This window comes from Lyngbya confervoides BDU141951, assembly GCF_000817775.3.
Lineage (GTDB): Bacteria > Cyanobacteriota > Cyanobacteriia > Thermosynechococcales > Thermosynechococcaceae > Lyngbya > Lyngbya confervoides.
In genome coordinates, this window is the sequence record NZ_JTHE03000013.1 from 1 (window position 1) to 57,671 (window position 57,671).

48 protein-coding genes (1 of these 48 running past the window's edge) are annotated in these 57,671 nt (G+C 55.4%); 24 read left to right on the forward strand and 24 right to left on the reverse strand.

Features of this window, described 5'->3' with window-relative positions; all coding sequences use genetic code 11:
- Window positions 1-845: 845 nt before the first annotated feature.
- Genes QQ91_RS01765 through QQ91_RS01775 form a run of 3 tightly spaced genes read left to right on the forward strand, consistent with a single transcriptional unit; the run spans window position 846 to window position 3,169 of the window.
- On the forward strand, window positions 846-2,075 hold the full coding sequence (locus tag QQ91_RS01765) for a class I SAM-dependent methyltransferase (protein ID WP_201277276.1): 1,230 nt from the start codon (window positions 846-848) through the stop codon (window positions 2,073-2,075).
- Between the two features lie 51 nt (window positions 2,076-2,126).
- Window positions 2,127-2,615 carry an NAD(P)/FAD-dependent oxidoreductase gene (locus QQ91_RS01770; protein ID WP_166279220.1) on the forward strand — a complete coding sequence of 163 codons (489 nt, stop codon included), beginning with the start codon at window positions 2,127-2,129 and terminating at the stop codon, window positions 2,613-2,615.
- On the forward strand, window positions 2,558-3,169 hold the full coding sequence (locus QQ91_RS01775; protein WP_166279223.1) for a geranylgeranyl reductase family protein: 612 nt from the start codon (window positions 2,558-2,560) through the stop codon (window positions 3,167-3,169). The genes QQ91_RS01770 and QQ91_RS01775 overlap by 58 nt, the downstream gene beginning before the upstream one ends.
- A 151-nt stretch (window positions 3,170-3,320) precedes the next feature.
- Here the strand turns inward: QQ91_RS01775 and QQ91_RS01780 are convergent, their stop codons facing one another.
- The 9 genes from QQ91_RS01780 to QQ91_RS01820 all read right to left on the reverse strand — a co-directional run bounded on the left by QQ91_RS01780 (window position 3,321) and on the right by QQ91_RS01820 (window position 12,778).
- Window positions 3,321-4,055 (reverse strand): CPBP family intramembrane glutamic endopeptidase, encoded by a 735-nt coding sequence (locus QQ91_RS01780; RefSeq protein WP_166279226.1) that lies wholly within the window; start codon window positions 4,053-4,055, stop codon window positions 3,321-3,323.
- 126 nt (window positions 4,056-4,181) lie between these two features.
- Entirely contained in the window at window positions 4,182-4,754 is a 573-nt protein-coding gene (locus QQ91_RS01785) for a dihydrofolate reductase family protein (protein ID WP_166279229.1), read from the reverse strand.
- A 129-nt stretch (window positions 4,755-4,883) separates the two neighbouring features.
- On the reverse strand, window positions 4,884-5,846 hold the full coding sequence (locus QQ91_RS01790; protein WP_166279232.1) for a bestrophin family protein: 963 nt from the start codon (window positions 5,844-5,846) through the stop codon (window positions 4,884-4,886).
- Window positions 5,847-6,044: 198 nt separating this feature from the next.
- On the reverse strand, window positions 6,045-7,010 hold the full coding sequence (locus QQ91_RS01795; RefSeq protein WP_236096034.1) for a succinylglutamate desuccinylase/aspartoacylase family protein: 966 nt from the start codon (window positions 7,008-7,010) through the stop codon (window positions 6,045-6,047).
- Window positions 7,011-7,044: 34 nt separating this feature from the next.
- The gene (gene rimK / locus QQ91_RS01800; protein WP_166279235.1) at window positions 7,045-7,950 is read right to left on the reverse strand and encodes a 30S ribosomal protein S6--L-glutamate ligase; all 906 of its coding nucleotides are present in this window, start codon (window positions 7,948-7,950) and stop codon (window positions 7,045-7,047) included.
- A 60-nt stretch (window positions 7,951-8,010) separates the two neighbouring features.
- Window positions 8,011-8,463 (reverse strand): ATP-dependent zinc protease family protein, encoded by a 453-nt coding sequence (locus tag QQ91_RS01805; protein WP_166279238.1) that lies wholly within the window; start codon window positions 8,461-8,463, stop codon window positions 8,011-8,013.
- Window positions 8,464-8,815: 352 nt separating this feature from the next.
- A complete protein-coding gene (locus QQ91_RS01810) occupies window positions 8,816-11,140 on the reverse strand; it encodes a PRC-barrel domain-containing protein (RefSeq protein WP_166279241.1) in 2,325 nt (774 codons plus the stop codon).
- 44 nt (window positions 11,141-11,184) lie between these two features.
- Entirely contained in the window at window positions 11,185-11,406 is a 222-nt protein-coding gene (locus QQ91_RS01815; protein WP_166279244.1) for a hypothetical protein, read from the reverse strand.
- A gap of 214 nt (window positions 11,407-11,620) precedes the next feature.
- Window positions 11,621-12,778 carry an ATP-binding response regulator gene (locus QQ91_RS01820; protein WP_166279247.1) on the reverse strand — a complete coding sequence of 386 codons (1,158 nt, stop codon included), beginning with the start codon at window positions 12,776-12,778 and terminating at the stop codon, window positions 11,621-11,623.
- A 106-nt stretch (window positions 12,779-12,884) separates the two neighbouring features.
- Between QQ91_RS01820 and QQ91_RS01825 the strand changes: the two genes are divergently transcribed.
- Complete coding sequence (locus QQ91_RS01825) at window positions 12,885-13,589, forward strand: response regulator (RefSeq protein WP_166279250.1); 705 nt, start codon at window positions 12,885-12,887, stop codon at window positions 13,587-13,589.
- Here QQ91_RS01825 and QQ91_RS01830 read toward each other — a convergent pair.
- The 4 genes from QQ91_RS01830 to QQ91_RS01845 form a co-directional block, all read right to left on the reverse strand.
- On the reverse strand, window positions 13,558-14,241 hold the full coding sequence (locus QQ91_RS01830; protein ID WP_166279253.1) for an alpha/beta hydrolase: 684 nt from the start codon (window positions 14,239-14,241) through the stop codon (window positions 13,558-13,560). The two genes, QQ91_RS01825 and QQ91_RS01830, sit on opposite strands and share 32 nt — an antisense overlap.
- Before the next feature lie 51 nt (window positions 14,242-14,292).
- The gene (locus tag QQ91_RS01835) at window positions 14,293-15,117 is read right to left on the reverse strand and encodes an alpha/beta hydrolase (protein ID WP_166279256.1); all 825 of its coding nucleotides are present in this window, start codon (window positions 15,115-15,117) and stop codon (window positions 14,293-14,295) included.
- A gap of 213 nt (window positions 15,118-15,330) precedes the next feature.
- Window positions 15,331-18,042 (reverse strand): bifunctional diguanylate cyclase/phosphodiesterase, encoded by a 2,712-nt coding sequence (locus QQ91_RS01840; protein ID WP_166279259.1) that lies wholly within the window; start codon window positions 18,040-18,042, stop codon window positions 15,331-15,333.
- A 177-nt stretch (window positions 18,043-18,219) separates the two neighbouring features.
- Window positions 18,220-18,480 (reverse strand): hypothetical protein, encoded by a 261-nt coding sequence (locus QQ91_RS01845; protein ID WP_166279262.1) that lies wholly within the window; start codon window positions 18,478-18,480, stop codon window positions 18,220-18,222.
- A 342-nt stretch (window positions 18,481-18,822) separates the two neighbouring features.
- Here QQ91_RS01845 and QQ91_RS01850 point away from each other — a divergent pair, with 342 nt between their 5' ends.
- From QQ91_RS01850 to QQ91_RS01865, 4 genes are all read left to right on the forward strand, one after another.
- Window positions 18,823-19,335, forward strand: a complete 513-nt coding sequence (locus QQ91_RS01850; protein WP_166279265.1) for a tetratricopeptide repeat protein — start codon at window positions 18,823-18,825, stop codon at window positions 19,333-19,335.
- A gap of 238 nt (window positions 19,336-19,573) precedes the next feature.
- Complete coding sequence (locus tag QQ91_RS01855) at window positions 19,574-21,265, forward strand: sensor histidine kinase (RefSeq protein WP_250833231.1); 1,692 nt, start codon at window positions 19,574-19,576, stop codon at window positions 21,263-21,265.
- A 97-nt stretch (window positions 21,266-21,362) separates the two neighbouring features.
- A complete protein-coding gene (locus QQ91_RS01860; protein ID WP_166279271.1) occupies window positions 21,363-21,794 on the forward strand; it encodes a response regulator in 432 nt (143 codons plus the stop codon).
- Window positions 21,795-21,892: 98 nt separating this feature from the next.
- Window positions 21,893-23,152, forward strand: coding sequence for an ATP-binding response regulator (locus tag QQ91_RS01865; RefSeq protein WP_166279274.1), 1,260 nt, complete (start codon window positions 21,893-21,895; stop codon window positions 23,150-23,152).
- A 248-nt stretch (window positions 23,153-23,400) separates the two neighbouring features.
- Here QQ91_RS01865 and QQ91_RS01870 read toward each other — a convergent pair whose 3' ends face one another.
- Both QQ91_RS01870 and QQ91_RS01875 read right to left on the reverse strand, forming a co-directional pair.
- Window positions 23,401-23,583: a CsbD family protein gene (locus tag QQ91_RS01870; RefSeq protein WP_166279277.1), complete on the reverse strand. Its 183-nt coding sequence runs from the start codon at window positions 23,581-23,583 to the stop codon at window positions 23,401-23,403.
- A gap of 179 nt (window positions 23,584-23,762) precedes the next feature.
- On the reverse strand, window positions 23,763-24,860 hold the full coding sequence (locus tag QQ91_RS01875) for a DUF389 domain-containing protein (RefSeq protein ID WP_250833232.1): 1,098 nt from the start codon (window positions 24,858-24,860) through the stop codon (window positions 23,763-23,765).
- A 240-nt stretch (window positions 24,861-25,100) separates the two neighbouring features.
- On the opposite strand from QQ91_RS01875, the gene psb35 reads away from it, so the two are divergent.
- From psb35 to QQ91_RS01910, 7 genes are all read left to right on the forward strand, one after another.
- On the forward strand, window positions 25,101-25,283 hold the full coding sequence (gene psb35, locus QQ91_RS01880; RefSeq protein ID WP_166279283.1) for a photosystem II assembly protein Psb35: 183 nt from the start codon (window positions 25,101-25,103) through the stop codon (window positions 25,281-25,283).
- A 148-nt stretch (window positions 25,284-25,431) separates the two neighbouring features.
- Window positions 25,432-26,913 (forward strand): alpha-amylase, encoded by a 1,482-nt coding sequence (locus QQ91_RS01885; RefSeq protein ID WP_166279286.1) that lies wholly within the window; start codon window positions 25,432-25,434, stop codon window positions 26,911-26,913.
- Window positions 26,914-27,057: 144 nt separating this feature from the next.
- Window positions 27,058-28,248 carry a hybrid sensor histidine kinase/response regulator gene (locus QQ91_RS01890; protein WP_166279289.1) on the forward strand — a complete coding sequence of 397 codons (1,191 nt, stop codon included), beginning with the start codon at window positions 27,058-27,060 and terminating at the stop codon, window positions 28,246-28,248.
- A gap of 196 nt (window positions 28,249-28,444) precedes the next feature.
- A complete protein-coding gene (locus QQ91_RS01895) occupies window positions 28,445-29,701 on the forward strand; it encodes an eCIS core domain-containing protein (RefSeq protein WP_166279292.1) in 1,257 nt (418 codons plus the stop codon).
- A gap of 294 nt (window positions 29,702-29,995) precedes the next feature.
- Window positions 29,996-31,135 (forward strand): DUF3747 domain-containing protein, encoded by a 1,140-nt coding sequence (locus QQ91_RS01900; protein ID WP_166279295.1) that lies wholly within the window; start codon window positions 29,996-29,998, stop codon window positions 31,133-31,135.
- Between the two features lie 9 nt (window positions 31,136-31,144).
- Window positions 31,145-33,898 carry a cation-transporting P-type ATPase gene (locus QQ91_RS01905; RefSeq protein WP_166279298.1) on the forward strand — a complete coding sequence of 918 codons (2,754 nt, stop codon included), beginning with the start codon at window positions 31,145-31,147 and terminating at the stop codon, window positions 33,896-33,898.
- Between the two features lie 244 nt (window positions 33,899-34,142).
- On the forward strand, window positions 34,143-35,147 hold the full coding sequence (locus QQ91_RS01910; RefSeq protein WP_166279301.1) for a CsgG/HfaB family protein: 1,005 nt from the start codon (window positions 34,143-34,145) through the stop codon (window positions 35,145-35,147).
- Here QQ91_RS01910 and QQ91_RS01915 read toward each other — a convergent pair.
- Entirely contained in the window at window positions 35,144-35,677 is a 534-nt protein-coding gene (locus QQ91_RS01915) for a hypothetical protein (protein ID WP_166279304.1), read from the reverse strand. The two genes, QQ91_RS01910 and QQ91_RS01915, sit on opposite strands and share 4 nt — an antisense overlap.
- A gap of 111 nt (window positions 35,678-35,788) precedes the next feature.
- Here QQ91_RS01915 and QQ91_RS01920 point away from each other — a divergent pair, with 111 nt between their 5' ends.
- From QQ91_RS01920 to QQ91_RS01930, 3 genes are all read left to right on the forward strand, one after another.
- Window positions 35,789-36,595 (forward strand): hypothetical protein, encoded by an 807-nt coding sequence (locus QQ91_RS01920; RefSeq protein ID WP_166279307.1) that lies wholly within the window; start codon window positions 35,789-35,791, stop codon window positions 36,593-36,595.
- Window positions 36,596-36,608: 13 nt separating this feature from the next.
- Complete coding sequence (locus tag QQ91_RS01925; protein WP_166279310.1) at window positions 36,609-37,601, forward strand: pentapeptide repeat-containing protein; 993 nt, start codon at window positions 36,609-36,611, stop codon at window positions 37,599-37,601.
- Between the two features lie 89 nt (window positions 37,602-37,690).
- Window positions 37,691-39,025, forward strand: coding sequence for an ABC transporter ATP-binding protein (locus tag QQ91_RS01930; protein ID WP_166279313.1), 1,335 nt, complete (start codon window positions 37,691-37,693; stop codon window positions 39,023-39,025).
- Window positions 39,026-39,154: 129 nt separating this feature from the next.
- Here QQ91_RS01930 and QQ91_RS01935 read toward each other — a convergent pair whose 3' ends face one another.
- The 3 genes from QQ91_RS01935 to QQ91_RS01945 form a co-directional block, all read right to left on the reverse strand.
- A complete protein-coding gene (locus tag QQ91_RS01935; RefSeq protein ID WP_166279316.1) occupies window positions 39,155-42,790 on the reverse strand; it encodes a response regulator in 3,636 nt (1,211 codons plus the stop codon).
- A gap of 28 nt (window positions 42,791-42,818) precedes the next feature.
- A complete protein-coding gene (locus QQ91_RS01940) occupies window positions 42,819-44,162 on the reverse strand; it encodes a glycosyltransferase family 4 protein (protein ID WP_166279319.1) in 1,344 nt (447 codons plus the stop codon).
- A 91-nt stretch (window positions 44,163-44,253) separates the two neighbouring features.
- Window positions 44,254-44,748, reverse strand: a complete 495-nt coding sequence (locus tag QQ91_RS01945) for an ATP-binding protein (RefSeq protein WP_166279322.1) — start codon at window positions 44,746-44,748, stop codon at window positions 44,254-44,256.
- 178 nt (window positions 44,749-44,926) lie between these two features.
- Between QQ91_RS01945 and QQ91_RS01950 the strand changes: the two genes are divergently transcribed.
- From QQ91_RS01950 to QQ91_RS01965, 4 genes are all read left to right on the forward strand, one after another.
- The gene (locus QQ91_RS01950) at window positions 44,927-45,991 is read left to right on the forward strand and encodes a glycosyltransferase family 4 protein (protein ID WP_166279325.1); all 1,065 of its coding nucleotides are present in this window, start codon (window positions 44,927-44,929) and stop codon (window positions 45,989-45,991) included.
- A gap of 230 nt (window positions 45,992-46,221) precedes the next feature.
- On the forward strand, window positions 46,222-47,349 hold the full coding sequence (locus tag QQ91_RS01955; protein ID WP_236096036.1) for a glycosyltransferase: 1,128 nt from the start codon (window positions 46,222-46,224) through the stop codon (window positions 47,347-47,349).
- A 47-nt stretch (window positions 47,350-47,396) separates the two neighbouring features.
- Window positions 47,397-48,608, forward strand: a complete 1,212-nt coding sequence (locus QQ91_RS01960) for a glycosyltransferase (protein ID WP_166279330.1) — start codon at window positions 47,397-47,399, stop codon at window positions 48,606-48,608.
- Between the two features lie 6 nt (window positions 48,609-48,614).
- Entirely contained in the window at window positions 48,615-49,412 is a 798-nt protein-coding gene (locus QQ91_RS01965; RefSeq protein WP_166279333.1) for a glycosyltransferase family 2 protein, read from the forward strand.
- Between the two features lie 133 nt (window positions 49,413-49,545).
- Here QQ91_RS01965 and QQ91_RS01970 read toward each other — a convergent pair whose 3' ends face one another.
- Both QQ91_RS01970 and QQ91_RS01975 read right to left on the reverse strand, forming a co-directional pair.
- The gene (locus QQ91_RS01970) at window positions 49,546-50,958 is read right to left on the reverse strand and encodes a UDP-glucose dehydrogenase family protein (protein ID WP_166279423.1); all 1,413 of its coding nucleotides are present in this window, start codon (window positions 50,956-50,958) and stop codon (window positions 49,546-49,548) included.
- A gap of 80 nt (window positions 50,959-51,038) precedes the next feature.
- A complete protein-coding gene (locus QQ91_RS01975) occupies window positions 51,039-52,010 on the reverse strand; it encodes a UDP-glucuronic acid decarboxylase family protein (protein ID WP_166279336.1) in 972 nt (323 codons plus the stop codon).
- A 245-nt stretch (window positions 52,011-52,255) separates the two neighbouring features.
- On the opposite strand from QQ91_RS01975, the gene QQ91_RS01980 reads away from it, so the two are divergent.
- Window positions 52,256-53,638 (forward strand): SLBB domain-containing protein, encoded by a 1,383-nt coding sequence (locus QQ91_RS01980; RefSeq protein ID WP_166279339.1) that lies wholly within the window; start codon window positions 52,256-52,258, stop codon window positions 53,636-53,638.
- Between the two features lie 3 nt (window positions 53,639-53,641).
- Window positions 53,642-55,885: a polysaccharide biosynthesis tyrosine autokinase gene (locus QQ91_RS01985; RefSeq protein ID WP_166279342.1), complete on the forward strand. Its 2,244-nt coding sequence runs from the start codon at window positions 53,642-53,644 to the stop codon at window positions 55,883-55,885.
- Here the strand turns inward: QQ91_RS01985 and QQ91_RS01990 are convergent.
- The 3 genes in view from QQ91_RS01990 to hpsJ-A are tightly spaced (at most 56 nt apart) and all read right to left on the reverse strand, a layout consistent with a single transcriptional unit that may run on beyond the window.
- Entirely contained in the window at window positions 55,862-56,578 is a 717-nt protein-coding gene (locus tag QQ91_RS01990; RefSeq protein WP_166279345.1) for a hypothetical protein, read from the reverse strand. The genes QQ91_RS01985 and QQ91_RS01990 overlap by 24 nt on opposite strands.
- Window positions 56,565-57,500, reverse strand: coding sequence for an exosortase/archaeosortase family protein (locus tag QQ91_RS01995; protein WP_166279348.1), 936 nt, complete (start codon window positions 57,498-57,500; stop codon window positions 56,565-56,567). Before QQ91_RS01995 ends, QQ91_RS01990 begins: the two co-directional genes overlap by 14 nt.
- A gap of 56 nt (window positions 57,501-57,556) precedes the next feature.
- Window positions 57,557-57,671, reverse strand: partial view of an HpsJ-like protein, cyanoexosortase A-associated gene (hpsJ-A, locus tag QQ91_RS02000; protein WP_166279351.1) — the final stretch only. 890 nt of this gene lie beyond the right edge of the window; only the last 115 of its 1,005 coding nucleotides appear in the window; its start codon lies beyond the right edge, outside the window; the stop codon is at window positions 57,557-57,559.

A 57,671-nucleotide genomic window follows, 5' to 3' on the forward strand; every position in this document is an offset into this window, starting at 1 on the left:
TATGAACAGTCTTCGTAGCTTATTATAGCTACCAGGGCTTCTTGAGAAATTGCCCCCAACTGTTATTGAGAAGTTGCGAGATCTCTTGGAAATCCGTGAATATTGAGTCCCTGGCGGAGCAGAAGCCTTTCAGCTTTAATCAAAGGAGAAAATTATCTAATTTCAGGTTTCTGAAATCCTGAGTTTTCTTCTGTTCGACTAGGTCTGAATCAGGCCCATTCACTGAAACTTTTCGAGATATCCGACCAGAACTTCGCGAATTTTCTGTGTCCTTAAGGCTATAGGTCGCTTAACCTTATGGGTGAACTTCCAGTGATTTGATGGAAAATTCACAACAACTTAATATGCTCTGATCAATTTATTCGGGAACTACCACTTATTTTTATTTAACACCAAAGCAAATATCTTCGATGGAAACATAAAAATATTTACATGGAGGTATAGGGGCAGTCCCGGTTTATCTCAAGAGCGTCAAGGGTGTGGAGAGTGAGAACCTTTTCCCAGGTTCAAACGGACCTTCAGCGATCGCCCGTCTGATTCCGAGCCTGCTACGATGATCGCCGAGTGGCTGCACGGCGGACCGGAAGGGCCGCAAGCTCAAGTCCGAACTCCAGTCAGTTTAGCAATGACCGGTCCACATCGTGAATCATGCCCCGTCTTCACAAGGTCTTCACATTTATTGATTAGATTCTAGGAGTAGAAAAAAATAAGAACGCTCGTCTCAGTGGCATCATGTCTCAGTGGCACCATGTCCCACTGCCCCATACACGGTTACGCTCGGCTGAAACCGTTACGTTTAGCTAGGAGGCAGCCTATGAGAGGAGAATTATCCGCCGAAATCAGGATTGTTCGCGCAAATCCATGGGTCTCAAAAATTCCCTTTGTGTGTCTGTAAGGGCATCTGTACCAGGCTTATTTTCGGGAGAATACTGATGAAACTAATCAACCAGATGGATCATTCTTGGCCAAGTCTTGTTTCACTGAAGAACGCCAGTCAAACCCGCGATCGCCCTTCAAAAGGGAAGTTCAGGGATTATTCTATCAAAGCTTTCAATGCCGTGCAGATGGCTGGCTTTGAAGCTTATATCCATGGCCTAGAGATTCCTGACTTGGCCCTCAAAACAGTTTTAGATAAAACGCTGGATATCGTTCAGAGTCGATATCCTCATCTCTTTGTCACCTATGACTGGCTTCTGCAGGAAAGCAAGCACCTAGCCGAAGGGTCTAAGGAGTTGATGGCGATTCAGTATGATTTGCCCACCCGCTTGTTTCAGCGGATGCTGACAGAGAGTCAGGAAATATATCCAAAGTACACCATGGCTCTTTGGGAGAACGGAGCCGATTCACTACAAGAAGCTCAGCGTCAAATGCTGGATGATGTCTTTGAGAAGATAGGGATTGAGGATGGAGACACAGTTTTAGATTTAGGCTGTGGCTGGGGGGCTTCCTCGAATTATCTTTTGCAGAAATTTCCGCATGCTCAAGTCACAGGTTTAAATCTGAGTCATGAACAATGTAATTACATGCGTGACAAGATGGCCGATCCTACCAGCACATTGAGTTCTGGGCGCTTCACCCTGTGTGAGCAAGACTTTAATCAAGCTAACTTTGATCAGCGTTTTGACAAAATTATCGCAATCGGCCTGTTTGAGCATGTGGGCAATCTGACAAAATCCTTTGAACAGTTAGCCTCCTTTTTAACAGACAACGGTAAAGTCTTTCTCCATTTCATCTCAAGTCGCTTGCCCCATAACACCTATAGTCCCTACTTAAATCGTTACATCTTTCCCAATATGCGTATTTGGAGCTATGAAGCTGTTCCTCAACATAATCAGCATCTCAAAACGCTTGATCAGTGGTATCTCAGGGGTCATAACTATGCTCAGACCCTTCAATGCTGGCTGCAGAATTTTGATCAGCATCAGGAGGAGATTCGCACCCTTGAACTTGGAATGAATTATGCCAGATTTCGGCGGATTTGGCGCCTCTACCTCATTCTTTGCATCGCCTATTTTAATATGGATCGCGGTAACCTGTTGGGCAATGCTCAGTATCTTTTGGGTCATGCCGATTGATTTCAACGGATTGCCAATTGATTCCCTGCATTTGTGTTTCAGGTGAATGGCATGGAATATCACGAAACAATCATTGTGGGAGGTGGCCCGTCAGGGAGTAGTTGTGCCTGGAAATTACAGCAGGCGGGCCGAGATGTTTTAATTTTAGATAAGGCTAAATTTCCTCGTCTGAAACTCTGTGCCGGATGGATTCCCTCTGATGTTTTCCGGGATTTAGAGCTAACCCCAGTGGACTATCCCCATTCCCTGCTCAAGCTATCAACGCGACTGTATGTTGCCCCCATCCCCTTTGCCCTCATGCCCTGGCCGACTCGCGAGATAGATTACTCCATTCGCCGGATCGAATTCGACCACTGGTTGCTGCAGCGATCTGGGGCTGACTTTAAAGTTCATCAGGTCAACCACATCGAGCGGCAAGCAGGCCACTATATTTTAGATGGTCAATTTGCCTGTCAATATCTCATTGGTGCAGGTGGGAACGCTTGTCCCGTAAGCAGGCAACTGTTTCCGACGCAACGTCTCCGGCACGTCAAATTCTGACTCTAGAACAGGAATTCTATTATCCCCAGAGAGACGACGTTGCTCGGTTCTTTTTCTTTGAAGGTGGGCTTTTAGGATATTCCTGGTATGTTCCCAAGGGAAAGGGCTATCTCAATATTGGTTTGGGAGGATTTGCCCAATACTTTAGAAACAGCCATCTCTCCATACATCAGCACTTTAAACAGTTCCTGCAGAACCTGGACAAACGTCATCTCCTAGAGGCTGAAATCGGCCAATCTTTACATCCCTCTGGCTACGCATATTATTTATCTTCTGGCAATGGGAATTTTAATCATGGTCAAGTTAAGGGCGATCGCTGCTGTTTGATTGGGGATTCAGCCGGGGTGGCAACCATTGATTTTGCTGAGGGGATTGTACCCTCGATTCGCAGTGGCCTCCTGGCCGCCAGCAGTATTCTAGGGCAGACAGATGACGCATTCAAGACTGTTCCCAGATCGAGTCTGCGTCCGGAATTGCAGTGGATGCGACCTGCTTTTTGGGGGATATTTAACCTGTCCAGGACAATTCGATCCCTGCGACCCAATCCTCCATAGATACGCAAGGAAAGAGGTTTCCTGATGCCAAAATGCGGGATAGTCTCCTTGTTTTTTGACAAGCAGCGCCGACACAGCACTTTTTTGGCCAGGGCAAAGCTGCGCCACCAGCCCCACGTGAAGCAAAGGTATTCCATAAGACGTTGTGCCCCTAACCCCGAATACCGAATGCAAACAGGTGCGCAAGGATATGTGCAACAATTGCAGCTTCTAACCCATAGCGCCAAAAAAGGTAGCCAGCAACGATGCCAAACATCGCGTTTCCAACTGTTATGTAGACCATGACCGAGACCGGGACCACCGTCATGGCGGCGATCGCCGCTGGAACGTGTGAAATTCCAAACAGCAGAGCGCTGATCACGATACTGGCCCCCATGATCCATCCGCTCGGCTTTCCCTGTCCCCTCTGGACAATTCGCCACCCGACCCAGGCGAGCAGGGTCATCAGCCCCCACCGGATCAGGACTTCCTCGGTAATGCCACCGTAGAGAACCCTCACCACCAGCGGGATCGAGGCTGCCCCCTGAGCCTCAGCTAGCTCTGGGGGAGAGAAGAGATAAAAGCCAAGGAGGATTGCGGCACCAAGGACGCCCCCCACAAATCCCGGCCAGATCTGAGGGCGAACAGCCTCAGCAATCCTGCCCCGGCTGAGGATCGCCCAGATTGTCGGTGAAGACAGCCCCACCTTCTGCCCCAGGACTGATCCCAATTGGGCGGATAGCAGAACAAAGACGACTCCCTGGATTGCGGTGGCCCCTTGCAAGGTTTTAAGCGGAACTGGTGGCGTTGAACCTGACTCAAGGAGCACAGGTAGGGCCAGCCATGAAGTGGCGATCACCCCTGGCAGCGCTAAGGCGACCAATATGAGCGTTAGCTTCCCATTCATCGTTTGCACTCAACGAGATCTTTACAGTCCTCTAGACATTGGAACACAAGGGGTTTGGATCATCGAAGGTGGATAACCCGCTGAATCTCCTTGATGAACCGCAGCGGTTTCCAAGGGAGAAACTGGCTAGACGGTCTCAACCGGAGGGCGGTTATGCACTTCATAGCGCAACTCAGCCATGCCAGTTCCCATCTGACGCACAGAGACCAATTGAAGAATTGGGCTGAGCACCCTGCGGGGGAACAAGGGCTTCCCCTTTCCAAGGGTAGCAGAGCCAATCTGAACAATCAGGTTGTCTAACAAACCCGCATCGTAAAATTGCCCGGCAAGATCTCCCCCTCCCACAATCCAGATATTCTTATCGCCGGCCGCCTCTTGCATCTCAGAATGGATGTTGCGCACATCGCCAGTGACAAACTGGATCGTTGCGCCGTCTATGACCGGAAGCTTGCGACTGGAAAATACCCATGCTGGTTGGGTGTAGGGCCATGGCGAACCGGTTTCAGCGCTAACCTGTTCTACGTTCCGCAGGATCCATTCATAGGTTGCAGACCCCATGGCCAAGGATCCAACCTCTGAGATGAACTCTGGATAGCTGGAATCATCCAAGCTGCCGAGAGAGAAAAGCCATTCTAGTGAGTCGTCTTCCGTTGCAATGAATCCATCCAGGCTTGTAGCGATGTAGTATTGCGTTTTCATAGTTAAGGCTTGATACACCACCCCAGTCTATCGCCCCATTCCGCGGGCAACGGGGATAAAGGTAATATAGTAAGGGCTATTTTGAAGGGTTTTAAGGCTCCCTCGATGTCCCCAGGCTACTTTACGCCCTCACTTTATGCCCTCACCGGATAGCGCCCGCATCGCTTCATCGGCCTGCAGTGGGTTGAGCGATTCCTCCGGGTCAAGGCTAGCGACGGATTTGAGCGTAATCAGCGCCTCAATATTGTGCTGGATGGTTTGGCAAATATCGTCCAGCGGCAGATCGTTGGGATCGGTGCCAAAGGGATTTTCAATTTCAATGCCAATTTCTTCAATTCCAAACAGGGTAAAGCTCACCAGCGCCACTAAAATGCCAGAAAACCATCCCACTTCTCCCACCAGCTGAAAGGGGAGAAGCAGGCAGTAAATCAGCAGCAGCTGCTTCAGGTGAATGGCGTAGGCCATGGGCATAGGCGTTTTCAGAATCCGTTCGCAGGCCCCCACCACATCAACCATGGCATCTAATAGGCCGTTCATGGTGGTCATTTGATACAAATCCAGCCGACGGGCCTGATATTGATCTTGCAGGTAATCTTCGATCCAAAAGGCGATCGCCAGGGGCGGATTAGGATAGACCTGCAGCGTGGACCATTGATCCGGAGAAAACAGCACCTGCATCTGCTGGGGTAAGGTCTCCCGCCTCAGATGATGCTTGGTGGTCAGGGCAAAGGCTGCAATGAGGTAGAGAGCCGCAATTTTAGCCTGATGATCCTGCGGGGATGGTTCGGCAATCAAAACCCACATGCGACGGGTCAAGTTTCGCACCGTATTCACCAGGGTTCCCCAGGCCTTGCGACCTTCCCAAAAGCGCTCATAGGCAGTATTGGTGCGAAACACCAGCAGCAACCCCAGCACGATACTGGGAATGACATTGCCTAAAATGGGCCAGGCAGAAATCAAGCCCTGATCATGTAGAATGCTGACAAGTACCCCAAAGCCACCGCATAACGCCACCTTGGGTAACACGGCGGGAATCACCGATCCCCTGAGGCCAAAGGCAATCCGAATCCAATAGAGTTTGGGCTTAAGCATTGATCTTGAAGGGGGAGAGGAAAAGATTAGGCAGCTGCGATTGTGCCATTCAGGGGCTGCTGCCCAGATTTGGGTCCACAAGGGCAATGCGCTCGATCATACCCCATCGATAGCTCAGGGGCTCCTTATTGCTGAGAGTCTCCTTAAACTCAGATCTGATCCTCCAGATCTATGAATTCATCGTAGGGACTCTGGCGGCTAATCGTCGGGGGATTCCAGAGCTGCGAGATGAATAATGCCATCTCCCTGACTGACCAGTGGATTTCTGGTGCAGCCAATCACAATGCCTCCTTGCCGGGAGGTGACTTTAAATTGCTCATCGCCAAAGGCATCGGAAATGAAGCCAAGGCGCTGACGGGGGCGAACCCGTTGGCCCAGTTCCACTTCGGTGCGCAAAATGCCACTGTGGGAGGCCCGAATCCAATGGGTACTGCGCACCAAGCGTGAAGGAGGGGCCGGTCTGTCCTGTCCTGGCGCCAGCATATGCAGGTGAACCATAACGCGAAAAATCCCCTCAACCCCCACCTGAATCGCCTCCCGGTCAAAGCGCAGCGCTTCTCCCGCTTCGTAGAGCAAAACCGGAATGCCGCGCTTGGCCACTGCCTGACGCAAGGATCCATCCCGCACCGAAGAATGGATCACAATGGGCGGCCCAAAGGCCTGGGCACAGGCCAGGGTTTCTGGATCGTCCAGGTTGGCGCGAATTTGCGGCCAGTTGGTACGATGATTCGAAGCTGTATGCAGATCAATGCCATGGGTGGATTGACTCACGATTTTGCTCATGAATAAATGGGCCAGCCGCGAAGCCAACGACCCCCGGGTGGACCCTGGAAAGGACCGATTTAAATCACGCCGATCCGGCAGATAGCGCGACTGCTCAATAAATCCAAACACATTCACAATCGGCACCGCAATCACCGCCCCTCGCAACTGGAGCGGGTCAATTCTTTCAACCACGCGACGGATAATCTCTACCCCATTGAGTTCATCGCCATGGATGGCGGCACTAAGCCACAGTTTTGGCCCCGGTTCAATGCCGTGGATTGCCGTCACTGGCAACGAAATCAGCGTGCGGGTCGGCAGACGCGCCACGGGCAGATCAATGCGCTGCTGCTCTCCTGGGGCAATGGGAGTTCCGTTAATTTCCAGAGCCGTTGGGTTCAAGGTTTTTCTCTTTCCTGATGGGGGGTAGGACGGGCTAGTGCTTAATGCGATCGCGGTTTTTATTGGGACCGGCGTTTTTTTCAATGTATTCGATAATCTTACCGGATACATCCACATGGGTCGCTTTTTCAATGCCTTCTAGCCCCGGAGAAGAATTCACCTCCATCACCACCGGACCATGGTTGGAGCGCAAAATATCCACCCCGGCTACCCGCAGCCCCATGGCCTTGGCCGATCGCACGGCGGTGCTGCGCTCTTCAGGGGTGAGGCGAATTTTCTCCGCCAGACCGCCGCGATGGAGATTTGATCGGAACTCGCCCTCCTTTCCCTGACGCTTCATGGAAGCCACCACCTTATCCCCCACCACAAAGCAGCGAATATCCATGCCCTTGGCTTCCTTGATATATTCCTGCACCAGGATGTTGGCATCTAGCCCGCGAAATGCCTCAATGACTGAAGTGGCCGCCTGGTAGTTTTCCGCCAGCACCACGCCAATGCCCTGGGTACCCTCCAGCAGCTTGACCACCAGAGGGGCTCCCCCCACCAGCTCAATGACTCCTTCGATATCCTTGGTCGAATGGGCAAAGCCGGTCACCGGCAGACCGATGCCCTTGCGCGACAGAATCTGGAGACAGCGCAGTTTATCGCGCGATCGCGAAATGGCCTGGGATTCATTCAGAGCAAACACCTCCATCATTTCAAACTGCCGCACCACGGCGGTGCCGTAGAAGGTGTGGGAGGCACCAATTCGCGGGATCACAGCCTCAACCCCTTTTAGCTGCTGCCCCTGGTAGATCACCGTGGGCCGATTCGAGGTGATATTCATGTAGCAACGCAGGTAGTCAATGACCAGCATTTCATGGCCCCGTTTCTCTCCTGCTTCCTTGAGCTGACGGGTGGAGTAAAGTTTAGAATCGCGAGATAAAATGGCAATCTTCATGAAACTGGCAAAATAAAAGAGGTTAAGCAAGGTCTCTGATTTCGGGTCAATCTGGGCATCTCACCCCAGATAGGATCGGCCAGGGTCCACCAGAAACTGACGGCGCACCGCCTGTCGTCCCAGCAACATGCGAAATCCCATCACATCCCGATTGGTCAGGGTCAGTTCAATGGTCCAGGTGCGATCGCCCAAGCGCACCGGGGTCAAGATTACCGGGCGACGCTGAGCTTGGCCACCAGAATTACGCACCTCTCGATGCTCCAGCAACGGAGCCTGGGCCACCAGAGTTTCACGAGTATCGCGCTGCTGGGGATGAATCGTAAAGCGCACCATGCCCCTACCTTGGATCTCAAAAAAGTCGACGTCAAAGGCATGGAGTGCTGAGGTGCGCGCTCCGGTATCAATTTTGGCCTTGATGTGCGGAACCCCCAATTCCGGAAGCGCCACCCATTCGCGCCAGCCAATAACGGATAATTGGGAGGGGGCAACAGAGGGAGAATGGGGCTGCGACATGCTGGAATGAATGAACAACAGAAGGGCCAAATTTGAACCTCCGTAAGCTGATCCTACCTGGATTTAGGCCTTCTCTGTCTGTCCACCGACATAGATTTAGCGCAGGGCCGTCGACGCTAGCCAGCTGACGGTTTTTCCTGCCAGGGGGATAGGCCCTTATCCATCGGTCATGGACTTGATCGGTGAGGGATCTGCATCGGTGCCCCCTCACCGATCAGCGACGGAGCATACCTAGCAATACCAGCGTCGCCCGCCGATCGGGCAGTCTTGACTGACTTGACTGACTTGACTGAACTGACTTGACTGACTTCTGGGGCAAATCTGAGTGCCAAGGACTGGCAAACCCGCCCATTCAGGCTGATCCGGCTGGAGTTGGAAGCGCTGCCAGACTGGGAATACGGGCGCGCTGATCTTCCACCGTTAGCGGCGGCTGCTTGACATAGACTGATCCCAGCAAAATCCCCAACACCCCAGACTGGCGAGCGCGCTGGATGGCATCGTGGGTAATGAGCTCACCCACATCCAGAATCACGCGATCGCTCTGGTCCAGGATGACGCGGGTGGTGGGGCGACCCAGGGCGCGGTTAATTCTCTGAGTTTCCCACCATTGCTGACTGTGCTGCGAGAGCTGCGCGCTCTTGTGCTGAACTGAAGCCCAAAGGTCGCCCGCGCTGCTGCCCACCTGTTGGGTGCCCTGACGTAGGCGATCGCTGGTTTCCGCCAGTCCCGAGAGCAGGGCATTGCCAGAGGTTTGGAACACCTCCTGGGCCGACAGTCCAGTGGCCTCCACCAAGGCCTGCTCCTTCCCCAACTCCTGCGCCTTTTCAATCACCGCTGGGGTCACAATTTGACCCGTGGCTGCAATGATAAAGCCATCGCCGGTGCGAATTTCCTGACGAATCCGCCGCCCCTTGGTTTGGCTCACCAACCGCTTGGCCAAAATTTGCCTGGCCTTCTGGCTTAGCTCCGCCACAAAGCTGCCGCCCACGGCTCTATAAAGCTGATCCAGCAGGGCCTGATCCTCCGCCGCGGCAATCACCTGCTCGGTAACGGGATTGCCCGCGGTAATGAGCACCGTTCCATCCGCAGCCACTAGGTCATACTCCACGGTTTTCCCGATCATAAACACCTTTTGGTCTTCGGGGCTGACGACCCCCTGGGTCATGGCCTGCACAGCTTGCTCCACCAGAGTCTGCAGTCGCTGGCTGGTGGAGGTGGAGGTGGCTTGAATCCGCTGGTTCAGCTCCGCAGCAAAGCTGCCACCCACGGCCTTAAAAAGCTGATCGAGCAGGGCATGGGCCTCGGCTTGCGCCGCCACCTGTACCGTAACGGTCTCTCCCTGGCCAATAATTCGCGTTCCATCGGGGGCCACCACCTCCCGATCCACGGTTTTTCCCAGCATAAAGGCCTTTTGCTGGGCGGGGTCCACCAAAATGTTCATCATATTCGATACCGCTTGATTGACCACTTCCTGAATCCGCACATTTCCCTGGGCAGTGGCCGCTTGCACTCGACGACTGAGATCTTGGGCCAAACTCCCGCCCACTCCCTGATAAAGGGCGTCTAAAATCTGCTCTGCCTCTGCCTGCTCTGCTAGCGCCTCGGTCACCTCGGCCCCCTGGGCTAGAAATAGGCGTCCATCGGGCAACAGAATATCCGCATCCACGGTTTTGCCCACCATAAAGGCCCGCTGTTCCTGGGGATCCACAATGCTGTTCATCATGGCGGTAACGGCCTGATCCATAATTTCCTGGAGCCGTTGATGGGCCGCTTGGGTTGCCTCCTGAATCCGATGGGTCAACTCCTCGGCCACGCTTCCCCCCACCGCCACGTACAGACGGTCCAGCAGGGCGGCCTCCTCAGCCTGGGCCACAATCTCAGCTGTCACAGGCTGACCTGATTGAATGAGCACAGCGCCATCGGGCAGTAGAATGTCCTGATCCACAGTGCGGCCCAAAATAAAGGCCCGTTGCTCCTGGGGATCTACAATGCTGTTCATCACTGCGCTCACCGCCTGGTGAATCACCGTTTGAATTCTTTGATTGGTGGAGGCGGCGGTTTCCTGGAGCCTTTGGGTCACCAGGGCTGTAATTTCCTGCAGCCGGCGGGCCACCAGCCCAGATCCCTGCTGGAGTCGCTCACTGGCCAGTAACATCGACCCCTTCAGACCTCCCACCTGCTCTGCCATGAGATCGGCTACCTCCGGGGGCACGAAGGCAAAGCTTCGGCCAATTTTGAGGGTTTTGGGAGCTGGCACAAAACTACGGCCTGAGTAAACATCGGCAAACAGCCCCCCGGAGACCTCGTAGCCCACCACCGATCGGGTTTGATCATCAAAGTAGAGATCCACCAGTGTGCCTAAGTGGGTTCCGGTGGTGGTCATGATCTTCGTGCCGCGCAGGACTAAGTCTGCCTTGAGAATATCCTGAATCGGCTTGCGCTTGCGCGATCGCACCACGGCGCGGTCGTCGGGAACGATCAGGGCATCGGCCCCCATGCTTAAAATATTTTGCACCTCAACCACCCAGGATCCCGTCAACCAGTTGCCTTCTCCCACCAGCACACCGGCCAAGGCGTGGCTTGCTTGATCAAAAATTAAATCCTTGACGCGGGCCAGAATTTCCCCTGTATCGTAGGAAATCACCTGCTTTCCAATCAAATCACTGCCCTTACGCATTTTTAGATCTCCCGATGTTTTCTAAACTTTTGCTGGATTGGCCCTTACTGGATTGGCCCTTGAGGAATTGCTAGAGATGTTTCCGATGGCGACAGGGAGCGATCGGGCATTGGGCTGTTTGGTTGGGCAGTGCCAAAATTGGGCACGTAGTCTATGGATCCGGAATATTCTGCCAGCACCAGTCCACCCCCCACTAGCATTCCCATCAGAAATGAGACGGCGATGGGGGGGAGGGGATTGTATTTTTTGCCGATGAGTCGGGGCATTGGGAACTCCTTTGATCAGAAGGTAGGGCAGGGGTAAGGCTATCCAAGCCATGACCTCAAAGCCATTCACTTGATATCGATTTATTTCTATTAAAGCGCTAGAACCTTTGCCTTCAATCCACTTCCCGGCCATTGTCCCCCCCAAACCCTCAGTCTTTTGGACTCTATCTACAGACAGAAGCCATAAACAGAATCCACAGCCAGAACCCACAGATCACAACGAGGGATGATAGAAACGAGTGGTCGCGGAGACTGGCTGCGGAAGCGAGGGCAACCAGAGGGTCAAGCAGGTGCCCTCTCCCGGCACAGAGTGAGCCCGAATGGTTCCCTGGTGAGCCTGCACAATTTGCTGAACCAGGTTTAAGCCCAGACCGCAGCCTGAGCGGTGGTGCTGGCCCTGATAAAACCGGTCAAAGATGTAGGGCAAATCTGTCGCGGGGATGCCGCAACCGGTGTCCTGCACCTGCAGCTCGTAGCCTCCAGACTGGGCCGATAGACTCAGCTTAATATGGCCTTGATCAGTAAACTTCAGGGCATTACTGATCAGGTTCGTCAACACCCGGCGCAGTTCTAGCTTGGCCCCCCGTAACATCCAGGGGGTCTCTCCCAGCACCGGCACGGGGGGCTCCATCTCCAGCAAGAGCTTTAAATGCTTACCCTCGGCCAGAGGGGTCAGCTCGCTCACCACCGTTTCCACCAGCGATCGCAGATTAAAGGGGGTAAACGAGAGGGTTTTGGATCCGGCTTCGTAGCGGTATATATCCAGCAGGGTGTTGGTCATGTGTAGCAAATCCTGGTTATTCTCCTGCATGGAGGTCAGCACCCCGAGCACCCGTTCGGGCAGGAGGCCGTACTTCCCGCGCCGAAGCAGGGTAAACATGCGGTCCGCGGCCACGAGGGGCACGCGCAGATCGTGGGTCAGGCGCGATAAAAACTCCTCGCGCACCTGCATCATGTGCTCTCGATCGTCCATGGTGTGCTTCAGGCGCAGCAGCGATCGCACCCGCGCTAGCAACTCATCCACCTCCACTGGCTGACGCAAGAAGTCGTCTGCTCCCGAGTCCAGTCCCTGCACCAGGCCGCCCACACCCGGTTCCGCAATCAGCAAAATGGGAATGTAGGGTAGAGGCGTCAAGGTGCGAACCTGTTGACTCAAAGACAGGCCCGACTGGGCAGGAATGGCCATCTTGGACACCAGCAGTTGGGGCGGATGGGTGCTGATCTGGGCCAGGGCCACCGCTGGGGTTAGACATTGATCAGTGTCGTAGCCCTCCAGACTCAAAATCGAAGCAATGAAGCTACTCGGGCGATCATCCACCACCAGGATTCGATCGTGCCGCCGCAGATAGTCAGCGCTGGGAAAAGAGGACATGGCAGGTTGGCAATAAACAGTACGCAGCAGATGTCAATTGCGGGAGGAATCAGCAACAATAGATGCAGTTTTTTTGACAGCGGCCCTGTTTGATCCCTCAGATTCTATGTCCCATTCTCCCCTGCGCGTCATTATCATTGAAGACCACGTCCTCACTCGCATGGGTCTGGAATCAGCCCTGGGGGACTGTGCGGACATAGAAGTGGTGGGCGAAGCGGGCAGTGGTGCCGAAGGCCTGAACTTGCTCAGCCAGACGCCCTGTGATGTGGCCATTGTAGATGTTGGCCTGCCGGACTTTGACGGAATTGAGCTGATCAATCGCTTCCGACAGCTCCGCTTGAGCGCTCAGCCCCATTTTCTGATCCTGACCATGCACGACCAAAAACTCCAGGTGCTATCCGCCTTTGCCGCCGGAGCAGATTCTTACTGCGTCAAGGATACCGACCTTGATCTCCTGATTGAGGCCGTGCGCACCACTGGCGAGGGACAGTCCTGGATCGACCCCGCCATCGCCAGCATTGTTCTCGAGCATGTTCGCCAGGACCCGGCAGGGGGAGGACCCCGTGAAATTCTGATTCGAGGCCTGCATCCTGAGGAAGCTGAAATGATTGAAAAGTTCCCGCTCACGGATCGGGAGTTGGGCATCCTGGAGCTCATTGTGGAGGGCCAGAGCAATGCCGCCATCGCCGACACCCTGCATCTGAGCATCGGCACCGTAAAAACCCACGTGCGCAATATTCTCAGCAAGCTCTGTGCCTCAGATCGCACAGAGGCGGCGGTCAGGGCCTTGCGATCGGGGTTGGTGCAGTAGTTTCCGCCTCCCCCAAGGACTGGGACGGACTCGGGCAATCGCAAACCAGCCCCTCCAATAAATCCGTGGCGATGGCGAGGGGGGCTTCCAGGCGATCGCCCACCCGATTCACAAAACCGATGACGTCGCTCGCCGTATTGGCCAGACGATAGCCATCCACATAGAGGGCGCGGGTAGGGTAGTTTTTCAAAAACTCCAGCACCGAAATTTTGCTGTCATCCACCGTCGAAAGGATGATGGAGGAACGCAGCGCCTCAGTATTTTCTAGGCGCGGGGGCGTGTGCAGAACTCGCCCGACCTGAAACAGGGCGTATTCCCCCGGCAAAATATTGAGCACATTGTCCAGCAGCTTCGGACTCACCTTAACCTCTCGGGTGAGAAACTGACGCACCGTCTGGGGATCTTGATCGGTAGCGTTGATCAGAAATCTGAGGGTGGGGGTTTGTTGCCCGGTTTCCACAAAGGTTTCTAGATCCTCAAGGGTGATCGATCGCCCCAGCAGGCCGTAAGTGAGCACCACTTTTTCTGCCGCCTGGGCCGAGGGCGAGTCCAGGGCGCCATGGCCCCCGGCCAAGAGCAAAAGGGAGGCCCCCAGCATCACTAGCCGGGAGGACCGGAGCTGCTGCCCCAGGTGGTTAAGTAGGTTTCGCATGGTTCGTTATTGTGTTCGCAGTCTTGTTCGCAATCTTGTTCGCAGGGAAATCTACTGCTCTAGCTGGCGGAGCGAGGGAAGCGTCTCCGATGGATTCTGGGCCAGGGGGCGGGATTGCACCGGTTGCGGCTGGCTAGCCGCCTGAACCGTCTGATCACAGGACGCGGCATCGCTGGACTGGGCCGAAGCGTAGGAATTCCCCCTGGGGGCAGCGGCCGTATTGCAGTCGCAGATGATGTCGGCCAGAAAGCCCTTGGCAATTTCCAGCGCCGGTGCAACTCGCTCCACAAAGTCAGACACGCGATTGTAGGTGCCCTCAAGATTCGTTAAATTTACCCGAACCGTTCTTTGGGGATATTTACGGACCAGCTCCATAAAGGAAATTTTGCTATCCACCGCGGCAAGGTTCACGGCAGACTTCAAATCCAGCAGGTCTTTTTCCGTTTTTCCAGTGGTGCTGCTGATGGCATCATCAAGCTGTCCCAGGGCAAATTCCCCCGTGGCACTGTCTAAAAACCTATCTAAAAATTTGGGGACGCGAATTTCCTGAATCAGCAAGGTGCGAATCGCAGCCGGAACCTGCGCGTCAGTTCCCAATAAATCCTGAATGGATTCCGGCAAAATCCCGGTCTCTGTAAACGATTCCAGTTCCTGGCGGCCCACACTCACTTCAGACCCTTGATAGTTCAGAAAAATCTGTTCAGCGGCATGGACCCTTGGCCCCCACGCGGCAGCACCCAGCACCAAGCTGCTGACGACCAAGCTTCGCAGGGCCAGGGCTGCACTCTGGGTTTTAGCACTCTGGGTTTTAGCACTCTGGGTTTTAGCACTCTGGGTTTTGGCACTCTGGGTTTTGGCAATCTTTCTGAAAGTCATTCCAACCTCAAACTGTTCAGGCACGACAATATCTCCCCATTGAAAGTTGATCCGGGGGGTATGTCATCCTCAATCGGGATGGTCTTGCTGCGCCAGCTCTCATCCGTGGGAGGGACATTTACTCTCTCCATCAGATGATGGCCCTGGACTGAGGGATAGACAATCGCCCCGTCCCAGCTCACAGTTGTTTGCGAAACCCGTTCGGAAAAAATCCTAGGAAAAGTATTGCGCCAGATCCGATCCCGCCATTGGTTTGGCGTAGTAAAAGCCCTGAATCATATCGCACCCTGCAGCCCGTAACCATTCCTGCTCCGCCTCTCGCTCTACCCCTTCGGCTAAAACCTGCATCTGGAGAGCATGGCCAACGGCAATAATGGCCCGAGCAATTTCCTGATTGCTCACATCGTGATCAATTTGGCTCACAAAGGAGCGGTCAATTTTTAAAACGTTTGCTCCCAGGTGCTTGAGATAGCTCAAGGAGGAATATCCGGTGCCAAAGTCATCAATGGCCACCTTACACCCTAAGGCTTGGAGCTGATCAATCAGTGTGCGCACCTGCTCAAGATCCTCTGGAAGCGCGTCTTCGGTAATTTCAAAGCCGATCTGGCTAGGGCTGAGATGGTGGTCCGCGATGAGCTGCTGCACAAGGGCAACGTAGTTGGTTCGTCCTAAGCTTTTGCCCGACAGGTTAATGCCCACGGGAGGGACGACTCGGGACCGGGCCTGCCATTCCACAATCTGACGGCAGGCAGCCTGCAGGACCCAGTCCGTTAGCGGTTCAATTAAATCTGTTTGCAGGGCGAGGGGAATGAATCGGGCCGGGGAAATGAGTCCCCGCTGAGGATGCTGCCAGCGCACCAGGGCTTCACAGCCCACCAGGGTAGAAGTTCGCAGGGAAAGCTGCGGCTGGTAGAGCAAAAATAGCTCTTGATGGGCAATGGCCCGACGGAGATCGCGCTCCATTTGCAGCCGCTGTTCCGTTTCTTGGGTCATGCTCTCGGTATAAAAGGCATAGCGGCCCTTACCTTGACGCTTGGCCCGGTCCATGGCCGCATCGGCAAAGCCCATCAACTCATCCGCCTCGCGACTGTGATCGGGATGAAGACTGATGCCCAAACTGAAGGTGATCTCCAGATCGCGCCCCTGAATTTGAAACGGTTCCCTGAATGCCGCCTGGATTTTCTGGATAATGGGCAGCAGCGCCTCCTGCCCCGTCAACTCCTCCGCCATCATTAAAAATTCATCGCTGCCCGCCCGAGCGATGGTATCGGTGACCCGAAAGCTGTCCATCAGTCGATGGCTCAGGGCCACCAGCAGGGCGTCCCCCGATCCGTAGCCCAGGGCGTTATTAATATCCCGAAATCGGTCAATGTTCAGCACCATGACCGCCACGCGCGTGGATTCGTTGCGCTGGTTACGCGCAAGGGCGCGCGCCAGCCGATCCATAAACATGCGCCGATTGGGCAGTCCGGTGAGGGGATCGGAACTCGCCAGGATGTTGAGCCGATCCTCAATTTCTCGCTGATGGCTGATGTCTAACAGGAAGGAAACAACATAGGTCTGGCCAGACGCATCGACAATGCGCGAAATGGATTGAATAGTGGGAAAGAGCACCCCGGATTTTCGCCGCTGCCATACCTCGCCCTGCCAGTCTCCCGCCTTCAGGAGATCGAGCCAATGCCACGGGCGATCGCCTTGGTCAGGCAGACAGGGCGCTAAAATTTCTAACCCCTGCCCTAATACCTCGCGCTCCGAGTAGCCCGTCATGGTTTCGAAGGTCTGATTCACGGCGATAATTTTCAGATCCTGATCGGCAATGAGAATCGCCTCGCAGGTGCTGGAGAACACCTTGGCCAGCAGCAGCCTGCGCTGGTCCGCCACCTTGCGCATGGCAATCGCATCGAGCAGTTTGGCCACGACACTGCGCACCTCGGGTGGCCCCTCCAGGGGGGTCACCCTGGGGTCGGCATCGATCACCGCTAGGGTGGGCGTCAGGTGCTGAAGCGGCCGCAGCACCTGACGCGACAAGAGAGTGGCAAACGCGATCGCCCCCCCACTCACCACCCCGCACACCAGCAACACCCGGTAGATCTGCTGCTCAACGGGGGCCTGAACCGCAGCAAGGGACAATCCAACGTAGGCATGCCAATCAAGCTGAGAAAGGGTTTGGTGGTGGTAGACCTGAGGAGTTCCATCTAGCTCAAGGCCGGAATAGGTGCCCAGTTTATTGCGCAACGAGGGCTGAGGAAAGGGCAAGGCCTGAAGATTTTTCCCCAGCTGCTGTTCTGGATCGGGAGATTTCGCAATTACCCAGCCCCCAGCATCGGTGACGGTAATGGACACCCCCTCATGGCGCTGCTGGTAGGCAGACAAAAAACTGAGCGATTCCAGCGTCACTGGCAGCCCCACCACCCCCACCCACTCATCCTCGGCATCCAGAATCGGGTAGGAAAACATAATCACCCATTGCTGAACCAAGGGTCCAAAGAAGGGCTCACTCATGATAAAGGACTGGCGATCGCTGGCCTGCTTGAACCAATCCTGGCCTTCCAGGGAGGGGAGAGCGGTCTCGGGCGGGGATATCGCTGAGCAGATCACCTGTCCCTGGCGATTCACCAGGAGCACATTGGCATAGAGACTGGCGGAGGGCTGGACCGGTAAGCCAAACAAATCACAGGCCCGCGGCTCCAGATCGCGGAAGGGAGACAGACGACTGAGCAATCTCACCTGGGATCGGCTGTCCTCAACAAATCGATTAAAGCGAAAGTCCAGTCGGTTGGCGATCGCCTGCACCTGGTCTTCTGCTTCCTGCTGGCGAACCTGCTGGCGTTCATGGAGATCCAGGATCACCAACCCCATCAAGGGTGTTGATAACAGGGCCATCACGCACAGAATTCGATCGCGAAGTTTCCACTTCCTAATCATCCAAGGTTCACCGATCTGAACTACCGATTTTTAGCTTCTAAAATCAAATTCCTGCAACCATTGTTAAATTCAATTTGTAAACTTTAATGATAATCAAAAAACAATTGTAAACGCTGTAAAGATAGCTTAAAGGGAGAGAATCTTGAGCACATAACTCTATCATATTAATCCAATTATTTATAATCTTAAATAAAGAATAATGTCCGGTGCATTCCCGCTCCATTCTAGCGATTTTCCCTTGCCCTCCACCCCGGCCCCAAAATTAAGCTCGGACTTTGCCTCTGACTTCTCTTCACTCACGCTCTTCGCTCCCTGGAAGGAAAAAAAGACAGGGGGACAGCCCCATCCATAGATCATCTCCCGATCCACCAGTAGGTTTTCTGCTGTTCCTGGGGAGAGGAAGAGGGTAAATTTTGACCCTGGGGATTGAGGGATCATCCTGAGGGCGCTAAGGGGTACAAACTGACTCAATTGCCCTGAATATTGCGAAAAAAATTTACCCCATTTCGGGCAGACTTTATGCTAACAACTCCGGGCGATCGCACGGGCCATTCAGGAGACTTGCCCCCTCGCCCCCTTGGCCGGCCCCAACCGGCCCACACCCGCTAGACTGCGGATCCGAAGGAGGATCGGCCAGCTAATGGCGTGAGCCCGAACCCAACCTGAACCGAATCTGGGGCTCTTCAGTTCAATCTTTGGATAGAGTCAAGTCCCTATCCTTGCGGGGATTCGCCGATTGGCAATGATCGATAGGATAGAGCTGTTGAGATAAGGAACACCATGCAATCTTTCAATCATCAATCCTTCGGACTGGGCTTGGGATTAATCGGGAGTTTGCTCATCGGCACCTCTTCAGTGGCCGCAAATCCAGCAATCGTTGCCTCCAGTCCCCCACCTCAAGTCTTCACAACGCCCACCTACGACCGCGAACCGCTACCGAAGGCCCTAAACACGGCCCAAGCCTGGCAAACGGTGGCCCACAACGCCATGCGGGACAAGGATTATCACAACAGTCTGGTCGCCTACAATAAGGCCATAGATCTTGCTTTTCCTGAGCAGCGCGCCCTCCTGCTCGAAGAGCGAGGCTGGGTTTACTATCTGTCTGGATATTTTAACCAGGCTAGCCAGGACTTACAGCGGGCAGCCTCGCTCTATCTGGATCAAGAGGATCGGCAGTCTTACCGTAATGTGATCCAGATGCGACGGTTCATTGACACCCAGGCCCGTCAGCTTCAACCCACCCCCCGACAAGGAGAACTCAGCCAGCTAGATACAGCGTCAATCCTTCCCTGACGGATCAGCAGATTTTCTGTCAGAATTAAGTCCATCCAGCGCGAGTCCATGCCCTCCATTCTGAATCGGTAATGTTCACCCCCCTTCTCCTCGCGAACTCCACATGATCTCCTTTGTGCCGCCTCGTCCTTCGTTCCGATTTTGGCGACAGCTCTCGCCAAGAGTGCGTGGCACATTGATCCTAGGGGTGCCCATTCTCTGTACCATTGCCATCTTCTCGGCTTGGATGAGTACCCGCATGAGCGCTCGTTCCGCCGAAGAGTGGGTAGATCATACGGAAATCATTATTTTCAAATCGAACGATTTAATTCTCAGCGTCACAACCCTGGAGTCGCGGGTCAGGCAACTGGCGATCCTTGGCCGGTCCCCAAACCTGGACCAGATTCAAAGCACTCGCCAAGAGGTCTTGGCCTTTTCTAAGGTAATTTCACGGGAGGTACAGGGTAACCCTGCCCAACAGCAGCGTTGGCAGCAGGTGCGGCAGCTAACGGAGATCAGGCTCCAGTTGCTGGAGACCCTAGCCCAGGAACTTCAAGTTCCCATCCAAGAATCAGATCGGTTTGCGGAACTGGCGCCTCTTTTGGCAGAAGGGGAATCGGCCATGGCAGCGCTCCGGGATGCCGTATCCACCTTTCAGAGAGAGGAGCTGATGCTGCTAGAGATTCGTCAGGCCCGCTTAGATCAAATTTCGCAAGCCTCTAACATCATTGGCTGGAGTCTGCTGATCGGGAGCCTGGCCAGTTCCTTTGGGGCCGTCTATCTGTTCTGGGTACTGGACTTTGAACGCACCGAACAGGATCTACAGCTGAGTGAAAGTCAGCAGCTCACCCAGGCGATTGCCGCCTCAGTGGTGGATGGGGTGATTATTTTGAACGGATTAGGAGAGGTGGAAACCTTTAATGAATCGGCCTTGCAAATGTTTGGCTATCAAGCCCATGAGGTGGAAGGTCGTCCCCTCAAAGACTTTTTAGAAGCCACTCCGGAGCGTCCCAAGCCAGGGGGCAGCCCAGCCGCAAATCGTAGGGTTTTAAAAACCTACGGTCTGAGAAAATCAGGAGAAACCTTTACCGCAGCCGCCTCCTGTAGTCTGGTTAAACCCAATCAGCAGCAGCTGATTATTGTTCGGGACATCACGGATCAAGATTTGGCCAACAAACGACTGGAGGGCTACGCCCGTGACTTGGAGCAGCTCAATCTGGCTCTGACCACCTCCAACTCCGCTTTGATCGAGAGAAACCAAGAGCTGGATCAGTTTGTCTACGTGGCCGCCCACGACCTGAGATCGCCGCTCAGGGCCATCAATAGCCTATCGGAATGGATTGAAGAAGATCTCAGCGAAATATTACCAGAAACCAACCGCCAGCAGTTTCACCTGCTGCGGAGCCGGGTGGAACGCATGGGAGCACTGATTAATGGCTTGGCCAGCTATGCTCAGATTGGGCGCATCAAACAGCGACGGGAGCCCGTAGAGGTGGGCAAATTGCTCACCCAAATTATTCGCCAGCAAAACTACCCAGCGGATTATTCCATCGTGGTTCACTTGCCCATGCCCACCCTTTTGGCCCACGCCCCCTACCTGGAGCAGGTGTTCACTCACCTCATTGATAACGCCATTAAGTTTCACCACCAGGAGTCTGGAAACATCACCATTCGCTGTCAGGAACTGCCCCAGAGCTGGGAATTTTTGGTGATCGATGACGGACCGGGGATTGATCCGGCCTTTCATGACAAGGTGTTCCAGGTTTTGCAAACGCTGCAATCACGGGACGAGATGGAGAGCACCGGCATCGGCCTAGCCATTGTCTCCAAAATTTTAACCACCGTAGGCGGCGAAGTTGCCATTGAGTCCACACCGGGCGCCGGCACCACGGTGCGGTTTCTCTGGCCCAAGGCCTCCCCCAGGGAAGAGGATCTTCCCAAAGGTAGATGAACGAGCGCGGTAAATATTGCCAGCGGAATACCTGAGCCAAAGAGCAGTAAAATTACAATGGGGTTATTCTGTGCAGGATATTTAACCTCTGGAGCCGATGACTGATCGAACGACTCATATTCTTCTGGTGGAAGACGATGAAATTGATGTAATGAATGTCCAGCGGGCCTTCAAGAAAAATAAGATCTCCAATCCCCTCTACGTGGCTGGAAACGGAATTGAAGCGTTGGAGATGCTGCGGGGCAAGGTGGGAGACTTTCCGAGGGAAGAAGAATGTCGGCGGATTGTGCTGTTGGATTTAAACATGCCCAAGATGAATGGGATTGAGTTTCTCCAAGAGCTGCGGGCCGACCCAAAGCTGAAATCAATTGTGGTGATTGTCCTGACCACGTCGGATCAAGAACGCGATCGCGTCGATGCCTATCGTCTAAATGTGGCGGGCTATATTCTCAAACCCGTAACCTTTTCTAAGTTTGTGGATGTGGTGGGCACGCTGAACCACTATTGGACGCTGTGTGAAATTACTTAACTTCGTAGAGTTATGGAGCTTTACCGCCGGCGGCTGGGTCAATTCCTGGTTATTTTGCCCCTGTTTTCCCCTGTTCGACTCCAACCCCGCTGCCGATCATGCCTAATCTTTTAAAAGTTCTGATTATTGATGACGATCAAGTGGATCGAATTGCGATCCAAAGAGCGTTGCGAACGAGCCATTTAAATGTAGCGTTCACCGAGGCCGAGCACTGTCAAGAAGCCAAGGCAATCTTGGCGTCGGCAGAGTTTTCCTGCATTCTGCTGGACTACCGACTCCCGGACGGAAATGCCCTAGATATTTTGCAGCACCTGCGCATGATTCGTCACCAGACCCCTGTGATTGTGCTCACGGGTCAGGGCGATGAGAAGATTGCGGTTGACTTAATGAAGAGCGGTGCTTCGGACTATTTATCCAAAGCCAATTTGTCACCAGAGCTGCTGACCAAATCCATTCAGGGCGCGATGCGGATCTATCGAGCTGAGCAGAGAACGGAGGAGGCAAATCTACAGCTGCGCAATAGTAATCTGCTGCTGCAGGCTCAGAACCGGCAGCTTGAGGCCCAAAAGCAAAAGATTCATCTTCAAAACCTGCAGCTCATTCAAGCCTCAAACCTGAAGTCCCAGTTCCTGGCCTCCATGTCCCACGAGTTGCGGACCCCCATGCACGCCATCATGGGGTTTTCGCAAATTTTACTGCAGGGGATGAAGGGGGATCTTCAGCCGCAACAACGCAAGATGGTGGAGCGAATTTTAGACAACAGCAGCCATCTACTGGAGATGCTGAACGATCTGCTGGATTTTTCCAAGGTGGAGTCTGGGCAGCTCAAGCTGGAGTTTTCAGAATTTAACGTTGCCAAACTGGCCATTGCAACCCTTGAGGAACTGCGATCGCTGGCAGATCAAAAGGGTCTGACTCTATCTACCCACATCCAGTTAAGCGATCGCAAGCTAGTCAGCGATGACAATCGGCTGCGACAGGTGATCGTCAATTTGCTTTCCAACGCCATTAAGTTTACTGAGAAAGGCAGCGTGACGCTGAATCTGTACGAGCAGAGCGATGGTCGAGTGGCAATTTCGGTTCAAGATACTGGGATTGGCATTGACCCCACGCAGTTTGAAGATATCTTTGATGCCTTTCGTCAGGTGAATCAAACCGTCTCGCGAAAATATCCTGGAACGGGACTGGGGCTGGCCATCTCTAAGTCTCTGGTACAGATGATGCAGGGGGAGATTAGCGTGGAAAGTCAACTGGGACAGGGAGCGACCTTTACGGTGCTGCTGCCCCGCATCGTTTCCGAGGACACGATAAACTACGAGCTCAATTTCACCCAGTCCCAGGAAACCTTAATCCCCTGAAGTATAGATAGTTAGAAAAGCCGGTTCCGGTCTTCCCTGAGCCTGGGAAAAAGACAAGCATCCGGATCTAGATTGCCTCGAACATCTTCTCCAATCCACAAAAGCCCAGGATCAAGAAAAAGCCGAGGGGAGCCCTAGCTCGCTCCCCTCGGCAAGAACTTGACAAGGATGTCCCTCGCCCAACGCGCGAGAGATCCCGATCCTGGAGATCCCTCTGCCAATGGCAAATGGATTTCCTTCAGGACGGCTTAGTCAATGGCTTTCTTAACTTCGTCCTTCACATCTTCCGCGGTGTGGCGGGCTTCTGCCTCGGCCTGCTTCGCTTTGCCTTCGGCACGGTCCTTAGGATCGCCAGAAACCTTACCGACAAACTCTTGAGCTTTTCCTTCAATATTCTTGGCCGTGGCTTTGACGCGATCTTCAATACTCATAATTTCCTCCGAAATTAAACAGTGGGTTGATTCGTTTGCTAACGTGTTTTCAATCTAGGACGCTTTCTGGGAAAAGAAGTCTATCCTTAGGTCACATTGCCACTCTCCCTTTGGGCAGACTCGCTCAAAACACACGGAGCCCGGTTCTAGGCTGGCTCCACGTCCCCAGGGATCTGGCTTTATTCTTCAAAAATTTCAGCCGGAACCACCTTCAGCTTCAGCTGAATCGGACGTTCAAACTCTCTGGACAGAAAATCGCGAACCTTTTGAACCTGAGTTGTGGTGATGGTTCCTGGCTTGGCGGTTACCTCCAGCTCAATCTGCATCACGCCTCCTCGGAGGGGTTGGGTTTGCACCGATTCAATGCGAAGATCACTGAAGGTTAGGGTTCTCCGCTTGAGGAGGGTAATCACTTCCTGCCGCACCGACTCACGAATTAGGATGGTGCGCAGGGTTAACCCCAGGGGAATCGCCAGGATCACAATTGAAAGAGTGCCCGCCAGCAGACCCGTTTTGGCCCGTTCCACCGATCCATATTTCTGCACCAGAAACACCAGTGATCCGCTGAAGACAATACTGATTAAATTGGTCACAAACAGCAGCATTGCCCCACCGGCAATACGGTAGTCAGCGACCGACAGACCAATGCCGATGACGCTCAAGGGGGGAACCAAGGCCACCGCGATCGCCACCCCTGGTAACGCATCGGCCACATGACGACGAGACTGGGCAAAGGCCCCCACGGCCCCCGCCGCCAAGGCAACGCCCAGATCTAGCAGGGTGGGGCGAATTCGGCCCAGCACCTCGGATCCAAAGTTTTGTAGCCCCAAGGGAAAGGCAATCACCCAGGAAAAGGCAATGCACAGAATGACACCAACCACCGTCGTCAAGGCCGATCGCTTCAGCAGCCGACGATTCCCCATCACCAGCGAGTAGGCCATACCAATGATCGGTCCCATCAGGGGCGCCACGATCATGGCTCCAATAATGGTGGCGGCGCTGTTGGCCAACAGGCCAAAGGTGGAAATAATGGCCGAGAGACTCAGCAGGGTGTAAAAACTCAGGGTCGGAACAGAGGCCCGCCACAGCTTGCGATTGAGCCCCTTGACCGGCATCGGCTTATCCGACAGCCATTCCCAATCACCACTGTTGAAGTTCCAGAACTTTAAAAGGCTCTGGCGCAACGCTACCAGCTTTCTCAGCAGGGAAAATTTAGGATTGTTGTTGTTGGGGACCTTCATGACGGTTGCGTTCCGCAAGGGAGAGAAACCCATCATATCTGATCCCTCCACTGTGCTTGAAATAAGCCCCCAGGCTTCCTTTGGCCAGTTTCTTCGGGGCAGCGTACTCTGGCGGTTGCGATCCCGTGCTATGGACCGCAGCCGCCAGAGAACCGTTACTCCTCTACCTTTAGCTAGAGACGGTAGCCCAGCTTCAATGCGCCCAAAGCTGGATTCTTGAGAAGGAAGGAGTCTCTAGAATAATTTCATTGAACTTGACGAATGACCTTAGAAACTATGGATATCGTGCTATTAGATGTCTCTGCTGCTTCTCATTTTCCCTATGCGGCAGTTGCAACCTTGGTAGTCGGCTTTATTGCAGCGGTCACTCTCGGCTCCATTGCCTGGTACAACTCAAAGCGGCCTGTGGGTTGGAAGGATAAGGAGCGTCCCGACTTTGTGCCCAAGATTGACAAATAGGCATTTTCCACTGTCGTCAGCAATTAGCTTTTCTCTCCTTAATTAACCCACTCGGTTGTCTACAGCGCTCTCCAGCCTGCTGATAGATAGCCGATTTTATTTCAAGGAGGGGCATGCTTGCATTTTTTATTTAATCAGGTGAGTTAGAATGTCCCTCGAAAACGGTGTCATGATGCAGTTTTTCCACTGGTATACGCCTGCCGATGGCGGCCTGTGGAACGAGATAGCGAGCAAAGCAGCGGAGCTTGCTCAAAAAGGAATTACCGCGCTCTGGCTTCCCCCGGCCTATAAGGGCATAGCAGGCGGGTATGATGTCGGCTATGGAGTCTACGACATGTATGACCTGGGCGAATTTGACCAGAAGGGGTCGGTGCGGACCAAGTACGGGACCAAGGAGGAGTACCTGGCAGCGATCGCCGCTGCTCACGAGGCAGGCATTCAAGTCTATGCCGATGTGGTGCTGAATCATCGCATGGGGGCCGATCACGCCGAGGAAGCCGAGGCCACCCCCATGAATCCCCACAACCGCCATGAACCCTTGGGCGAAATGCGCAAGGTCAAAACCTGGACCCACTTCACCTTTCCAGGCAGAAATAAGGCCTATTCCGATATGGAGTGGCACTGGTGGCACTTTGATGCCGTGGACTATAGCGCCTACGATGACGAACTGGATGCCGTTTTTTTGTTTAAAGATAAGCAGTTCGACGAGCAGGTGGACCTAGAAAAAGGGGCTTACGACTACTTGATGGGCTGCGACCTGGATATGGAAAATCCTGAGGTCCGGGAAGAACTAAAGCGGTGGGGAGCATGGTATGTGGAAACCACCGGGATCGATGGGTTTCGTTTTGATGCCGTCAAGCATGTGAAGGCCGGCTTTTTTCCGGAGTGGCTGAATCATTGCCGTAGCACTGCCAAGCGAAATCTATTTGCCGTTGGGGAATATTGGTCTTACGAGATTGAGGCGCTGCACCACTTTATTAAACTGGTGAATGGCGATGTCATGCTCTTTGATGCCCCCCTGCACTACAACTTCTGTGAAGCCAGCAAGGCGGGAAATGCCTACGACATGCGCCAAATTTTTGATAACACCCTGGTTCAGCACCAACCTGCCCTGGCGGTAACCCTAGTGGACAATCACGATTCCCAACCGCTTCAGGCCTTGGAATCTGTCGTTGAAAGCTGGTTCAAGCCCCTGGCCTACGCGCTGATTTTACTGCGCTCAGAAGGCTATCCCTGCATTTTCTATGCGGATTACTACGGCGCCCACTACGAGGATCACGGGAACGATGGTCAAGAGTATGAAATCTGGCTGGATTCCCACCAATGGCTGATTGACCAATTCCTGGCCGCCCGCCATAGTCATGCCTACGGCGACCAGTATGATTATTTCGATCATGCAAACACGGTGGGGTGGACCCGTTTGGGCGATTCGGATCATCCTGGAGGCATGGCTGTGCTGTTAAGCAATGGTGATGCCGGTCAAAAGTGGATGGAGGTCGGCGTCCCCAATCAGAGCTATTATGACGTTACCGAGCACATTGACCAAATTGTCACCACAAACGACGAAGGCTGGGCTCAATTCCACTGTCCGCCAGGTTCGGTGTCCGTGTGGCTACCGAAGGAGGGATAAGGGATAGATTTGGGCAAAGCGCCCTTGAAGAGGGGGGGGTAGGGATTGGATCTGGATCGATCCTGCAGTCAAAAATCTATTGCAGATCCATGACCGATCAATTTATTAAGTTCACCCTTAAGGAGATGGAAATACGCTTGGCTGATGATACAACCTACCCCGAGCCGCATTCTAGCTGTAGATGACTCGTCCGATAATCTGCTGCTCATTGAAACTCTTCTAGAAGATCTAGAAGAGTACCAACTGCACTGCGTCGATAGCGGCCCTGCTGCTCTGGAATCCATTCTGGCTTGTCCCCCAGACTTGATTTTGCTGGATGTGATGATGCCAGACATGGATGGCTATGAAGTGACCCGGCAAATCCGGGAGTGGACGAACTTGGGGTTTATTCCAATTTTGCTTTTAACCGCCCATCGCCAGGCGGATGTGGCTGTGGGCCTAGATGCAGGTGCCGATGACTTTATTCGTAAGCCCTTTAAGGTGGAAGAGTTCATGGCTCGCATTCGCTCCTTACTCAGGCTTAAGCACAGCATCGATCAGCAAGAAAAGGTTTTGCGCCAGCGGGATGACTTTGTTGCCCGACTGACCCATGATCTTAGAACACCGCTCATTGCAGCCAACCGCGTCCTAGAATTTTGCAGTCGGGGAACCTACGGAAACACGGTAGAGGAGATTCGTCCCCATATTCAGGGGGTGGTTGATAACAATCAGCAGCTGTTACACATGGTCAATACGCTGCTGGAAGTTTACCGCCATGAAGCCAATCGGAAAAAGTTAACTCGGGTTCGCCTGGATGTGCGTGAGGTGCTAAAGGACGTCACGCAACAGCTCACCCCCTTAGCAGAAGATAAACAGATTAATCTGGAGCTATCTTGCAACCAAGAGTTACTGGCAGAAAACTCCCAGGGATTTGAGCTAATGGGCGATCGCATTGAATTAAACCGCGTGTTCACAAACCTGGTGGGCAACGCGATTAAGTTTACCAATGCTGGATCAATTCACCTGCGGGTGGATCGCCAGCGGGCAGGGCAGATTGATCCTGACCTTCGTCCCGAGGCCAAGGCCGAGGAATATGTGGTGGTGTCTGTCACGGACACCGGCGTTGGCATTCCCCCAAGGGAACTAGAAACCATCTTTGATTGGTTTCGCCCCGGTGCCCATGTCAATTCCGGGAGTGGCCTAGGGCTCCATCTTTCCCAACGGATTGTACAACTGCATCAGGGCAGCATTGACGTCACTTCTCGCCTGGGTGAGGGGACCACCTTCCAGGTGTACCTCCCCTCCTTGACCTCCTCCTCCCTACAAAACCTTTCCACCTGTTCCGAAGCGCGCTAGCGTAACGGTACAGGGCACAAACCCGCCTCAGGTGGGCAGTAGAATAGCAAGTAGTGGCCAAGTCATGGCCAAGTCATAGCTAAGTCATGGTCAAGTCATGGTCAAGTCATGGCTAAACCATGGCCACCTAGTCGCAACCAGATCGACATCGGCAAGAGACCTAAGGCTGCGAACCAAGTCAGCGGGAGGGATGAGCATGGGCCGGTTAGCATTAAAACAGAAGGTAGCCTCTCCTCAGTCTCCGGATCGCCGCGCCAGGCGGGGACAGGCTCCAGTTCCACCCAGATCATCGGTTCCTCTCCCGAAGGGGAGCTTCTGGGACTGGGAAGGAAGCCTTAACGGTTCGAGGGCTTCCCTGGGGCTATGGCCGGGACTGCAGGCCCGATTTGGCCGATCTCTGGGGGCTGACTTTTCTCAGGTGCGCCTGTTTCCCAATCACCCGGAGGTGACCGAACCGCTCCAGGCCAAAGCCGTGACCCAAGGCCAGAGGATTTACTTTCACCCCGGCCAGTTTCGCCCCGGCACAGTTGAGGGCGATCGCCTCCTGGCCCACGAGCTGGCCCACACTCTGCAAACCCGCGATCAGCCTGAACAATCTCCACGGCAGGGAATCTCCCTAAGCCAATCCAGCGAAGCCCTGGAGCGCAATGCTGACGCCCTGGCCCAGGGGGCATCGGTCTCGATCCGACCCGCGCCTGCCGGACTGCTGCTGCGATCGCCCTTTGAGGGCGAAACGCCCACAGCGCACGCTCGGCGAGAGCGCCTGATTCAAGCCATTGACCACGCAATGCAAAATATTCTGAGCCTGCTGCGCACTGGCAGTCTGGTGGCCAACGCCGAGGTCGTCACGGTAGAAAACGGCGTCCAGGGAGTGTCGATCTATCCCGGATCTCCTGGGGCCATTTTTGTCAGCTACCACGATCGCGATGCTCGGCTGCGCCGCATTGTGCGATCGCTCATGGTTCTGGCAAGGCAATATCGCACTGCCCCAATTCCGCCTGAATTTGCGCCGCCAATCCCCTCCCCCGCATCAGAGTCTACCCCCGCATCGAGCCGGGTTTATTCCTCGGAAATTCAGCGCAGATCTGGCAGCATCGTCTATGGGGGAAGGACAGCCGAGTGGGCCGATCTGCAGGGGGCCTACGGGCGCTACCAGATTGCCCAGGGACAGGAGGGCCAAGCCTTTGACGCGGACTGGATCTATCTCAATCCTGATTTACAACGGGTACCGGGTGCGGCCCGAGGGGCACCGCGCATCGGGAACGGCATTCCCACCGGGGCCTACAGAGTGGTCCCAGATATTGAGCAGGACCCCCTGCGCTACTGGCCTTTGACGGGGTTTGACCCCATTCCCCCAGGTAGCGTCATTGTGGAATTCTGGCACGATGACTTTGGCTATTACTATCTGCATCGCGGTCGACGCATTGATGTCCCTAGTCCCTGGGCTCCCTGAGACAGAGTTAGGCCCCCTTGACAAGGGATTGTATGATAATTGGGTTTTCTCATGGCCCGTTGACCGGGGTTGACCGTAGCTGTCCAACCTAAGAGTGATTCAACTTAGGATCGTTCAGTTTAGAGTAATTCAACTCAAAGTGATTCAACTCAAAGTGATTCAACTCAAAGTGATTCAACTCAAAGTGATTCAATTTAGAGTTGTTCAACCAGTAGTTGCCACCCTTAGGGTCCTGACCCTTTCGGTTGTACCCTTGGTCGCTGTTCCCCTTGCTGCCTAGCCCCATGGATCTCTATGTCTCGACCTAAGCGCCTTTTATTAGGCATCACCCTGGCATTAAGCAGCCTCCCTGTATCACCCGCCATTCCATCCACCTCGGCTAGCCCCTTTGGAGAAAAGGCGGTGGATCAGACTCGGTTTATTGCCGTTGCGGCCCCCATTGGAGATGGATCATCCCATCAGTTACTCATTCTGGAGCAGGTCTCTAATCAACGGGCCTGCTGGCGCGAACAGGGGGTCAACCCAACCCTGGTGGAGCCGTTGTTAACGCAATTTAATTTTGCAGGCATCTGTGGCCGTAGTTTGGATGCCAACGGCTATTCGATTCGGATTGCCGGTCAGGAACTGGGCCTAAGCTACCGCCTGCGAATTCGCAGACAAGAGGGAAATCTTTTGCTGGTGGGGGTACCGGACAGTCCCCGCTACTCGGAACTTCTCCTGGGGAGCACCAGGGGCGAAACAAACTCCTTTGCTAAAATTTTTCTCAATTCTGGCTGGGAATTTACTAAACGCACCTTTGGATATCAAACCCTGGGACATATCTACCTCTCCAATCCCGCCTTGAGCACCGTTAGTGCGCTGCCAAGGGATTTCCAAGCGTCCAGCCGGGTCATCTCCGATACTCCGCATCTGTCCGAGGGAAGATTAAGCGTGAGTTCCCAGACCTCCAGACAGTTTGGGGCGGCTGTCCCCCCCGGACCAGATCAAGGGTCCTTGCGCCCAAGCAATCTGGCCTACCAGCCCCCGCTGCGCCGGGGAAACATACCCTACGGAAATCCGACGCGGGGCCAAACCATCATCTCCTCTCTCTTTGGCAAAAGACCCAATCCCTTTGGCAGCGGTACGGTGTTTCACAAAGGCATGGACTTATCAGGACCCAACGGAACACCCATCATCAGCACCGGGGCAGGCAGGGTCGTGAAGTCGAAAAAAGCCGGAGCCTACGGAAACCACGTTATGATTGACCACGGAAACGGCTTTAGAACCCTCTATGCCCATCTGTCCAATCGAGCCGTCCAGGAAAATCAAGCGGTGAGACGAGGGCAGATTATTGGCTCTCTAGGCAGTAGTGGTCGCACCACCGGGCCTCATCTTCACTATGAAATCCACCACAAAGGCGAGGCCATTGATCCCAAACCCTATGTATTAGATTAGGTCACAGCGATGACGCAATCACCGCCCCGTTCCTATCACGCCTTGTCTGTCCAAGAGGCCATCGTGCAGTTGGGCAGTTGTAAAGAAAGCGGCTTGACGTCCGAAGAAGTAGCCCGTCGTTATGAGCAGTATGGCTGGAACGAATTGCAGTTTCAGCCGGGAAAACCGGCCTGGATCAGGTTCTTGCTGCAATTCAATCAGCCACTCCTGTATATTTTGATCCTAGCGGGCGTTGTCAAGGCCTTCCTGGGATCCTGGACCAATGCATGGGTCATCTGGGGCGTGGCGCTGATTAACGCCATCATTGGCTATGTGCAAGAGGCCAAGGCAGAAGGGGCGATCGCCTCCCTGGCCAAGGCCGTCATTACCGAAACGACGGTTCTGCGGGAAGGGCAACCCCTCCCCATTCCCTCGCGGGATTTGGTACCGGGAGACATCGTCCTGCTCACCTCCGGCGATAAGGTGCCCGCCGATTTACGTCTGCTGCGAACGCGCAACTTACAGGTGGATGAATCTGCGCTGACGGGGGAATCCTTGCCCGTGGAAAAGTCTCTCCCGGCAATTGCAGAACAGACTCCCCTCGCAGAACGGCACAATATGGCCTATGCGGGCAGCTTTGTCACCTTTGGCCAGGGCCAGGGGATGGTGGTAGCCACCGCCAATGCCACGGAGATGGGGCAAATTTCCCGGTCCCTGGAAAATCGCGTTAGCCTGAGTACCCCGCTCACCCGCAAGTTTGAAAAGTTCAGCCGAACCCTGCTCTATGGCATTTTAGTCCTGGCAGCCTTCACCTTTGTGGTGGGGTTAGGGCAGGGAGAATCCTGGATTGACATGTTTGAAGCGGCGGTGGCCCTGGCCGTCAGTGCTATTCCAGAAGGGTTGCCCGCTGTGGTGACCATCACCTTAGCCATTGGCGTGAACCGCATGGCCCAGCAACATGCAATCATTCGCAAACTTCCAGCTGTGGAAGCCCTAGGCAGTGCCACGGTGATTTGTTCTGATAAAACCGGAACCTTGACGGAAAACCAGATGACGGTTCAGGCCCTCTACGCCGGGGGGCAGCACTATCGCGTCAGTGGTGGGGGCTACAGTCCCAAGGGGGAGATGACCCGGATAGACAACGGCAATGAGATACCCCTCGATGCGGTGGATTTGCCCCTAGCCCTGGCCCAATGCCTCAGGGCCGGTATTCTCTGCAACGACGCCCAGCTCAAACAAACCGGGGCCGATTGGTCGGTGGTGGGCGACCCCACGGAGGGAGCCTTGATTACCGTAGCAGAAAAGGTCGGGCTGAGCCAGGCAGGGCTTGCGAATGCAACCCCGCGCATGGATGCCATTCCCTTTGAGTCTGAGTATCAGTACATGGCAACGCTGCACGATGATCAGCCGCGGCTGATCTATGTGAAGGGATCGGTGGAGGCCCTGCTGCGTCGGTGTACCCAAATGCTTGATGCCCAGGGCCAAGCTAGGGGACTGGATGCGACCTCGATTCAACGGGAAGTGGATGCCATGACCGCGCAGGGGCTAAGGGTGCTGGCCTTTGCGCAAAAAGCAGCAGCCCCCCATCAGCACGCCATTGACCATGAGGATATTGCCACCGATCTGGTGTTTTTGGGCTTGCAGGGCATGATTGATCCGCCCCGGCCCGAGGCGATCGCAGCGGTTCACGCCTGCCAATCGGCGGGAATTCAGGTCAAGATGATTACGGGCGATCACATCGGCACCGCCCAGGCTATCGCGCAGCGGATGGGAATTCAAACCGATGCAGGCGTAGTTGCCTTTACGGGGCAGCAGTTGGCTCAGATGAGCGACCTTGATCTGCACGATGCGGCCGTCGAGGGATCTGTCTTTGCCCGAGTGGCCCCCACCCAAAAGCTGCAGCTGGTCAAAGCGCTTCAGTCGAGCGGCAACATCGTGGCCATGACTGGAGATGGAGTGAACGATGCCCCGGCTCTGAAGCAAGCAGATATTGGGATTGCCATGGGCAAGGGCGGAACAGAAGTCGCCCGCGAGTCGGCGGCCATGTTGCTGACCGACGATAATTTTGCCTCCATCGAAGCAGCAGTGGAGGAGGGCCGCACAGTTTATCAGAATTTGCGAAAGGCGATCGCCTTTTTACTGCCCGTTAATGGGGGAGAATCGATGACCATCCTGCTCAGCGCTCTGCTGGCGAGGGATTTGCCCATTCTTTCCTTGCAGGTGCTTTGGTTGAATATGATTAATTCAATCACCATGACGGTGCCCCTTGCCTTTGAACCCAAGTCGCCGGGGTTAATGCGGCAGCCCCCGCGCGATCCCAGTGAGCCCTTACTCACACCAAGGCTGTTCCGCCGCATTTTAGTGGTTTCGGTATTCAATTGGATTCTCATTTTTGGCCTCTTTGAATGGGCGCGCACCACCACGGGGGAGGTTGCGGTGGCTCGAACCATGGCGATTCAAGCCCTCGTGGCTGCCCGAATTGTATATTTGATCAGCATTAGCCAGCTGGGGAAAAATCTGGGTCAATTCTGGCGGGGTCGAGTTCAGGGGGTGGCCGATGGATCAATGTTGCTTTTGGGACTGGCCACGGCGATTGTCCTGCAGGTTTTATTCAGTCAGTGGAGCGTGATGAATACCCTGTTTGCCACTGCGCCCCTGACCGGACCGCAAGGGCTGATTTGCCTGGCGCCCATGCTCCCGATGATTCCCCTGAGTCTGTGGGTGAACCGCCTTGATCCTCCCCAGGCTAATTCTGCAAAGGTCCGACTCAGCCCTGGGGGCTAGAACAGAGGATTTAATAGAGATATTGTTCGTTCCTGGTGGGGGTCTAACCGGGATTCTCCGCCTGGGAAATTGGCGGAAAGGCAGGCAATCTCTGGGGCAATCCCAGGACGTTCCCTCTCCATTCTCTAGCGTTTGGGTGGAGAGAATGCCACACTGGAACGGTAAATTGAGTGAATCAGGTCCGTAGATCTGACCCTTGGTGTTCCCTGGATCCCCCCTGTAGAAGACAACCCAATAGATCCCAATGAAAACAACCCTTCTAATCCCTGTTTCCCTTCTGGCGACCCTGATCTCCTCAGTTTCAGCCCTGACCTCACCGGCAGCGATCGCCCAAAGCTCTGGAAGCGTTGGGATTGAGCAGATTAAGCCCCAGGAGAAGACCCGGATTGCCGTTCTCAACTTTGACACGGCAACCGTGAGTCAAAGTGGACTGCGGTATGGCCTTTACGACGAAAGTGGCGCCTCCAAGGGGATTAGCAACCTGCTGACCAACGAACTGGTGAAGGAAGGCAGCTACATTCTCATTGAGCGCAGCCGCGTGGAAGCCGTGCTAGCCGAGCAGAATTTTGGCCAGAGTGGCCGGGTTGAACCCAGCACTGCGGCACAAATCGGACGAATTTTAGGTGTGGATGCAGTCGTGATCGGGTCTATCACGCAATTTCACGTCGAAGAGCAGTCTCGCGGCGGCAGCCTGTCTGGCCTGTTTGGGTTAGGCGGGCGGCAACAGAAGCAGGTGGCCCGCGTGCAGCTAGCCACCCGCCTGGTCAGCACGGCCACTGGAGAAATTCTGGCTTCCGCAGAGGGTACCGGAGAAGCGGATAAGAGCGATGGTGGCGGCCGTATCTTTGGCATCGGTATCGACTCCAACTCCGATAGCTCCGACCGTCTGCTGGGCGAAGCTTCCAGTCAGGCAGTGGGAGAAATTGTCACCCAGCTTGCCCGCTTCTCGCCTCGATTAGCCGCCAGTGCCACCCCATCCCCGGTGAGCCAAATGGTGATCGCTGACGTCACCGGTGGCATGGTGGTGCTCAATAAGGGGGGCAACCACGGCTTTCGGCCAGGCATGGTTGTCTCTGTGGAGCGCGTGATTAAGGAGATTAAGGATCCTGTGACCGGAAAATTTCTCCGGCAGCTCACAGAGCCCGTGGGCCGGGTCCAGTTGACCCAAGTTGACCCCGACTCCTCCATTGGTAAAGTACTGTCAGGGTCTGGGTTCCGAGTGGGCGACATCGCTAAGGCAATTGACTAGGGCTGCTTGCGCCAATGACCAATCCCGACCCAGATCCGCTCTAGATCGGGTTGGTCAAAGGCCGGAATCCAGTCTTGAAGCACCTGTTGCATGAGATCGATGCCGCCAATCTCGTGGAGCCGGCGACCGCAGGATTGGGCCGTTCTGTAAGACTCTGGCCGAGAAAAGGGGCAGCGCTGATGGGCTCCCAGCGCACAGCGCTGGTCTTCATGCAGACTGAGTTCAAGAAGACGAATAATCGCTTTGCTGGCCAGGATACCATCGTAGGGTAAAAAGCTGGGATGGTGGATTAAGTTAGGGACAAATCCCTCTCGACAGCGACGGAGAAGGGTTCTCGCCCTGGCCCGCGCCGCCTGATCTTGATCAATTTGCTGCTGATTGTACTGCTGCTGTTGTCGATAGGCAGCTTCATCCATCACCTCCGCCGCAATGGGTTGGGTCGGAGTCTCCCCATGGGCGGGCCGGACCGAGCCAGGGTGATCCGGGGTGGGCTTGAAGGGGAGAAGGCGATCGCGGGCAGAGTCGGTCATCGTCACACTCCGAATGCAGAAAACAGGGCAGATTCGAGAAAACAGGTCAAAAGTCCACTCCTCCAAGGGCACCCTAACCTATATTGTGCCTACCATGAGGACCTCTGGGCGATGGCATTGATTGCTGATCTAGACATTCATCCTGAAAAATCCCGCATCTTGAAGCTGCTCTATTTCGTGGTTCATCAGCATTGGGTCACTCATGATTCCATGCTGATGAATCATTCCATTCAGGGGCTGTGCCAGGAACTCATGCAGCAAACGCCCGAGGATATAGAGTCCCGGCTGATCCAAAGCGCCATGAAGCTGAATAAGCCCCAAACCTATCTAAAGCTGGCACACCTGATTACGGGAGCGCTTCAGCCCTCCTCTGAACCGCCCACCAGCGAGTTAGACCACTTTGGGCTTCGCTTTGCGCTGCATCAGGGACTCAATCCCTATAAGGCCAAGATTCTGCTCTACGGGCTGATGCAGGTGAGCGAGGAGAATCGAGAGGGGCCTGAACCATCCCAGGCTGAACTGCCCCAACTTACTCCCCCTCAGATTGAACAGGCCCTCAAACCATATTCCCTCGATCAGCTCTGCCAGCAGGTGATGATCCGATTTCCAACCCCCTCAAGCCTGCGTCACGCCTGCCAGCGTCTTCCCCACCTATCGCTGTTTGGACCTTATGCTGAACAGCTTCAACTCATCCAAACCCTCAGTTCCATCCTGAGCCCCCATCTGGCTCCGGCAGTCTCCTCGCCTCGATCTCAGTCCCAACCTGAGGCGCAGGCTGAGGACGCACAGGTTAGGGACGCACAGGTTAGGGACGCACAGGTTAGGAGCGCCCAGTCTACCCTCACAGAGGATCACACCTGTCTCATGATGTCGGTGATAGGCCCCCCCCCTTTCCCCCGCCGCTGCTCAACGCTTTGAACTCCTCCCGCTGATGTCACCGGAAACCATCCTTCAACGATATTCTCAGGGCGATCGCAATTTTGCCGGTGCCCATCTCCCCCGTGCCCAAATGCCTCAGGCAGATCTGATTAACGCCAGCTTTGAGCAGGCCACCTTGACTGGGATTAACCTGCGGCTGAGCTACCTCAATCGCGTCAACTTCCACAAGGGGCAATTGCGCTATGCCCAGCTCATGGGGGCGAACCTCAACCAGGCCGATCTGCGAGAGAGCAATCTGCGCGATGCCTCTCTCCACGGGGCAAGCCTGCAAGGGGCCAACTTAACCCAGGCCAATCTTGCCTTTGCCGATCTCACCGATGCCAACCTCATTGCGGCGGATCTGCGTTCGGCCAACCTCAGCTCGGCCAATTTAAGCGGAGCCTGCCTCCGCCGGGCCAACTTCACCGCCGACCTCCGCCAGGACAGTGCCAACCTGAGTGGAGCGGTGATGGACGATGCGGACTTTCAGGGGGCCAACCTCCGTCACGCCAATTTATCACGCACCAGCCTGCGGGGCGCCAACCTGAGCGGGGCCAACCTGCGGGGCGCCAACCTGCGCATGGCAGACCTCAGCGGCGCTATCCTCACTGGAGCCACCTTGGCAGAGGTCAACTTGAGCGAGAGTCAGCTCTGCCAAGCCAACATCCGAGACACAAACCTGGAGCGCTGTATCCTGAGCGATAGTGATCTCAGTGGCAGCTGTTTGGCCGGGTCCATTCTCAGTGAAGTCAATCTGCTGCGGGCCAATTTAACCCAAGCCAACCTCTCAGGGGCAAAACTAGCCCGCGCCGACCTCAGCCGCGCCCAGATCGTGGGGGCCGATCTGAGCGAGGCAACGCTGGTCAAAGCCTATCTGGCCCGAGCCAATTTAACCGGATCCATCCTCGTGCGCGCTAACTTTAACCAGGCCGACTTAAGCAGCGCGATCTTAGTGGATGTGCATTGGCAAGATACGATCATGCCCGATGGTACGCTCCGCAGTTAGTCAGGTATATTTCATTAAGGCTAGATAGACCTTATTCACTGATCCCTAGATCCCCTAGCCTGACGCGGTGTTTCGGGAAGACAATTGCCTTGGCTCAAGTTATTCTGACGGATATTTGCAAGAGCTTTCCAGCTCGGCGAGGAGAACCCTCAGGGGAGTTTTCTGGGGTGGAACCCGGTCTGCCCGGTGCGGGATCCTCCGCCAAGACCTCTCCCGCCCAGGCTGCTTCTCCTGGGACTCAGGGAAAGGGCCAGGTGCAGATTTTGCAGCATATTCAGCTCCAAATTCAAGATGGGGAGTTCATGGTGCTGGTGGGGCCGTCGGGCTGTGGAAAAAGCACCTTGCTGCGCTTGATTGCCGGGCTTGATACGCCCACCGCTGGGCAAATTCGGGTGGGCGATCGCCTGGTGAATGATCTTGCCCCCAAGGCCCGAGACATTGCCATGGTCTTTCAGAGCTATGCCCTCTACCCCCACATGACGGTCTATGACAACCTGGCCTTTGGTCTGCGCCGCACCGGGTTCAAGGGACTGGGTGCACCGAAGGGCGCACTACCGGGGCAGCAGTGGGCGGAAAATGCCCTGATGGTGATCACCCGAAAACTACCCAGATCCCTTCGATATCAATCGGCTCGCGAACGGGCCATTGCGGGGCATGTGCAGCAGGTGGCGGGGATGCTACAGATTGAGGGCCTGCTCAAGCGCTTTCCTAAGGAGCTTTCGGGGGGGCAAAAACAGCGGGTGGCGCTGGGACGAGCCATGGCTCGAAATCCCCAGGTGTTTTTGATGGATGAACCCCTCTCTAACCTGGATGCCAAGCTGCGGGCACAAACCCGTGCCCAGATTGTGAGGCTTCAGAAGCAGTTAGGCACCACGACCATATACGTCACCCATGATCAAACCGAGGCCATGACCATGGGCGATCGCATTGCCGTGATGAACGCCGGGGTGATTCAGCAGCTAGCCACCCCCCTGGAGCTGTACAACCGTCCAGCCAATCGCTTCGTGGCCGCTTTCATTGGTTCGCCGCCCATGAACTTCCTACGAATGCAAGTCAAAGACTCCCAAACGCTCTCTCACCGATCCTTTCAGCTACATCTGCCCGAATTCCAGGCCCACTTGGGCCAGCGCCTGGGTCAGTGGCTAGATTTGGGGGTTCGCCCGGAGCACATGGATCTGGCCTCCGAGGCTGAGGCGCATCTGCCCATTGAAGTGGAGTTGGTGGAGGCCCTGGGCCATGAAACCTTTATTCGCTTTTCCCTGGGGGCAGGAGAGGTCTATGGAGAGGAGGGGCGGGAACTGTTCCATGCCCGCATCACCCCGGATCACGAAGTGCACCTTGGCGATCGCCTCCATTTGCGGCTGCAGTTTGACAAGCTCCATTTTTTTGAGGCCCAATCGGGTCAGGCCCTGCCCTGGACCTGATCCAAACCAGAGCAACCGTTACCCAAAGCTCAAGGATCTAAGCTGAGACGCCTAAGCGATGAGACGCCTAAGCGATGAGACACCTAAACAGTGAGAGATCTAAACAGTGAGAAATCTAAAGCGAGACACCTAAACCGACAAATACTGGCGTCTTAAGACCTCTGCCACTCGCTGATAGGACTGCCGGAGCTGGCCCAAAACCGCAGCAGACTCTTCCAGCGCATTGGCCTTAGCCTGGATTTCGAGGAGGGCGCATTGTTCAACCACCTGCACAGCGCCAATGTTGGCACTCCCAGATCGCAAGCCATGGGCCGCCTGACGCAGAGCCTGGGCATCCTGGTGAGTAATGGCCTGTTGAATCGCCTGAATCCGGGCCGGACTGTCGTCCAAATAATCAGACACGATCTGCTTTAAGACCAGCGGCGCATCCTCTCCGGCCAGATCGCGAATATCTTCTAAAATCTGGGGATCTAAGCAATGAGGGCAAGGATCAGCCGGGGAAGCAGCAGGGGGCGGTTGCATGATTAAATCCTCTAGGGTAGAACGACAGCGCCAAAGATGCCGGGGAAACCGATCAGAACGCACCACTTCTAGCAGCTTGTTCAGCAAAGCCTCTGAACGGATGGGTTTGGCGATGAAGTCCTGCATACCCACCTGAAGACATTGTGTCCGATGCTCGTCAGTGGCATAGGCGGTCATGGCCATAATATAGGGACGCCGATCCGGGGGAAAGATCCGGCAAATCTCTCGGGTCGCGCTCAGCCCATCCATCACCGGCATTTCCATATCCATCAGCACCAGGGGAAACGAGGACTGCCCCAGCCGGTCCAGGGCTTGCTGGCCGTTCCCGGCCACCGTCACCTGGCACCCCATTTTTTGGAGCATCAGGGTAGCCACCTGTTGATTCACCGGGTTGTCCTCCACTAGGAGAATCTCCAGCCCCTGCAGGTCGGGCGAGGCGAGGAGGCGAGGGGCGGCAGGAACCGCCGCCGGTCGAACCTCCGGAGGCAAATCCGCAGCCTGGCTGCCCAGCCCCTCAGGCAGGTCACACGTCGTTTCCAAGGCAACGATAAAGAAAAACTCTGTGCCCACTTGATCCGGGTCGAAGCCATGGGCCTGAAAGAAGGGGGGAGAGGACGCTGGCCAGCGCGCCGGACTCTGGCCCGAGAGGGTTCCCTGACTGTGCAGCCAAATTTGTCCACCCATGAGCTGGGTCAGCTGACGCGCAATGGCCAGGCCCAGACCCGTACCGCCATAGCGACGAGTAATGGAGGCATCCACCTGGGAAAAGGACTGGAACAGTTTCCCTTGCTGATGCTCGGGAATGCCAATCCCCGTATCTTGAACCCGAAAGCACAGATGCAAGTTCCGAGGTGGCTGGAAGGAGAAGGCCGTCACCGCCAGGGAAACCCCGCCGGAGTCGGTAAACTTAATGGCGTTGGCCATTAAATTTAGCAAAATCTGGCGCAGGCGCATCTGGTCCCCCCGCAGCCCATCCGGCAGCGCGGGGTCGATTTGTACCGTCAATGCAAGCCCCTGCTGCTGGGCCTGGTAGCCGAGCATCTGGCAAACCTCCTGCATCATGGAGCGCAGCTGAAAGGGGTGCTGATCCAGGGTCAATTGCCCCGATTCCACCTTGGAAAAGTCGAGAATATCGTTGATGAGCGCCAGCAATCCTTCCCCACTGTCTTGAATGGTTTTGGCAAAACTTGCCTGTTGGGGAGTGAGGGGCGTATCGCTTAAGAGCCCGGACATGCCGATAATGGCATTCATGGGGGTGCGAATTTCGTGACTCATGGTGGCAAGAAACTGGCTTTTGGCCACGTTGGCCGCCCTGGCTTTTTCCATGGCTACCTGTAGTTCCTGGTTGCGATCGCGCAGCTGGTCCTTGGTATCTTGCTCCTGTTTTAGGAGCAGGGAATGGGCAATGGCCACCCCCACCTGGGCCGCAATGGCCTCTAAAAACCGAACTTCATCGAAGCTCCAAGCACGCGGCTTAAAGCTTTCATGGAGGCTAATGAGTCCCAGGGCCTTCCCCTGGTAGGCAATTCTGACGGACAAGAGGGCACGAATTTGCTGGGGCGCACAGACCGAGTCCAGCAGCAGGGTGGATCGCACCGATTGCACATCATCCACGGGCAGAGCGTCATCCTGGGCCATCACCCTTTGAATGTAGGGGCTTTGCTCCCAGGGCGCCCCCCCGTGCATCAGCGATCGCACATCCTCCACCCGGTATTCCGCCACCACGGGCAAGGCCTGGGCTTTGTCGTGGAAATGCAGGACGCAGCGACTCACCTGGAAGGCCAGCCCCACCACATTCACCACCTGTAGGAAGGTTTCCTCCAGGTCCAGGCTATGGTGAAGCTGCTGAACCACTTGCTTCATTAAAATGTTTTGCTGGAGCTGTTTACGGACGTGATAGAGGCTCTCAAAGCGATCCAGCTCGCTGCCCAGCCACTGGGTCATCATCTGGATCAATTCCCCATCCTTAGGCTGCATCCGCGGCCCCGACTCCCGGCGATCGCTCCAGAACTCCAGTAAGTCTTGATCCTTCTGATCGCGCCCCACGGGCGCCACCAGCACGCAAAGGGTACGGCCAGGCCCTTCGGCAACCCGACGCGGATCGCGCGGGTCACACTGCCCAGGTTCCAGGGTAAAAATCTGATAGGAACTTTCAAAGGCCTGTAATAGGGCACTGAGATAGGCCGATTCCGCCTCCGCCCCGTCTAGATCAAAGCTGTAATCCGGGGGCAGAGCCAGGCTCTCGTCCTCCATAGAGACGCTATCCAATACTTGAATCTGTCGTCCCTGGCGGGTATAGAGCGTTCCCACCTCAAACCCAAACCACTGACAGCCCAACCTCAGCAGGCGACAAATTCGCTCCTCAAGAGTGACCTCCTGCGCACAAATCACCTCACGTAAGAGGCAGTCGCGGCGCTCGCGTTCCTGGGTTAGCAGGCGCTGCACCGTAATATCCTGAGCAAAGATGCGAATCAGCTCACTGCTGGGAATAATTTGCAGCCGCTGCTCGTACACCGACCCGTTCCAGCGAACTTCCCGGCGAAGGGTATCCGTCGACTGGGGCTGCTCCACGCGATCAACCCCCTGCAGGAAGGGATGATGACAGCCCTGCTGCTTGAGATCTGGCATTAACTGGTGAGCCGCGGGGTTTGCGTAGGTCACCTGCCCAGCAAAATCCATTTCGACAATGGGGTTAGGAATCAGCTCCGGAATGGAGGCGAGCCGCATCAGGGCCGCTTCGCGCACATCTTCTGAGGCGGATAAAGAGGTTTTGTAAATGGCCGATTTCGGCAGATTCCGGGTTTGGAAAAACCCCGATAAATCCTCGGCTTCGCAGGACTCTTCAAACTCTAGGTCGGACAGATTAGCCAGGAGGTAATATTTGGCGGTGACATCCCGACCGAGCAAAATTTCATCTCCATGGACTAAATCGCGCAGGGTACACTTTTGCCCATTGACCCAGGTGCCATTGGTACTGGGTTTGCCATTGAGATCCCCATCTTGAAGCCGAAACTGGTACTCGGCCTCACCCGGAAGGGTCAGCCGCAGTAGGATGGCCTGGGACCGGGACACGGTCGCTGAATCTAAAACAATCGCATTGTGTTCATGGCGACCAATGGTGTAGGTGGCTTCCTCCAGAACCACGGTTCTTTTGCCAGAACGGTCGTGAATCGAGAGGACGTGGCGAAGTTTTTGGCGTCCTAAATCCGTGGGAGGCAGATCTGTGGGAGAAGGGTCTAGCACAGGTTTTAAGGAGTCCTGAGAGAGAACGTTAGCAGGAGCGCGTCCGGGAGAGGGGACGCCCGGTTGCATAGTGATGCTGTAGGGTGGAATACAGATCCAGCATGCGGGTGGTAATGTAGTCCCAATCGTAGTTTGCCCGAACCTTCCGATAGCCTTGACATCCCATCTGATGCCGCCATTTTGGATGGTCCAGGCAGCGCAGAATAGCCTGGGCAATGGCCTGGGGAGAGGGCACCACAATTAATCCATCGCCCTCATGATCAATCAAACTGCGGATCACGGGGAGATCCGCGGCAATGACCGGCTTTTCATACTGCCAGGCCTCCACGTAGGCCGCCCCAGAACTTTCATGGAGAGAGGGCAGACAAAACAGGTCACAGGCTGCCAGGGCCGAAGCCTGGTCGGCTAAGGGGAGATCCCCCAGGTACAGAATGCGCGGATCCTGGACGGTCTGAAAGAACAGGCGAGATTCCGGGGTGGGAGTTCCGACAAACACAAATCGGGCCTCTGGATATCGTTTCCAAACGAGGGGAGCCGATTGGCACAGGGCGCGATAGCCTTTCTCTGGACGCTGTTTTGCCAGAAACAAAATCACGGGATGATTGCCAAGGTGATAGCGGCGGCGAAATTGGCGGGGTCGGGCCGGACCTCGCACCAATGGCCCCACCGGACAGACGTAAATTAACTGGGGCTGCACGCCCTGACGGATTAACCAGTCCTTCTCAAATTGGGTCATGGCAATCAGGGCATCCGAACGGCGGTAGAGACTCAGAAGCGATCGCGGTGCCCGTTGATCGAGATGATTCACATACACCAGGGGCGTCAGAATAAACGGCTTTTTTTGAGCGTGGGCCACCCGCTGGGCGGCCCGGACACTAGCCGTCATCCCCGTGTAAACGGCATGGATCATTTCATAGGGCTGGGCAATTCGGGCAATGGGTCGCTGGACACTCAGCCGCAGCAGCGTGCCGTACCAGAACCGCGCCCAGCGATGCTGCTCGTAGCGCTGGGCCAGCTGCTGCAGTCCCCAGCGCCAGGGCGATGGAGGGCCAAGCTGGTAGATGGGCGTGCAGCCATCACTCAGGGTGAGGGTGGGATTATGGGCAAAGGCTATTTCCTTCGACACCGGCTCATCGGCGGTGTGTCGAATCACCCCAAGGTCGTAGTTCTGCGCCCTGAGATGAAAGATCAGCTCGCGGGTATGGAGAGGCGTCCCGGCGATCGCGGGCCAGTAACGAGATACATGAAATAAAATCCTGGGGGACGCCTGCTGGGTCCAGATATCATGATTGATCTCAGGATTTTGGAGCATTAGAGCGAGAAAAGATAACGGTGCGGTGGTGAGCTTAGAGTGCCCTTGTGCTGCGGCCATCGCACATCCGGAGGAGATCTGCCCAAGCGCCCTGTGGGGTCTACCCAATCCCTCTCATCCCAGCCCAGAGAGCACCGTCTTCATGCGCCGATCAAGACTCCGACACCTCTGTTTCACGGTGGGGCGCCTCAAACTGCTTTTCAAAGGTCAAACAATTGCGATCGTTCTCTGTACGCCCCAAGGCAATCCTCCAGCCAAACTCTTGCCGTAACTTCAAGAAAATCTGCACCCCCCACTGGCGTTCCTGTGCCAGAGGATCATAGTCAGGCCGCTGCAGGGTTTGCGCTCTCCCCTGGAGTGCAGCCTCCAGGTCAAAGGGCGGTCCCCAGTCCCAAATCATGAGCTGAAGGCGCTGCGAAAACAGCGCTAGCCGGACATCAATGGGGGTTTCGGGGGGCAGCTGACGATGGGCATGGCGAACCGCATTGGAGAATCCCTCAATCAGGGCCATGTTCACCTGCTGCCAAACCGTCTCGGGACAGTCAGCGGGTTTTGCTGTGGAAAGCCACTGCACAACCTGGGGAAGCTGATTGAGATCCGTACTGAATCGCTGCTGAAATTGCCGATGGGGAAGATCACGAACCATACCTGGGAAAAACCCAAAGTTATACGCTGCGTATACTTTAAATCAAACAGGACTCTTCCAGCTTAGAGATATCAACCCTTAGCGGTCCTTCAGGTTCCCAAGCCCCGCGCGCCAATCAGCCGCAATTTGGAGCCCGGACCCATGGGGAGTTGGGATTGACCGGTTTGAAATAAGCCTTATGACTACCTATTTATTGCTGTTTCCCTTTGCCCTTGCCTGGCTGGTAACCCTTCAGGGGGTTCCCTGGGTCATGCAGTTAGGGCAGCGCCATCAGTGGGTTGACCAGCCCGACCATCGCAAGGTACACCGCACTCCCATCGTGCGGGTAGGGGGGTTGGGAATGGCGGCGGGCCTTCTACTGGCCACCCTAGTCCTGGGAGGAATGGGATGGATTCATAGCGACTTCAGACTCACGGGTGCCGACTGGGCAATTGTGCTAGGCGGTTTGGGCTTCTTTGCCATTGGCTTTGCCGATGATATCTGGCAACTGCCGCCCTTGCCACGGCTCGTCATGCAGGTTTTAGTAGCCTTGGGGGTCTGGGGTCTGGGGGTACAGGTGGAGTACCTACCCGTCCCCCTGTTTGGAGCGGTTTCCGTGGGCTGGCTGAGCTTGCCGATTACCATTCTTTGGATTGCCGGTACGGCAAACGCCCTTAACTGGTTTGATGGCCTGGATGGTCTGGCCGGTGGGGTGGGAGGTCTGTGCGCCCTAATGCTGGCTATCACAGCAATGCTTCAGGGGCAGTGGGTCACCGCTGCCATGGCCCTGACCCTGAGCGGCGCAGCCCTGGGATTTTTGCGATACAACTTTCCTCCAGCAAAAATTTTTATGGGGGATGGCGGCTCCTATCTGATTGGATTTACCCTGGCTGCCCTCTGTGCCCATGGACTCATGGGCACTCCCAGACTAATGGGAGCGATCGCACCCTTTTTCATCCTGGGTATTCCGCTCCTGGATATGACCCTGGTGATGATTGCCCGGATCTCGAACGGTAAATCTCCCCTCTATCCGGATCGCCGCCATCTGCACCACCGGCTTCTGGCTCGGGGGTGCTCTCCCCTCATGACCACCGGCTACATCTGGGCGCTCTCAGTGTGGACCGGAAGCTGGAGCCTAGTGATCACCCGTCCTAGCCTTGGCTGGCTTTGCCTGGGGGCTACCTCCCTGGTTTTGGGGGCAATGACCCTGTTCCTGCTGCGGATCAGTCGCAAGGACAAGCTCCAAACCTCCTATTCAGCTTAAAGGGATCCACCTAAAGAGATCCACCTAAAGGGATTCCGCCTCAAGGCCGGCGGAAGGCTCTGGGCCGGAGGTCTTGCGTCGCGCCCTCTCTGCACCGCGAGCCACCCCTACAATCCCATTTTTTCCAACCACACTACGCCAATTTTGCCTTGTCTCTTGCTTGGATATCATCAATGCAGATAGTTTCAGCGGCCCCTTCCCCGAGCCCCCTTCACCTTTGGGCGCCAGGATTGTTTGAATTTAAAGGCGGCATTCAAACCTTCTCGCGGTTGCTGTGTGAAGCACTCGCGGACGGGCTGCCCCAAACGCCCCAGCATATCTTTAGCCTTCATGATCGCTGCGCTCCTCGTCAGGCCCCCAATCAGCAGTATCATTGCGCTGGCCGGGTCCCCCGTCAGGCTCGTTTCCTAACCTACGGCGCCCAGCTGATGGGCTGGGGGTTATGGCAACGACCCCAACTCATTCTGACCACCCACCTCAATCTGGCGGTGGTCGCCCGCCGTCTCAAGCAGATCACCGGAACCCCCTATTGGATTGTGGCCCACGGGTTTGAATCCTGGCATATCAGCAAGCCCCAGGTGCTCGACGCTCTGACCCATGCCGATCGCGTCCTAGCGGTGAGCCACTTTACCCGCAATCAGCTCATTGCACGATACGGACTGAATCCAGACCAGGTGAGCGTTTTTCCGAACACCTTTGAGGCCTCGAGATTCCAGATTGCCCCAAAGCCCCAACATCTCCTCGATCGCTATGGTCTCCAGCGCGATCAGCCGATTCTGCTGACGGTTAACCGTCTGGCGGCTGGAGAATCTTTTCGTCCCTACGATCAGGTTCTCAAGGCGCTTCCAGCTATCCAGGCAGTCATTCCCAATGTGCATTACCTAATTGTCGGCAATGGAGATGACCGGGAACGGTTAGCAGCGGAGATTCGCCAACGCCAGCTCGAGGGCGCGGTCACCCTGACGGGCTTTGTGCCCGATGAGGATCTGCCGGATCACTATAATCTCTGCGATCTCTACACCATGCCCAGCAAGCTGGAAGGTTTCGGCATTGTGTTTCTGGAAGCCCTGGCCTCTGGCAAGCCTGTGCTCGCAAGCGCAAGCGACGGCGGTCAAGATGCCGTGTGCAACGGCAAACTCGGCATACTCGTCGATCCTGAAGATGTGGCAGCGATCGCTGCGCAGACGATTCAGATTTTGCAAAAACGCTGCCTTCATCCCCTGCTGTATCAGCCCGAGGCGCTGCGACAGGCGGTCATTGGCACCTACGGCAAGGCCCAGTTTCGTCAGAACCTTTTGGGTGAACTGAGCCAGCTAGCCCCCCAGCCCGATCCGGGTCTGGCCCAATGGGCCAGCTAAGGCCGCAATCCCTCCTGAATTCCTTCGCCCCATTTGCCCAGGACCCGATGAAAGTTCTCCACGTTATTCCCTCAATTTCTCCCCTGCGCGGGGGACCCACCCAAGCCGTATTAGAAATGGTGCAAACCCTGCGCCAGCGAGGTATTGAGGCCGAAATTGCCACCACCAATGATCACGGCAATGACACCCTATCCCTGCCCCTGCGGCAGCGCTATGACTATCCCCTCCCCTCTGGAGACCCGGTGCCGGTCTATTGCTTTCCCCGCCATGAATCCCCCGTAGCGGCCCTGCGGGAGTTCACCCTTTCCGCATCCCTGACCCGGTTTCTCTTGGAACAGGGAAGAGGCTATGACCTGATTCATAGCCATGCAATTTTCTCCTATCCCTCCGTGGCGGCCATGGCCATCGCGCGACTGCTACACATTCCTTACATTGTGCGGCCCCTGGGAAGCCTCTGCGCCTGGTCCTTGACCCAGCGAGCAGGTCGCAAGCAGCACTACCTTAAGCTCATCAAACCCCTACTCAACCACAGCCACGGCCTTCACTTTACAGCGGAGCAGGAGCGGCAAGAGGCGCGATCGCTAGGGATTCGAGCTCCGGAGTGGGTGATTCCCCTGGGGTTGAAGGTGGCCCCGCCCCAGGCTGAGGCAAGGGAGCAGTTGCGGGCCAGCCTGGGGTTGCCCCCCCAGCAGCCGGTGCTGTTGTTCCTGTCTCGAATCCATCCAAAGAAGGGGTTAGAACCCCTGATTCAGGCCCTGGGAACCCTGAGGGGTCAACCCTGCACCCTGGTCATAGCCGGCAGCGGCGAGGCGGAATACGAAGCCCAGATTCAGTCGCTCGTGGCGGCCCAGGGATTAACTGCCCAGGTGCGTTCCGTGGGCTTTGTGAGCGGGGCACAAAAGCAGCAGCTCCTGCAGGGATCCGATGTCTTTGTGCTGACCTCCCACTCCGAAAATTTTGGAATTGTGGTTCTAGAAGCCCTGGCCGCCGGGACCCCTGTGCTGGTCACGCCAGGGGTGGCCCTGGCGGATCTGGTGCAGCGGCATGACCTGGGCTGGGTTTGCCCGATGCAGGTCCCGGCCATTGCCGCCGCATTGCAAGCCGCGATCGGGTCCCCCGCCCTGCGGCGACAGAAGGGCGATCGCGCCCGGCAGGTGGTGCAGGACCACTATAGCTGGCAATCCGTGGCTGAACAGCTGGAGCGTCATTATCACCTGGCCACCTCCTCCCCGTCCAATCCTATCCCCTCAATGGCTTAGAATCCCATGCTTGATGCAATTACCCCCGTTATTCTGACCTATAACGAAGCGCCAAACCTGAAACGGACCCTGGACCAGCTGGGTTGGGCCAAACAAATTCTGATCATTGACAGCTTTAGCCAGGATGCCACCCTGGAAATCGCCAATCGCTATCCCCAAGTGCGCCTTCTCCAGCGCCAGTTCGATACCCACGCCCGTCAGTGGAACTATGGTTTGGAGCAGGTGGACACCGAGTGGGTTCTATCCCTGGATGCAGACTACGTCCTCAGCGAACCCCTGATCCAGGAGATGGCCCAGCTATCCGAGAAGACGCCCCTCGATGCCTTTGCCATTCCCTTCCACTATTGTGTCTTCGGACGCCCGTTGCGCGGCACTCTGCTGCCTCCACGGGTGGCCCTCTTCCGCAAGGCGGTCTCAACCTACATCGACGATGGCCATACCCAGCTGCTGACGGTGCGGGGCACCACTGGCGCCCTGCAAGCACATATTTTCCACGATGATCGCAAACCTCTCGCACGCTGGGTTTGGGCGCAGCAGCGCTACGTGGATCTAGAGGTGGAAAAGCTACAATCCACGTCCTGGTCTGACCTAAGCTGGGGCGATCGCATCCGGCAGACCCGCGTCCTGGGTCCTTTAGTCATCCTGTTCTATTGCCTGTTTCTCAAGCAAGCGCTCCTAGATGGACGAGCTGGCTGGTACTACACCTTTCAGCGAGTCTTCTTTGAAATCTGGCTCTCCATCAAATTAATTGAAACCGACACGCAAGGCGGGAGCTTGCAAGCTTCCCCGCCAAGACTGGCCTAGAGCGCTGATTACAAACAACCGGCCTGGGAAACCAGGCCAGTTGTGCTTTGATAATCTCTAGATGGCGGGGGAAGTGTTTAGGCTTTCCTTAGATTTGTCTTGACCTACGCCTCGATGAACTTCAGTTAATTTTTCAATGGCCAACGCCGGTATAGTGAAATCCAGCCGCCTCCAGGGTGCTGCGATCGAGGAAGTTGCGGCCATCCACAAGAATAGCGTGGGTCATCAGGGCCGCCAGGCGCGGGTAATTTAAGGTTTGAAACTGCTGCCAATCCGTAACCAGCACTAGGGCATCACAGCCTTCGGCGAGGCGTTCCACATCGGACTCGATGAGCACATTGGCCAGGGTATGGCTTTGACCCGACTGGGACAAAATTGGATCAAAGGCTTTCACCTTCACCCCCAGCATGGTCAGCTTTTCAATCAGCTTGAGGGAAGGAGCATCGCGCATGTCGTCGGTATCGGGCTTAAAGGTTAGCCCCAGCAGGCCAACGGTTTTCCCGTTGAGGATCTTGAGAATTTGCTGCAGCTTTTCAACTACCACAAAATGCTGCTTCTGGTTGACCTCCACCGCCGATCGCAGCAGCGGAGCCTCATAACCATAATCCTCAGCCGTATTCACCAGGGCGGAGACATCCTTGGGAAAACAAGAGCCGCCCCAGCCAATGCCAGCCTGTAAAAATTTATCGCCAATGCGCGAATCTAAACCGATGCCCCTGGCCACCTGCACCACATCGGCCCCCACGCGATCGCAGATGTTTGCCACCTCGTTAATGAAGCTAATTTTAGTGGCCAGAAAAGAGTTGGCGGCATACTTAATCATTTCAGCTGAGGCCAGATCCGTCACCACCACCGGCACCGGGGAAGCCTCGGAGTCATCGCTAAATTCACGCCGAACCAGGGGGTCGTAGAGCTGCTGCATCAGGGCGATCGCCCGATCGGAATTCCCCCCTAACACAATTCGATCGGGATTAAAGGTATCGTACACCGCCGATCCCTCCCGCAGAAACTCCGGGTTGCTCACCACGTCAAATTCCGGCAGTGCTGGAGATCCCGGCTCCGCAATCTTGCCTCCGTCGCTGGCCGGGACCTCAGCCCCCACCGCTGTCAGGGCCGAATGGGTCTTTTTAAGACCATCTAAAATTAAGCGCTCCACCCAATTCCCAGATCCAATGGGCACGGTGGATTTATTCACGATAACCTTGTATCCCCCGTTTAAATGCTCTCCAATCCCTCGGGCTACGGCCTCAACGTAGCGGGTATCGCTTTTGCCGTTGGGAAGCGCTGGGGTGCCCACCGCAATGAACAGAATATCGCCGTGATTGACTCCCGCTTGCAGGTCGGTGGTAAATTCAATGCGCTGCTCAGCAATACATTGCTGCAAAATCTCTGCCAGTCCAGGCTCGTAGATGGGAGATTGACCCGCCTGCATGAGCTTGACCTTGGCTTCGTTGTTGTCCACGCAGATCACCTGATGGCCGATCCGCGCCAGACAGGCACCGGTCACTAATCCAACATACCCCGTTCCAATTACACAGACCTTCACCATTTCCTCTCCCAATTCATAGTAGTTCCAATAAATTTTCCAACTATACCAAAAGGATCCTTTCCACCAAAGGGACCCTCTTACGAAGTCATTAGGACAGCCGGATTGGGTGTGGCCGGTCCGGCAGGCGTGACCCGCGCCTGGAAATCTTGAATGGTCATGCGCAGTCCCTCGGCCAGGGGCACCGTGGGCTGCCAGTGCAGATGATGCTGCGCCCGCTCAATGTTGGGACGCCGACGCTGGGGATCGTCCTGAGGAAGAGGCTTAAAGGAGATTTCGGCCTCCGGATTAATTTGGGCCTGAACCGACTGGGCCAACTCTAAAATCGTGTATTCTTCAGGATTACCCAGGTTCACCGGCCCGATGAAGTCTCCGTTCATCAATCGCATCAGGCCCTCCACGAGGTCAGAGACATAGCAAAAGCTGCGGGTTTGATCCCCGGAACCATAGACCGTCAGCGGGATGCCGCGTAGGGCCTGGGCAATAAAGTTGCTCACCACGCGACCGTCATTTTCCAGCATCCGCGGACCGTAGGTATTAAAGATGCGGGCCACGCGAATATCGACCCCATTCTGACGGTGGTAGTCAAAGGACAGGGTTTCGGCCACGCGCTTGCCTTCGTCGTAGCAGCTTCTGATCCCAATGGGATTCACATTTCCCCAGTAGGTTTCGGTTTGGGGGTGCACCGTGGGGTCGCCGTAAACCTCCGAGGTGGAGGCCAATAAAAATCTTGCCTTAATTCGCTTGGCCAACCCTAACATATTCAAGGTTCCCATCACATTGGTTTTGATGGTTTTGACGGGATTGTACTGATAGTGAATCGGGGAAGCCGGACAGGCCAGATGGTAAATTTGGTCCGCCTCCAGACGGATAGGTTCAGTAATGTCGTGGCGAATCAGTTCAAAGTTAGGAGATCCCCACCAGTGGAGGACGTTTTCTTTGCGCCCCGTAAAAAAGTTATCTAGACACAGAACCTCGTGGCCCTGTTCCATCAGGCGATCGATCAGGTGGGAGCCGATAAATCCAGCTCCCCCGGTTACTAGAATTCTCATAGGTTAATGTCTAATGCTAAGTCTAATGCCACGCGTTGTATTGCCCCATTGGAATCATACTGCATCGGTTTCCAGCGTCAATCTTGGGGCGCCGAGAACCGGGTGGGTGATCCTTGCCGGTTAGCTTAAACCCAACCCTGCAAAGACGTCGTCCGTAGGATTACGGGTTCCCTTGTCAGCTAGCTCGCGATCGCGGGAATTCTAAGGGTGTTGTCTGCGCTAAGTTCTCTGAACAGAGTCTCTCTATGTCTTTGACCTTCAAACAGGCTATCCTCGGGCTTCGCTTGCCTCTCTACGGACCAATTTTTCTCCTTTGCGCCTACTGGCTCTCAAACACCGCTCCCCAACAAGTTCAGGCCAATCCCGCCGCCAACCCGCTTCCCAGCCTGATGCCTAGCGATCCTAGCACCTGGCCGACACCCGATCCTTCTCCCCTGCCAGTGCTCCCGCAGCGCGTTTCCCCGCCCCCCCACCCCGCCAAGGCAGGTCAATCCTCACCGGAATCGGCGCTGCCAGAATCGAGATCTGAGCCCGCTGCGGTGGCCCCCTCGCCCCCGGTGCCACCAGCGGCAGAGGGCAGGATCAAAGACACCATACCGGTGCCCATACCCAGCGGATCGGCCCCGGAGTCTGTCCCAAAGGCCATCTCCCCCCCAGAGGGCACGGTTCCCCCACTGGTGAATCCCTATGCTCCCGATGACTATCGTCTATCGATTGGAGACAGCATCTCCATTTTTATCGCCAATATTCCGGAATTTACCACTGAACATGTGTTGATGAGCGATGGCACCGTCAATCTTCCCGTGGCCGGTCCCATGGCCCTGTGGGGCATGACCCTAAAGGAAGCTGGAGTCGCGGTAAAGCAGCGCTATGTCGAGACGGATATCTTGCGAGATCCAGATGTCACCGTGCAGCTGCTGGCCTCAAGTCCTTTAAAGGTGGCGATCGCCGGTCAAATTAATCGCCCCGGTGCCTACGATATTCCGGTGCTGGATAAAAAGCTCCCTACCCTCACGGACGCCCTAAAAATGGCGGGAGGCATCGCTAGCGAGGCGGATCTGCGCAGCGTTAAAGTCTATCGCCACCATCCGACGGGCGGAAGTCAGGAAATTCAGGTGAACCTCATGGCGCTGTTTCAGGAGGCGGACCTTTCCCAAAATATTTCGCTGCGCAACGGCGATCGAATTGTTCTTCCCCAGGCCACGATCAAGCCTGAGGAGGCCAAACTGCTTGGATCTGCCAACATCTCCCCCGATGAAATGCAGGTGGGCATTCTCGGCGAAGTGCTCCAGCCTGGCTTAATTAAAGCTCCGACCCATACCTCCCTCAATCAGGCCTTACTCCTGGTGGGAGGATTTAATAGCCGCGCTAAAAAGAAAACCGTGGAGTTGCTGCGCACCCACGATGATGGCAGCGTGCTTCGCCAGAAAATCAAGGTGGACTGGTCCCAGCCCGTGGGCGTTGAGGCAAACCCCATTTTGAAGCATCGAGATGTGGTTTTGGTGGGCCGATCGGCGATCGCCCGCTACAGCGATTTTCTAGATCGAATTATTGGACCGATTAATCGCACGGTTCCCTTTCTGGGCATTCTGGATCTAATCCTGCCCTCTTCCGGAAGCAATCGCTAATTCATGGGCGAAATTTACTCTCTCGGCCGAAAATCCTCCTCCGATGATTTTAATCAGTTTACGGAGGCAGATATCGAATTGCTGAGCCAGCCGGAGGACCCGCCCGGCTACTTCAGCCCTGGCAAACTCTGGGGAATGGCTCGCCGCAAACGGGTGCTGGTGATGGGGCTAGCCTTTGGACTGTCGCTGTTCATGGGATTTCGGTCCTATCGGCAGCAAACCTTCTACGAAAGCAGCTTTCAAATCCTGGTGGAGCCCATCACCGAACAGCAGGAACTCTCCGATGAGCTCACCGGCGAAAAGCCTTCCAGCTCCAATCAGGAATACGACTACACCACCCAGCTGGAGGTCCTGATGAGTCCCCAGGTTCTGGAGCCCATTGTGCAGAGGATTGGGATTGAATATCCCGATGTCACCCTCGATCACCTGAGCAATAGCCTCAATATCTATCGCCTGGGCGAAACCAAAGCGATTGAGGTGAAGTACAAAAGTGAAGACCCGGTCAAGGTGAAAGTTGTGCTGGAGGAGGTGGCTGAGGGGTTTTTGAACTACAGCCTGAATGAGCAAAAAGCAAGGCTGGGTCAGGGGATTGAGTTTGTCAATGTCCAGACACCAATCGTTCGCAAGCGGGTCAATGAGATCCAATCTAAAATTCAAAAGCTTCGTCAGGACTTCCAATTTATTGATCCTGAAACCCACGCCGAGGAACTCCAGAGCAAACGGACAGAGCTGGGACAACAGCGCCAGACACTTCAGCGAAACATTGAAGGCCTCAGGTTCCGCTACGACACCCTCAAGGAGGAATTAGAACAGCAGCTTGTCCTCAACGAGTCGCCAGCCTATCAGGAGTTTAAGACTCAGTTTAATGCTCTAGAGCGCCAGATTGCCATTGAGCTCGCTCGCTTTGGAGAAAATAGCCCCACCATTAAAATGCTGCGGCAACAGCAGGCTAATCTAGAGCCCCTGCTTCGGCAGGAAGCCGAGCGTGCGGTTCGCAATCAGATGGCCAACGTGTTCAACGAGATGCAGATCGCCGTCACCGAGGAACAATCCCTGGCAAAATCAGAGCAGCGGATCAACCAGCGCTTTCAGCAAATGCCGGCCATCACGCGCTACTATACCGATTTGCAGCGGGAGCTGAAGGTGGCGAGCGAGAGCCTGGAACGGTTTATCAGCTCTGGCCAGGCCCTGCAAACCCAGGCCGCCCAAAACGAAGTTCCCTGGCAGCTGATTCGTCCCCCCCAGGATGCCGTCGCCCTGCCCAAGGGCAGCTTCGCCAAAGGAGCCGTGAACGGGTTTGTGATGGGCGTCCTTCTCAGTCTGGTCATTGCCTTTTTGTACGAACGCTTTCAAGGTGCTTTTTTCACGGTTTCTGATCTCAGTCAGCGGACCCGCCTGCCCATTCTGGGAACGATTCCCTACCAGCGGCGGCTCAAGGATGCAGGCTACCAGGACCATGTGGTGGACTGGCGACCCATTTTAGAGTTGACGGAAAGCCTGGAAGTCCTGCATGATACCGCCGCCTATGGAGATAGGATTGAACTAAACGATAGTCCCGACTGGGATGAGCTGGAGGATGTGGAGGTCCTGGCCACCCCCGTCCCCAAGGGAACGAGTAACGACTTTTTAGAGTCGTTTCGAACCTTAAATACCTATATTAATCGCGTCAAGTTTCCCCAGGGCCGCTGGGCCTTAACCATTACCGCCGCTGATCGGGGAGAAGGGCGCACCACCATTGCCATTCACCTTGCCCAGGCGGCGGCGGCCATGGGCAAGAAGGTGCTGCTGGTTGATGCCCACCTGCAGGGACACGATCGCGATGCCTCAACTTTTCTGGGGATGGAGGATAAGCCCGGTCTCGGAGATTACCTGATGGGCCACAACAGCCTCAAAACCGTCATTCGTCGCCTGCCCTGGGAGAAAAATCTTTATTTCATTAACTCAGGGACCTTTCCCCCCGATGCCACTCGCGTGCTTGCCTCCCAGAAAATGTACGAGTTTATGGGCAAGGTGCGGGAAACCTTTGATATCGTCATTTACGATACCCCCCCCATGATGGGCCTGGCAGATTTAGCCATTCTCTCTAAATGTACCGACGGAACGTTATTTGTGGTGAAGTTCGCCAAATGGGGCGCCGTCACCAGCCTTCCGGCCTCCCTTGAACAGCTCAAAACTGCGCGAATTCCCGTTGTGGGCCTGGTCGCGAACAGCGTGAAGGATTATTCAATTAAATGGTTCTTGCGATAGGTTAAAGGGCTGTAGGGGATGGTTAAAGACCTCATGGATCTGGGCGTTGAGCGTCTCCCACAGCGGGATGAGTTGATCAGGCGCAGGGAGGGAGGCCCCGTCTGGAGAGGTTGAGCGAACCAGCAGGCGACTCCAAAGACAGCGCTTGTCAAGGGCTTGGTGGGTACCAATCAACCAACGCCCGATCTGGGGCAAATTGAGATCGTGAACCAGGCGATTATTCAGAAACTGCTGCGGGGTTACGGTATTAGGTCCCTGGGGATTCAGGCAGGTGTCCAGCACAATTTTCTCCGGCGTCTGTAGGACCCTGCGATACCATCCTAGCTGGGGATGGTGTTGGACTTGCTCCAAAGGCTGGGACCCCAGGCGATCGCCCTCGTCTAACTCCAGCTTCCGGGACAAAGCCGCTAAATTGGCATCGGTGTTGATTAAATAGCGCACCTGCAGCGTCAGCTGGGTTGAGCCTCGCTGAAAGTGGTACTGCCGCCCCTGGATCACCACATCGTAGTTCTCCTTGGCCTCTACCCGAGGCAACGGCGCCCCTCCTTGGCGACTCCAGGAGGCAAGCCTCAGCGCATCGGGAAGCAGAGCGGAGGAGTGCAAGAGCGCCGGCGCCGGAAAGGTGAGCACGCGCACGGTGGCGGCGAAACAACCCACAGTGAGCAGGGATAGTCCCAGTCTAGAGCGTTTCATAGTGACCGGCTCCCTCGATCAACGGGTCCTCGGATTGATCGCAGCCCTCTGTCTGCCTGAGAAACGTGAAATAGTAAGTCAGCCCCAGGATCATAATCAGAAGGGTAGAGATAATTTCCTGGCCTGGATCACCATGCCAAAATTCAAACAGCTGGGGCTGATCCACAATAAATGCTAGATAGGCGACCCGAGCCACGGTGATCAGATAGGTCACGATCAGGGTAATCCCGCCTACCTTGAGCGTTGGTCCCCCGCCCATGGGCATCAACAGCATCAACAAAAACCAGATTTGCACAAGGGCCATCACAGCAGGATAGGCGGTGCAGCCCAACTCCACATGCACCTGCCCCTGGGGCAATTGAATTTGAATGCCTTGCAGAGCGACGGGCAAGCCAATGTAGTAGAGGACAAAGGCCGCCGCCTGGGCCGTCAACTTTTGCAGCAGCAGCCCCGACCCCTGGTTAAGCCAGACGGTCAGGAGGGTTTTAGGAATCAGAAAAGAGCTGCTAAACAGCAGCTCCAGATAGAACAGCCGCAACCGCCGTCCGGCCCCGAGGAGTCCGATCGCCAGTACCGCCAACCCCGGCATCAGGTTGGTAAAGGAGGAATCAAACCAGTAAAACGAGAAGCTGTGGGTCAACAAACAGGCCACAATCACGCCCGCCAGCAGTTGGGACCACCGATCGCTTCGGGAGTTGCCCCGCTCAGCAAGGGAATCCTGGACAGCACCCAGGCCTCGAATCCGGCGATAGAGAACCAGCCAAAACAGCGCAGCAATGACCAGCTCATCCAGATGAGAACTCATGCGATAGACCAAGGCCAGATGCAAACAGACCAGCCCTACATAGAGCGGAACCAAGCCTGCAGGGGGACGATTGTCCCCATCGAGGGGGTTCGGGGGGCATACACCAGGGCGGGTCATAGGGTACAGGGTGCGGCAATGAAACAGTGGCGTCAGGGGATTGGCGATCGCTGACCTTAGCGAGCATCTCGCTTGATCCAGCCGCCCCGAGATTTACGTCGAGACTGAGTCCGCCTGGCCCAATCCGTACTGCGCCAGAGCAGCAAGTAAAGAACCGCCGAGAGGAGCGCC

What these genes read in the sequence shown, in the direction of transcription:
- QQ91_RS01990 (WP_166279345.1), bottom strand. Translation starts at nt 56,578, where the DNA reads ATGAAACGCTCTAGACTGGGACTATCCCTGCTCACTGTGGGTTGTTTC.
- QQ91_RS01845 (WP_166279262.1), bottom strand. Translation starts at nt 18,480, where the DNA reads ATGATCCCTCAATCCCCAGGGTCAAAATTTACCCTCTTCCTCTCCCCA.
- QQ91_RS01920 (WP_166279307.1), top strand. Translation starts at nt 35,789, where the DNA reads ATGGCATTGATTGCTGATCTAGACATTCATCCTGAAAAATCCCGCATC.
- QQ91_RS01975 (WP_166279336.1), bottom strand. Translation starts at nt 52,010, where the DNA reads ATGAGAATTCTAGTAACCGGGGGAGCTGGATTTATCGGCTCCCACCTG.
- QQ91_RS01865 (WP_166279274.1), top strand. Translation starts at nt 21,893, where the DNA reads ATGCCTAATCTTTTAAAAGTTCTGATTATTGATGACGATCAAGTGGAT.
- QQ91_RS01910 (WP_166279301.1), top strand. Translation starts at nt 34,143, where the DNA reads ATGAAAACAACCCTTCTAATCCCTGTTTCCCTTCTGGCGACCCTGATC.
- QQ91_RS01885 (WP_166279286.1), top strand. Translation starts at nt 25,432, where the DNA reads ATGTCCCTCGAAAACGGTGTCATGATGCAGTTTTTCCACTGGTATACG.
- QQ91_RS01780 (WP_166279226.1), bottom strand. Translation starts at nt 4,055, where the DNA reads ATGAATGGGAAGCTAACGCTCATATTGGTCGCCTTAGCGCTGCCAGGG.
- QQ91_RS01785 (WP_166279229.1), bottom strand. Translation starts at nt 4,754, where the DNA reads ATGAAAACGCAATACTACATCGCTACAAGCCTGGATGGATTCATTGCA.
- QQ91_RS01890 (WP_166279289.1), top strand. Translation starts at nt 27,058, where the DNA reads ATGATACAACCTACCCCGAGCCGCATTCTAGCTGTAGATGACTCGTCC.
- QQ91_RS01850 (WP_166279265.1), top strand. Translation starts at nt 18,823, where the DNA reads ATGCAATCTTTCAATCATCAATCCTTCGGACTGGGCTTGGGATTAATC.
- QQ91_RS01835 (WP_166279256.1), bottom strand. Translation starts at nt 15,117, where the DNA reads ATGACTTTCAGAAAGATTGCCAAAACCCAGAGTGCCAAAACCCAGAGT.
- QQ91_RS01770 (WP_166279220.1), top strand. Translation starts at nt 2,127, where the DNA reads ATGGAATATCACGAAACAATCATTGTGGGAGGTGGCCCGTCAGGGAGT.
- QQ91_RS01960 (WP_166279330.1), top strand. Translation starts at nt 47,397, where the DNA reads ATGAAAGTTCTCCACGTTATTCCCTCAATTTCTCCCCTGCGCGGGGGA.
- QQ91_RS01940 (WP_166279319.1), bottom strand. Translation starts at nt 44,162, where the DNA reads ATGGCCGCAGCACAAGGGCACTCTAAGCTCACCACCGCACCGTTATCT.
- QQ91_RS01945 (WP_166279322.1), bottom strand. Translation starts at nt 44,748, where the DNA reads ATGGTTCGTGATCTTCCCCATCGGCAATTTCAGCAGCGATTCAGTACG.
- QQ91_RS01915 (WP_166279304.1), bottom strand. Translation starts at nt 35,677, where the DNA reads ATGACCGACTCTGCCCGCGATCGCCTTCTCCCCTTCAAGCCCACCCCG.
- QQ91_RS01830 (WP_166279253.1), bottom strand. Translation starts at nt 14,241, where the DNA reads ATGCGAAACCTACTTAACCACCTGGGGCAGCAGCTCCGGTCCTCCCGG.
- QQ91_RS01855 (WP_250833231.1), top strand. Translation starts at nt 19,574, where the DNA reads ATGAGCGCTCGTTCCGCCGAAGAGTGGGTAGATCATACGGAAATCATT.
- QQ91_RS01985 (WP_166279342.1), top strand. Translation starts at nt 53,642, where the DNA reads ATGGGCGAAATTTACTCTCTCGGCCGAAAATCCTCCTCCGATGATTTT.
- QQ91_RS01820 (WP_166279247.1), bottom strand. Translation starts at nt 12,778, where the DNA reads ATGTCCTCTTTTCCCAGCGCTGACTATCTGCGGCGGCACGATCGAATC.
- QQ91_RS01810 (WP_166279241.1), bottom strand. Translation starts at nt 11,140, where the DNA reads ATGCGTAAGGGCAGTGATTTGATTGGAAAGCAGGTGATTTCCTACGAT.
- QQ91_RS01950 (WP_166279325.1), top strand. Translation starts at nt 44,927, where the DNA reads ATGACTACCTATTTATTGCTGTTTCCCTTTGCCCTTGCCTGGCTGGTA.
- QQ91_RS01825 (WP_166279250.1), top strand. Translation starts at nt 12,885, where the DNA reads ATGTCCCATTCTCCCCTGCGCGTCATTATCATTGAAGACCACGTCCTC.
- QQ91_RS01905 (WP_166279298.1), top strand. Translation starts at nt 31,145, where the DNA reads ATGACGCAATCACCGCCCCGTTCCTATCACGCCTTGTCTGTCCAAGAG.
- QQ91_RS01815 (WP_166279244.1), bottom strand. Translation starts at nt 11,406, where the DNA reads ATGCCCCGACTCATCGGCAAAAAATACAATCCCCTCCCCCCCATCGCC.
- rimK (WP_166279235.1), bottom strand. Translation starts at nt 7,950, where the DNA reads ATGAAGATTGCCATTTTATCTCGCGATTCTAAACTTTACTCCACCCGT.
- QQ91_RS01925 (WP_166279310.1), top strand. Translation starts at nt 36,609, where the DNA reads ATGTCACCGGAAACCATCCTTCAACGATATTCTCAGGGCGATCGCAAT.
- QQ91_RS01870 (WP_166279277.1), bottom strand. Translation starts at nt 23,583, where the DNA reads ATGAGTATTGAAGATCGCGTCAAAGCCACGGCCAAGAATATTGAAGGA.
- QQ91_RS01895 (WP_166279292.1), top strand. Translation starts at nt 28,445, where the DNA reads ATGGGCCGGTTAGCATTAAAACAGAAGGTAGCCTCTCCTCAGTCTCCG.
- QQ91_RS01965 (WP_166279333.1), top strand. Translation starts at nt 48,615, where the DNA reads ATGCTTGATGCAATTACCCCCGTTATTCTGACCTATAACGAAGCGCCA.
- QQ91_RS01790 (WP_166279232.1), bottom strand. Translation starts at nt 5,846, where the DNA reads ATGCTTAAGCCCAAACTCTATTGGATTCGGATTGCCTTTGGCCTCAGG.
- QQ91_RS01805 (WP_166279238.1), bottom strand. Translation starts at nt 8,463, where the DNA reads ATGTCGCAGCCCCATTCTCCCTCTGTTGCCCCCTCCCAATTATCCGTT.
- QQ91_RS01980 (WP_166279339.1), top strand. Translation starts at nt 52,256, where the DNA reads ATGTCTTTGACCTTCAAACAGGCTATCCTCGGGCTTCGCTTGCCTCTC.
- QQ91_RS01900 (WP_166279295.1), top strand. Translation starts at nt 29,996, where the DNA reads ATGTCTCGACCTAAGCGCCTTTTATTAGGCATCACCCTGGCATTAAGC.
- psb35 (WP_166279283.1), top strand. Translation starts at nt 25,101, where the DNA reads ATGGATATCGTGCTATTAGATGTCTCTGCTGCTTCTCATTTTCCCTAT.
- QQ91_RS01995 (WP_166279348.1), bottom strand. Translation starts at nt 57,500, where the DNA reads ATGACCCGCCCTGGTGTATGCCCCCCGAACCCCCTCGATGGGGACAAT.
- QQ91_RS01875 (WP_250833232.1), bottom strand. Translation starts at nt 24,860, where the DNA reads ATGATGGGTTTCTCTCCCTTGCGGAACGCAACCGTCATGAAGGTCCCC.
- QQ91_RS01840 (WP_166279259.1), bottom strand. Translation starts at nt 18,042, where the DNA reads ATGATTAGGAAGTGGAAACTTCGCGATCGAATTCTGTGCGTGATGGCC.
- QQ91_RS01860 (WP_166279271.1), top strand. Translation starts at nt 21,363, where the DNA reads ATGACTGATCGAACGACTCATATTCTTCTGGTGGAAGACGATGAAATT.